Here is a 55,541-nt window from a genome sequence, read left to right on the forward strand (position 1 = left end):
CCGGGTGACGCAGGCGCTGCCGGTCAAGCAGGCGGGAACGCTTCAGGCGCGCTTTGCCTTGCAGGAAGGGCAGACCTGGTACGTCCGGCTGGGGGACTGGCCGGTGGGGGGATCAGCCCTGGGCCTCCTGGGGCTCGCGTGTGCCCGGTGGAGGGTGAAGAGGACGCCCCGCTGATTTCAGAGGATGAGCTGGCCCTCGATCAGCCACCATCCCTGGGCCGCGCCCAGGCTGAGACTCTGCAAGACCCGGTCGTCGTTCCCGGCCGGGTCGGACACCGTGTCCCCGGCCTGGGGTGGGGTGCCCGGTTCGTCCAGCACCACTTCCACCATCAAGCCGTCCACCTTGCTGGGCACACCAGGAAACAGAGCTGAGATGGGAGCCATCATGCAGGTGGGCGCGGTGTGCCGGTGGGTGCCCGGGTGGCCCCCGCACCACGCAGGAGCGCCGTGCCCAGCCCCAGGTACGCGAGGCTCAGCACCGGCGCGAGGAACGGTTCTAGGTCCGCGATCCCCAGCGGTTTGGTGGCGATCACCACGCCCGCGAGCACCGCCGTCACCAGGAACCACGTGCCCAAGATGGCGTTTTGTCGCAGGCGCAGCAGCAGACCCCCACTCACACCCAACCACACGCCGAGGAGCAGGTCCGACCCCAGGCGCAGGTGGAGGGCCAGGTCGCCGACCATCCGCCCCATGACCTGCACCGCGTCCCGCGTCTCCCCGGAGGTCTGCACGTAGCTCTGCGCCAGGATGGGCGACGCGGCGGCCAGCACGAGCGGGGCGGCCAGCCCGAAGACCATGCCACCCAGCCCGGCCACGCCCGCGACGCGGGAGACACCTCGGGCCCCATATCGCAGCCGGTCATGCAGCGCCAGCGGTGCGGGCAGCAGGGCCAGGGTGGAGAGCAGGGTCAGCCACCACAGGCCGGTGTAGGCGCGGGCGTGCTCGGCCACCCAGGGCAGCAGCCGCGCCTGATCGTCGAACATCTCAACGTCCAGCCCGGCCTGGGCCAGGACGCCATACACGTAAACCAGGGAGAGCAGGAACAGCAGACCCGCCAGCAGGGCGCCAGCGCCTCCCAGCCGGGCCAGCCGCTGATCCTCGACCTCGGATGGGGCCCGCCCGCCGTCCGGGGGGCCAGGCGGGAAGGTTCCGCGCGCAGGCCCCGTCATGCGGGCACCACGCCGCGGGTGCGGCGCGCCCGAACCCACTCGCTGAGCAGCAGGAGCAGCACCCCCCCGACCACCCAGACGTCCGCGAGGTTGAACACCGGGAAGTCGCCCTGTCCCAGGGCGCGGGTGACCGCCGACAGCGCCGGTGAGGCCAGCATGTCCGTCACGCGCCCGGCGCTCAGGCCGTCGAGGGCGTTGCCGAGGGCCCCCCCGGCGATCAGGCTGAGCGCGAGGGCCTGCCCGGTGGGCCGGGGGCGCCGCAGCAGGAAGACGACCAGGCCCAGCCCCACCGCCCCACGCACCAGGGCGAGGGGCAGGGCGGCGCCGGACAGCAGGCTCCACGCCGCGCCGGTGTTGTAGGTCAGGGTCAGGTCGAGGACGCCGGGGAGCCAGGGCCGCACCTCCCCGGGCAACTCCGCGCGAGCCCAGCTTTTGAGGGCGAGGTCGAGGACGATGCACAGGGTGATCAGCGCGAGGAGGGCGAGACGGGGCATACCTGACTGTAGCAATGTCGGAAGCAAGTCTGTACAGAAGTACAGGTGTAGGCGCGAGAGGAGTTCGCCCCGAGGGAGGAGGGCAGATCGTTTCATTGTCGTTAACGGAGAAGCCGTGGTGCTGGGGTAGAGGGATCGCGCCAGCAGCGGCACGGAAGAAACGCCAAGGCGCTCTCAACCTCCTCTCCTGTCCCCATTTGAACGTCCAGGAGAGAACAACCTCACGGCCGACCGCTGATGGCGATGAGCGTGGTGCCCTCCTCCCGGGTGGCGAGGTACTGCACTACGTCGCTTTCCCAGCTCAAGAAGGCCGAGTAGTTGCTCGGCAACGGGTCATTAAGTTGCCAGTAGCCCGCCCGCTTGAACGGATCGAGCAGGGCCTTCGGTTGCCAGCCGGACAGCCGGTACTGCTCGATGCGGGCAAGCCCCTGGCGAACCTCCTGCCGGTAGGCCCGGCTGTAGGTCGGACACTCCGGCGTCAGACCGCTTGGCAGCGGCGCCAGGCCGTTCCACAGCGTGCCCGGCCGCTCGATGCAGTACACCTCGCCCTGCCATCGGCGCTCTACCGTGAACCCAGCCCCACGCCCAGGACCGCCAGCCCGGCCACCGCAGCGGCGAGCACGAGCCGTCCAGCCTTCCAGGAACGCCGAAGCGTCCACGTCACCGCATCACCTGCCGCACGTCCGCCACCACCCGGTCCACGTCGTTGAGCTGGGTATAGGCCCGGCTCGTCAGGCGCGGGAGGCCAGGTGGTCGCTCATGGGCTGCACGGCACAGGAGTCGAGTTCAGGTGCAATCAAAAGACCTTTACACGGACCTAACAGCCCCTGCCTAAGCTTCCGGCGGAGGGTCTCCCCCATGCCTATACCCACATCCGCTGTCTCTTCCGTTCGTCCTCCTCCCAGCCGGGTATCCCGGTGACGCCCTCACCGTCTCGCCGTGGGAGGTCCGGCTTCTGGCTGGGCGCCCTCCTTGTGCTGGCGGCAGTCCTGGGTGCGGCCTGGCTGGCCAACTCGATGTCGGACCGCGGCCTGATCACCACTCCTGCGATGGACCCCAGTCTGCCTCCCATGCCCGGTATGGATCACGAGACGATGCCCGGTATGAGAGGTGGCGCGGCCCCCTCAGCACCCTGAACCTTGGCGCGGGCAGAGGACCGCCCACGTCCTGCCCGGCTCGCCCCAGAAGGAAGCCGTTCCTGGTGTACTCTCCCCCTTCTTCCCTGGCAGCGATTGCCAGCCATCCTGCCGGGCGAGCCTCACCGCGTTTCACGCTTTGATGGGCGGGTGGAGCCAGTCAACTTCCTACGGCTTGCCTGCTCCCCAAACGCTGGCGACCAGTCCTGTGGGGAGCAAGAGGCGCTCTTGGCCACCATGACCCTGCGCCCGAGCAACGGGCCGACCGAGGACGTCGTGAGTAAGATCAAGCGAGCATCAGATCCGTAGGCGACCCGGTGCATGCAATGAGCGGAAGAACGGCAAAAGCGGGGCAGGTCCAGGAACAAGAAGGGCGGCCGAGGAGTCCTCGGCCGCCCGGGTTCCGAGAACGCTCGCCTCAGGAGGAAGCCGGGTTCAGCGTGTCGGCGAGCCGAACCAGCAGTTCCTCGGCCCGATCGTACCCGGGGCGCAAGTACACGGTGGCGGACGTCGTCCAGTCCTGCACCGCGGCCACCTCCTGATCGTTCTCGCGCAGCTTCAAGTGGGGGTACACGCCGTACTCGACATAGCACCCGAACTCGGCCGCTACCTCCTCAAGCTGCTGGGTGTTTTCTTCGGTCCACGTGAGCACGTAAGGCAAGGCGAAGCACGGCTTCCCGCAGCTGCCTCCCAGACCCACCAGGGGAAAGCCAGCGACTGACTGCGTATCCTGCCGCACCCGGGTGCGTTCCAGGAAGGCGGGGCGGTTGCGCGAGACGTCACGGTGAGGAAGCTTCTGGGCGGCGATCCAGGGTCCAACAGTCAGTTTGGTCATGGGAAAACTCCTGTGAGGAAAAGTGTAGGCGCCCACTTGATCACAGTCAGACGCGGGCATCGAGCAGCGGCCGCTGGGGAGCCACGGAAACCGGCTGCGGGCGAACGGGTGGCTTGAACCCGCGTAATCTCAGGGCGTTGGTCAGCACGAAGACGCTGGAAAAGCCCATCGCGGCGGCGGCGAGCACCGGGCTGAGCAGCCAACCGAAGGCCGGGTACAGCACGCCCGCCGCGACCGGAATCAACACGATGTTGTACGCGAAGGCCCAGAACAGGTTGAGCTTGATGTTCCGCAGGGTGGCACGTGAGAGCGCGTAGGCATTGGGCACGCCGCGCAGGTCGCCCGACATCAGGATCACGTCGGCGGTCTCGACGGCCACGTCGGTGCCGGTGCCGATGGCGAGGCCCACATCGGCCTGGGCGAGGGCGGGCGCGTCGTTGATGCCGTCTCCCACGAAAGCCACCTTCTGCCCCTTGGCCTGCAACGCCTTCACGGCGTCACTCTTCCCGCTGGGCAGCACCTCGGCGAGCACCTCGTCGATGCCGAGCTGGCGGGCGATAGCGTTCGCGGTCCGGGCATTGTCCCCGGTGATCATGGCGACCTTGAGGCCCTGGCGGTGCAGCACCTGAACCGCCTCGGGGCTGCCCTCCTTGATCGGGTCGGCCACGGCGATCACGGCGGCGAGTTGACTGTCAATGGCCGCGTACAGCGGACTCTTGCCCTCGTCTCCGAGCCGTTCGGCCTGCGCGGCGAACTCGCCCACGTTCAGCCCGAGCCTGTGCATGTAGCGGTCGGCGCCGACCTGCACCAGGCGGCCTTCCACGCGCGCCTCCAGGCCGTAGCCGGGCACCGCCTCGAAGCTCTCCAGGGGGAGGATGGCCATGCCCTCCCTCTTCGCCGCGTCCACGATGGCCCGGGCGATGGGGTGTTCGCTCTGCTCTTCGGCGGCCGCGACCAGCTTCAGCACCTCGGTCCGGTCGAAGCCGGGGGCGGTCACCAGGTCCGTCAGTTCCGGCTTGCCCTTGGTCAGGGTGCCGGTCTTGTCCACGGCGACCACGTTCACGCCCTGGAGGCCCTCCAGCGCCGTGCCGCTGCGAAACAGCACGCCCAGTTCCGCCGCTTTGCCGGTGCCCACCATGATGCTGGTCGGCGTGGCGAGCCCCATCGCGCAGGGGCAGGCGATGATCAGCACCGCGACGGTCGTGACCAGGGCGAACGAGAGGGCGGTGCTCCCGCCGAGCAGCATCCAGATCAGAAAGGTCAGGGCGGCGATGCCGATGACGACCGGGACGAAGACCGAGACGACCCGGTCCGCGAGGCCCTGGATGGGGGGCTTGCTGCCCTGGGCGCTCTCCACCAGCTTGATGATCTGCGCGAGAGCCGTATCCGCCCCGATCCGGGTCGCCTTGAACTGAAAGGCGCCGTTCTGGTTAATGGTGCCGCCGACGACCGCCGCGCCGGTCTGCTTGGCGACGGGGATCGGTTCGCCGGTAATCATGCTCTCGTCCACGAAGGAGTTGCCCAGGGTGACCTCGCCGTCGACGGGGATCTTATCGCCGGGACGGACGGAGATCAGGTCGCCGATCAGCACCTCGTCGGTGGGCAGCTCGAGTTCCTGGCCGCCCCGGACCACCCGCGCCGTTTTCGCCTGGAGGCTCAGCAGCTTCTTCATCGCCTCGCTGCTTCGTCCCTTGGCGATGGCCTCGAAGTACTTGCCCAGCAGGATCAGGGTGATCACAACGGCGGCCGCCTCGTAGTACACGTGCGCGGTGCCTTCGGGAAAGACCTGCGGCGCGAGCGTGACGACCAACGAGTAGAAGAAGGCCGCCGAGGTGCCGATCATCACCAGGGAGTTCATGTCGGGGGAGCGGTTTTTCAGCGCCTTCCAGCCCAGGCGGTAGAAGCGCATCCCGGGGCCGAACTGCACAGGCACGGCGAGGGCGAGCATGACCCAGTTCAGGGTGGTCATGACCCCGTGTCCGAAAGTTCCCATTAGCCAGTCGTTCACAGCGGGCACGAGCATCGGGACCATCGCCAGGATGGCCAGGGGAATGGCGAAGATGGCGCTGAAGGTCACGGCCCGGCGCAGCGACCGGACTTCCTGCTCGCGGGCCTCACGTTCTTGGTCGCTGCGGTCCGCTCCCGCCCCGGTGTCCAGGACTTCGTACCCCGCGGCGGTCACCACGGCCTTGAGCTGGCCCACGCTCACGGCCGACGGCAGGTAACGGACGGAAGCGCGCTCGGTGGCCAGGTTCACGGTGGCGTCCAGGACGCCGTCGACTTTGCGCAGGGCGCGCTCGACCCGGCCCACGCAACTCGCGCAGGTCATGCCCTGAATGCTCAGGTCAGCCTCGCCCACCAGCGGCTCGTAACCAATATCCTTGACCTTCGCGAGGAGGGCCTGCGGGTCCGTCTGCTGCGGGTCGTAGGTGACGGTGGCGCGCTCGGTGGCCAGATTCACGGTGGCGGTCTCGACACCCGTCACCTTCTTCAGGCCCCGCTCGACGCGCCCCACGCAACTGGCACAGGTCATGCCCTGCACGCCCAGCTCCACTGTTTTGCTCATGGCTTCTCCTATCCCCCTCCAGGGGGTATAACAGAAGCATACGTCAGGAACCCCCCGGTGACAACCCTTCCTGTCGGCACTATAGGCAAAATCCGCCGACCAATGCAGTGTTATATGCTTGACATCCCCCCCTCCAGGGTTTAGGCTTGACCCATGACCACCGAACTGACTGTCAACGGAATGACCTGCGGCCACTGCGAGACGGCCGTCAAGAACGCGCTCAAGAGTGTTCCCGGCGTGCAGGACGTCCGCGTGGACCTGCAAGGCGGCACGGCCAGCGTCCAGGGAGAGGCGGATCCTCAGGCCCTCATCGCCGCCGTCACGGAAGAAGGCTACGGCGCCCAGGTCCGCGGCTAAAGTGACGGCCGCGAAAGCTGATCCCGCTGCCTGCCACACGGCGGCGCCGGGCCACCTGTGCATGCCCGAGGACGCCCGCAAACGCGCGGCGCGGCGGCTGAAGATTGCCCGGGGTCACCTGGACAGCATCGTCACCATGCTGGACAAGGATGACGCGTACTGTGTCGACGTGCTCCGGCAGCTCAAAGCCGTGCAAGGGGCGCTGTCCGGGGCAGGCGAGGTCGTGCTGCGGGGTCACCTGGAAGCCCACGTCGCCACCGCCTCCACGCGCGGGGACAGCGTCGAGATCGTCGAAGAATTGATGGAAGCGCTTAAGTATACCTGAGCGCCAGAGCGTCACGGCAGCGGTCTACCTTCCTGGTAGACCGCTGTTTGGATTCCACCCCAGGGGGAGCCTGAGGAGCCCCTCCACGTGAAGGCCGTCAGGTCGTTTCAAGTGTATTTCAGGGCGTGCATCAGCTCGTTCACGATTTCCGAGGTGTCACCCCTGGACTCCGCAGTGGCCACGTGGGCTTCCAGGTGGCCCCGCAAGACCACCTCACCGGTCCCGGCCAGGGCGCCCTGCACAGCCTTGAGCTGTTTGAGGACATCCACGCAGTACACGTTCGGGTCTTCCAACATCCTCTGAATGCTTTCCAGGTGGCCGTGGGCGATGGCGAGGCGCCGCCGGGCCGCCTTGCGGCTGGACTCGGGCATGCACAAGGTGTGTTCCCCATGCAGGCAAAGGCTGTCTTTCGTGGTGGGGGTCATCGGCTGGCCGCCAGGCCCAGGCAAGGGACGGCGCCCGCAGCACAGGGGGTCAGGTGACCTTGGAGACGGCCCTGCCCGAAAAACCGGTCGCGTCTCACAGCAGAGCCTCCAGTCGAAAAGGATTCATGTGCCGGAAGGCCTCGGCCAGCGTGGCCCCGCTGTGGCTCAGCAGACCGTGACTCAGGGCGTCGGCCTTGTTCATTTCCAGATGCAGGGCCCGTCCGAGTTCCAGGTCGTCGTCGCTCACCTCCCCGCCTGGAACGATGTGCTGGAGGGCGCCTGCGTCCAGCCGGGTACGCAGCATCTGTGCCGTGAAGCGCATCTGACTCTCCAGAACGTTCATGGCCTGTTGTTTGAGGGCGAACGTGCTGCCAATCTCCACCACGCAGTTGGGGTGCAGGGGCGTCATGAAGTACACGGAGGGAATCAGGTGTGGGGGGTGCCCGCCGCATTCCTCCTGTCGCCAGCTGCGGCCCGCGATGGCCGCAGCCTCGAGGTAGAGCAGCATCGCCACACGGCGGTCCGGATCCAGATCCTGGTACGAATGTTCCGGTTCCTGCGTGATCAGGATGTCCGGGCGAAGTTCGCGCAACAAGCTCACCAGGGAGATCTTGGACGGCAGGTCCAGGCTCACCTCCCCGGCGGTGAAGTCCAGAAACTGGACCGATGAAACGCCCAGGACGCGCGCAGCGGCCTCAATACCGGCCCGCGACTCGGGGCGGGCCAGCGTCACCGCAGCATGCACGGTGTCTCCGGCGGCCACGTGTTTGGCCAGGGTTCCGCCCACTTCCACGATCTCGAGACCGAAGGTGGCCAGCATCAGAATGGTTCTGGGCATGAGGCTCCTTTACTGACGCTGTTGAAGGCGGGGAAACAACGCCGCTTCGACGGCACGGCCCGTCAGGGCGAAACCGAGCACCGCCATGGAGATCAGCACACCGGGAGGCACGACCCACCATGGCCACGAACCATTGAGAAACGCTCCACGGATCTGCGCGTAGTACAGCACGGTCCCCCAGCTTTTGCGGATCGGGTCGCCCAGGCCCAGGAAGGCCAGGGACGCCTCGATCAGGATGCTGCTGGACGCGGCCAGAATGAACTGCGAGACGGCAATGGGCAGGACGCCCGGCAGCACGTGTTTCCAGAGGATGTGCAGGTTCGACGCGCCGAGTGCCTGCGCCCCCTCGACGTACGTCAGGTTCCGGATACCCAGGGCGCTGGAGCGGATGACGCGGGCGGGACGTGCCCAGATCAGCAGCGAAATGGCGATGATCAGGTTTCCGGCGCTCGCGCCGAAAAAGGCGGCCAGGACGATCATCAACGGAATGAACGGCAGCACCAGCACGACATCGACCAGGCGCATGAGTGTCGCGTCGGTACGGCCTCCCAGAAAGCCCGCGATGACCCCCACCAGGGTGCCGATCACGATGGCGAGCGCCGCTGCGGTAAAGCCGATGCTGAGCGACACGCGCGTGCCGACGATCAACTCCGACAGGATGTCCTGCCCGATGTCGTTGGTTCCCAGCCAGTGCGCGGCACTGGGCGCGGAGAACGGTGCGCCGGTTTGCGCGGCCGCGTCGTAGGGGGCGATCCAGGGACCCGCACCCGCGAGGAACAGCAAGAACAGCAGCAGGGCCAGCCCGGTTCGGCCCATCCAGGTGGAGAGCAGCATCGACACGGCAGCTCTCAGGCCAGCGGCGGGCGGTGGATCGGCGCGTGAGGTCAGGACAGGCGCCGAAGAACTAGCCACGTTGCACCCGGACACGGGGATCGAGCAGCGGGTAGACCAGGTCAGCCAGAATGTTCCCCGCAAGAATGGAGAGGGTGACCATCAGGAAAGCTCCCTGTAACAGCGGGTAATCGCGGTTGCTGGCCGCCTCGAACAGCATCCGTCCGAGACCAGGGAAGGCGAAGACCGTCTCAATCACGACGGCCCCCCCCACCAGGGTCCCGAGATTCAACATGAACACCGTGAACACCGGCATGGACGCGTTCCGAAGTGCGTGCTTGTACAGCACCTGGCGTTCGCTGACGCCTTTGGCACGGGCCGTGCGGATGTAATCCTCGCCCAGCACCGACAGCATCGCGTACCGCATCACCAGGAACGTCCCGGACAAGCTCACCAGCGTGAGGGTCACGACTGGCAACACCAGGTGCCGGGCGATGTCCATGACATTGGCCCAACCCGTCAGACTCGACCAGGGCGTCCGCGCGCCGAAGACCGGGAACAGCGGCCACTGCACGGCAAAAAAAGCGACGAGCATCATGCCCAGCCAAAAGGAGGGCACGGAGTCGAGCAAGATCGAGGACGTGAGGGTGGCGTGGTCCAGCCAGCCGTTGCGGCGCCAGGCGGCCAGCGCCCCGACGATCACGCCGAAGACGGTCGAGAGCAGGAGCGCCGAGCCGGTAAGCAGCAGGGTCCACGGCAGCCGTTCCAGCAGCATGGTCAAGACGGGCTTGTTCGCCTGATACGAGTAGCCCAGGTCCCCGCGCGCGAGCGACCCCACGTACTTCCCGTACTGCACCATCAGCGGCTGATCGAGGCCCGTGCGGGCGAGCAACGCCTGGCGGTCTTCGGCGGGCAACAGGGCCACGTCCTCGCCCGCGAGAAACTGCAAGGGAGAACCGGGCATGGCACGCGGCAGGAAGAAGTTGAGGGACACCGCGGCGATCAACACGAGAACGTACTGTCCAACCCGCTCCAGCATGACGTCCCCTTACCTCAAGAACGAACGCTTGTTGATGATGCCCTGCCCCTTCTGGAACTTCCAGCCGTCGTACGCATTCGCGTCAAAGGCGTACACCGTGTCGGGGTACCACAGCGTCAGGAACGGCAGGTCCTTGGCAATGATCTCCTGAACGCGTGCGGCGAGCGTCTCGCGGGCATTGGCATCCACCGTCGTCAGCATGCGCGTGGTCAAGGTGTCCACCGTCTTGTTCCGGTACCCACCGACGTTCAAGGTGCCGATCACGGGGTTCGAGTGGAACAGTCCCGCCAGGTTGAGCTGCGATTGAACGGGCGCCGACCAGCCCCACATGGCCACGTCGAAATTGCGGCCTTTCGCGACATCGAAATCGGGCCACAGCGCCTGCTGAACCGTCGTGGGATCCAGCGACTTGATGGTGAGCCGGATGCCCGTCGGGCGCAGCTGCGAGGCGATGATCTCCGCCGCGCGAATCCGCTGCGGGTTGTTGGAGGCGACCAGAAAGGTCAGGTCCAGGGGTTTGCCATCTCTTCCCATCCGGACCCCGGCGCGGTTGAGCTTGAAGCCGAGGGTATCCAGCGCCCTGTTCGCCTGCGCCAGCGTCATTTTCGGGTAGGCCGGGGCCGCTTTGCTGAAGAAGGGACTGTCTGGATGCACGAAGCCTGCGGTGCCGGGAGTGCCGTTGCCCAGGAGGATCGTTTCGACCAGCGCCTTGTTGTTGACCAGTCCGGCAACCACCCGCCGGAACCCCACGTTGTTAAATGGCGCGGTGGTGGTGTTGAACTGCAAGAGCGTACTCGTGTAGCTGGGGCCCCGCAGGGTCTTCAGGCGGGCGTTCCCGGCGAACCGTTGAATGAGTTCCGGCGGCACTTCACGCGCGGCGGCGTTGATCTGCCCGGCCTGGAGCGCCTGGAACATGGAGGTTGGGTCCGGAATGACCGCCAGGACCACCTCATCGGCACCGGGCTTGGCGGCGAAGTAATCCGCATTCTCCGTTAAACGGTAGGACTGGTCGGTCTTGTGGTCGACGAGTTTGTAAGGTCCGGAGCCGATGACGTTCTTGAATGTCTTCGGAGCGGTGACGCTCTCCCAGATGTGTCTGGGCAGGATGGGCGCGTCCGCGAGAGGCTGGAGGAGGAAATTGGCGCCCGGCTGCTCGAGGGTGATGATCACCGTGCGTGCGTCCGGGGTGCGGATGCTGGTGATGGGGCGCACCGCCGAGGCGAAGCGGCCCACGACCGGGTACTTCTTGTAGTACTCGAAGCTGAACTTGACATCCGCGCTGGTCAGCGGTCGACCATCGTGCCACTTGACGCCGTCTTTTAACTTCAGCGTCCAGACCTTCCCGTCCTTCACCGAGTACGACTCGACCAGCCACGGCCGGGGCACGTCGTTAAGGTCATTGACGAACAACGTGTCGTACACCAGGCTCATCAGGTTGTATCCGGGGTAGCCGGTGACGTACGTGAACGGCGAGAGTTCGCCCTCGTCCTGAGGAATCGCCAGCACGATGCGCTTCCCGGTGTGTCCAGCATGCGCGGTGGTCGTGAGGGCAACTGCCAGGGCAGCAGTGAGAAAGCGGGCAACTGGGCTCCGTCTCATAGGTGACCTCCCACACCGGTTTTCCACCGGTGGTCATGCGAGCACGACGAATGGTGTGACACAACCTGCCCCGGACACGCGCTGAGCATGCCAGACCTTAAATTCAATCCCCCCGGGTGGGTATCACCATAATCCTCATCGCTGGGGAATGCAAGCGATCACCCAGTTGGAAAAATACAGTGCAGGACGACAAGCGTCAGTCAGCCCGCTGCGCTAGGCAGGCTCGCGAGCGATCGCATGCTGGACCCCCCCCCTACCTGAGAGCACGAAACGACGCCCTGCACGTTGATCTGATCCCCTACGAGGGGAAGGGGAATTTTATGAGTTCCAAATATGCCAGCCAACCAGCGATGCCGACGGCCGCTATCCCGCAGATATTCGTGGTCAGCACGGCCTCACCACAGGTGGTTCAGCGATGGTGGCCCGCTCTGGAGCCGCTGTCTATTTCGGCCAGAGACGGTTCATCCACCCGGCCGGGTCCGTGCCCTCACCACGCACCCGCATCTCGAGGTGCAGGTGCGCCCCGGTACTGAGCCCGGTGCTGCCGACCTCCCCGACCTTCTGCCCGCGCGTAACCTGCTGCCCGACTTTGACCGTCACTGCACGCTGATGGAAGTACAGGCTGGTCACTCCCGCTCCGTGATCAATCACGACCAGGCCCCCGCGCACCGGGTACATACCCGCCACGACGACCGTCCCGGCATTGACGGCCGTCACGGGAGTCCCTGCGGGCGCCAGGTAATCCGTGCCGTAGTGGTACCCGACTGGCCCGCCAGCCACATACGTCCGCGGCTGCCCGAACGCGCTGCTTTGCGCCTGCACCTTCGCCGCCGGTTGAAAGGGCTGCGACCACGCCTGGGCGGTCCGCCGGGCGTATGCCTGCTCGACCGCGGCGTCCTCCGCCTTCCGGGCCGGGTCTTCAAGCTTGCTCGCGACGCTGCGCGGCAGGTTCAGCCGTTGGAGAGGCTGCGCCAGCCCGGTGATGGGAATCCAGCCCCCCACCACTTCCTCACCCACCTGAACTTCATACTCCAGGGGCGTGCTTTTGCCGAGAACGGCGCGCCCCAGCACCAGGTACTCGCTTCCCACGGCGACGGGGCTCAAGCGCTCACCGGGCAGGCGGACGTCCTCACCCACTTCGCTGGGGAAACGCACAGTCGCCTGCCCGGCCCTGGGGCCACTCAGGCGCAGGACGAACGCGTCGCCCATCCGCAGCGTCACGGGCGCGCTGACTGTCACCCCACTGATCCGGGAGGACAGGTCGGCCGGAGTGGTCGGCGCGGAAGCAGCGGTCCCCACGACCGGGCCCTCGCCCGGCAGCTGAAGGACCTGGCCGACCTCGAGGCCCGTGCCGGTCAAACCGTTCAGCCGCACGAGTTCCGTGACGGTCGTGCCGTGGGCCTGCGCGAGACGGTACAGGGTATCGCCCGGTCTGACGGTGTAAGCGTCAGCGGTGCCTGCCAGAAGCGCGGCCACCAGGAGCAGGCCGCGGCACGAACGAGCAATGGCGCGGGTAGACAGCCGCTGCAGGGGAATGACGGTGTGGTTCATGTTGGTTCCTGACTGCGGGACGCCGCACGGCACCTGCCGCATCAAAGGCTTTTCTTGAAAAATTCCACGGACCGTTTGAGCGCCACACCCAGATTCCGGCTGAGATTGTGGTCGTCTCCCGGGTAGGTGAAGAGGGTGTGGGGCTGCCCGGCGGTCTTGAGTCCACTTGCGAGCGCCTGCGAGAACGAGACAGGGACGTGCGTGTCCCCCGTGCCGTGATGCAGTTGCACGGGGCGCCCCCCAAGGTCCGCGAGAAAGGAGTTGGGAGAAATCGCCCGGTACAGGGCAGGGCTTTGGGCGGGCGTGCCGTACTTCGCGAGCATCTGCGCGCGCGGGTCCGTGCTGGCCGCACCGCTCCCCCAGCGGGGCAAATCTTTGAAAATCAGGTCGTACGGACCGACGACGCCCGCCCAGATGTTGCCGGCCTTGATCTGCGGGTTGATGACCATGGCGCGCAGGGTGATGTGCCCGCCCATCGAGTGGCCCCACATGCCGATCCGCGCGGGGTTCACGCTCCCCAGCTTCCGCAGGGACGAGAAGGCGTTCAGGACGTCGGTGGTGTACTCGGGGGACCAGTACGCCGTCCCTGCTGGCCTGCCCTGGGAATTCCCGTGGCCGCGGTAGTCGGGCTTCAGGACGACGAACCCGGCGCGCGCGAACGCGTCCACGTACGCGACGTACCGCTCCGTGGTGCGGTACTGCTGGGGGGGAATGTAGCCGTGGTTGAACACGATGGCTGGCCAGCCGCCTTTAGGCGGTGTCCCGCTGGGCACGGTCAGCAGCGCCTCAATGCGCAACCCTTCCGACTGGTACGACACGACACGCCGGGCGTAGGTTGCGCCGGGCGAGAGCGTCTGCCGGGTCGTCAGGGTGCTGCCGGGGTACGAGCGGGCCCGCATGCGCTCGATCGACAGGGGCTCTTTGCTGTATGGCTGGGCCTGCGCCAGGGCGGCGCCACTCAGGCAGGCGAGGAGCAGGGTGAACCGGAGCAGGTCAGGCATGCTTGTTGGACCTTTCGCGTGAGTCGTCATGGACGGGGGGCCATCACGTACGCCATACCACCCGCGTGGTTCAGCCACAACCGCTCGAAGACGGCGCGCGGGTAGGTGCGCTTGACGCCAGCGTCGTTCTTGGCCGCGGGGTCATTCACGACCGGATTGCCCTGGGCGTCGAATCCGGTGAGGACCAGCAGGTGTCCGTTCGACCACGAGAGGGGGCCTCCGGGCAGCTCGCCCGCCTTGAAGCGGAGGCTGAGCGCCAGCGGAAGGCCGCGCTGAAGGTACGCTTCGGCGTCCCGCAGACTGCCCAGGCGCGTCACCATGGCCTGCAACCCCTGCGTGGCCGCGTACGCCGTGTTGAACGGCCAGTTGCCGAAACCGTCGTACGTCCGGTCGTACGTGGCCTTGGCCGCGTCCGGCACGCGGACGGGCCGCTTCCAGAACCCCAGGATCATGCTGACGCTCGTCGGACTGCACCAGATGGGCCCGCCGTTCGGGTAGATCATCTGGGAAAGGCCCGGCACCATCAGCACCTTGTTCCAGGCGCCCGGCTGGCCCGCCGCTCCCTGACCGCGGAACCGCAGGGCGGTGTCCGCCGTGTTGAAGGACAGCAGCTGTGCGCTCAGGCCGGAACCGAGCGTCGCCCGGTACTGGAAGGCCGTGGCGCGGAACGGCAACGTCAGCGTGTCGGTGTTGACCGTCCCGTCTGCCGTGCGGATAACGCGGGCGCTCGCCCGGGTCCCGGCCGCACTCCACGTTCCGAACCCGAAATACGGTGTCCAGCGGCCATCCGGTCGCCGCACCCGGACCTCCACGGTGACGGCACTGGAGGCCGGGCCGGTGACATTCCAGCTGGGAATCAGCTCGTTGAACGGGGCGACGTCCACGACCGGGCCTTCCAGACGGCCCCCGCGGCTTGGCGGGAGGGGAAGCCAGCTGGCCGGAACGCTCGTCTGCGCCTGAGCCGCCTGAATCAGGGGCGAGGGCTTACCGAAGCTGGTCTGCTGCGCGTAAGGTGCCGCCGCAGCCACTGGAGCGAGGAACAGGGTGCCGAGCAGGAGGGTCCGGGAAAACTTCACGCGTTTCAGGGTATCGGCGGAATGTTGCCGTTGTGTTAAGCCCGCCGGGCGGTGCCATGCACTTGAGGGTTGCTCTTCATTGGCGTCCACATGACCCCTGCCACAAGGGCGTTCTCAGGGAATCTTTACAGGAGCCTGACACTGTGAAGACCACGGCCGCGGTGCATCCGGCTCACGTGGTCGGGCGGCGGCGACTGGGGTTCCGACGCTTCTGCCTCGTGCGCCCCTTCAGGAGGAAGGCTGACCGACGCCCGCTGGCCCGTTCGCCCACCTTTCCGATCCTACGGAGGCCCACCATGACGCAACACATTCAGGACATGCTGCAAACCCACCCTCAGCCTCAAACCTTGTTCGATCAGGGCACTTTGGCGGAGTGTATCGCCGCTTGTTTCGACTGTGCGCAGGTGTGTACCGCCTGCGCTGACGCCTGCCTGGGTGAGCGCGAGCACCTGATGCACTTGGTGAGCTGTATCCGCCTCAATCTCGACTGCGCCGACATCTGTGGCACGACTGGCCGGATTCTCTCGCGGCTCACCCAGTCCAACCCAGGCGTCATGCGCGCTCAGCTTCAGGCGTGCCTCGCGGCCTGTCAGGCGTGCGGCCAGGAGTGTGAAATGCACGCCCGCGAGATGAACATGCAGCACTGTGCCGTCTGCGCCGAAAGTTGCCGCCGCTGTGAGCAAGCCTGCCAGCAGCTCCTGGGGAGCCTGAGCGCCTGAACCCACTGATTCCGGGCTGGCAGTGCTCGCCTTGTCGGTCGGCTTCGCTCAGCCCGGTGCCACCGAGCCCGCACGGTTCAGCAACTTGGTCTGCTGAACCGCAACTGTTTCCTGGGAGCCACGCCCTCATCATGGTGTGAGGGCGTGGCATCTACTTGATGTTCAGGAACGCGAGGAGCGCTTTGGAAATGGCTCCGGCAAGACGCTGCCGGTACACGGGCTGCGCGAGCTTCGGACCTTCGACCGGGTGTGAGCCGAACCCCAGCTCGATCAGGACGGCGGGCGTCGTGGGATTACTGATCACATAGAACGCGTCCGTGCGGACGCCGCGGCTCACGGCACCTGTCGCGCGGATCAGGTTGGACTGCACCTGCTGCGCGAGCTGCCGGGAGAAGGACAGCTTCGCCTGCGCGAGCAGGTCTCCCAGCATGCCCTGAGCGCTGTTGGTCATGCTGCGGGTGAGGGCCTCGCCAACCGCGCCGCCGCCGTTCTCGAAGACAGCCGTGCTGCGTCCCTGCCCGGCCAGCGGCTGCCCGAAGTAAAACGTCTCGATGCCCTGCACCCCCGGGCCGGACGCGTTGGTGTGGATGCGGACAAACGCACTGACCGTGCCGGTGGTGGCCAGCCGTGAGCGCAGGTCCAGGTCAGTGCGTTTGTCCGCATTGAGATGCCGGTCGGAACTGCGGGTCATCACCACGTCCACTCCGCGTTTGACCAGTTCCTGGCGGACCAGCAACGACACCGCGAGGTTGACGTCCGCCTCGCGCACCCAGGCGCTGGCCATACCGGAATCGTTCCCCCCATGCCCAGGATCCAGGACCACACGTGGTCGGGCCGCCTGACGGCTAACGGGCCGGGTGACCACCGCCGTGGGGGATGCCGCCGGGCGGGCGGGCACGCGGGCGGCCGCGGTACCGGTCGGAACGTCGATCACCAGCCTGGCGGGTTGGCCACTCGTTGCTGGCAGCACGCTAGCCTTCGCCTGCGCATGTCCCTTGGCCAACGTGAGGGTCACCATGCGGCCCGTGACGGCATACCCGGTGATGCCCAGCGCGTTCAGGGAACCCTGTTCCGCCGGGAGGGACAGCCCCAGGCTCACGGTCGCGGTTTGTCCGGAGACCTTCATGCTGGCGGTGGTGGTCTTGGGCAGCGTGAACACCACGCGGGTGAAGCCGGCGTGCGTGCCCACCCGGGGGACGGCGACGGCTGAAGTGCCCAGCAGGACGGTCAGGCCGGAAACGAGCAGGGGAAGACGCACCCGCGCAGTGTAGGACGTCTCTCCTCTGCGCCTATTGGGGAGGAGGCCGCAATCCGGCCAGGGTGACTACGGCGGCAGCGAGCTTTCAGGCAATCGATGGCTGACCCTGACGCTCTCCCCTGGGCACCTGGAGGGAGATCCTGGGGCTGGGTCCGCTGGCCCTGAAGGTGCCCGGTTCGGCCGCCCGCCACCTGGGGGCCGTCTCCGTAGCGCAGGCCGCCTTCCCAGGAGCGTTCTGATCACTCACTCCCCTGTCGGTGACGCCAAGCCTGCTGGTCTGGGACTGGGGGACCGAGCGCCTTGGGAGGTAGACCAGGGCCGGTATGCTGGCCCGCATGGTCCGCCTGAAGCTCCTTGTGATGGTGCCTCACCCTGACGATGAGACCTTCGGTTCTGGCGGCACTCTGCTGTCATTCTTGGCACGCGACGAACCTTGCGGCGTGGTCACCCTCACCCTGGGCGATGCGGGGAAAACCCTGGGCCTGTGCGACACGAGGCAGGAACTCGCTGAACTCCGCCGCGCGGAGCTAAAGGCCTGCCTCCAGGCCCTGGGCCTGCTGACGCATCCGGGCAGCGTCCATGAGCAGCAGCACTATCCAGATGGGCAGGTGGCGGCACACCTGCCTGAAGTCACCGATGTGGTGCGTGACGCCCTGAGGCGGTATCAGCCGGAGATTGTGCTGACCTTCCCACCTGATGGCCTGAACGGGCACCCGGATCACGTGGCGACGCATCAGGCGGTGAAAACAGCCTGGGAGGAGCGGCCTGCTGGCACCCGGCCCACGCTCTGGTACTACGCCCTGAACCGTGAGTGGTTGGACACCCCTTCACCCCTGCATCTGCCGCCGAACCGCGTTCACGATGTCTCGGCGTTCATCACACAGAAGCTGCGGGCCATGGGCTGTCACCGTTCACAGGGGCTGACCCTGGCAAACACCCTGCGCCGCTTCCCAGAACGGGTGACACACGAGCCCTTCCATGAGATCACGCGTTCTGATTAACGCTCAGAAGCTGGGGCCGTTGCCGCCCTTCCTGCCCACCCGATTGTGCCGCCGGAGTGAGTGCAGGCGACCGCTCCACCCATCTGCCAGGCCAGCAGCGGGGGCGGGCAACGGCTGATCAGGTCATGTGCCTGCGGTGCGTGACCCAGACTGCGGCCAGCACCAGCAGCGACAGCAGCCCACCCAACAGGAATGCCCGGTCCGGGAAGCGTGTGCCGAGGAAACCCGCGACCGGATACGCGAAGGCCCACCACAGGTGACTCCATGCGAAATGCGCGCCGTACACCCGGCCCTGCGCGGCCTCGTCGGTCCGTTCGGCTAGCAGGGTCTCCGTCGGCAGATTTACCCAGTTCTGCCCCACGCCAGCCAGCAGCCAGAACACCATCAGCCCCCCCAGGGGCAGCAGGTCTCCCGGCAGGATCGCCGCGGAGGTGATCAACGCACCCAGCGCGATAAACCGCGTCAGGGGAATGCGCTTCCCGGCCGCCCCGACGGCCAGGGACGCCAGGGTCGCCCCCAGGCCATAGGCGGCCATCACCCAGCCGTACGGCGCGTCGCCCAACTGGAGACCGCCCTGAATCCGGGCCACGGTCACGGTGAGGATCAGCGCGCCAGCAATGGCCGCGACCAGTTCCATCAGGAGCGCGAACCGGACCGGCGGGTCCCGCCAGAGCCGCGCCGTCCCGTCACGCACGTCGTCGAGCTTGCTGCGCTGCACCTCGCCGCGCTCGGCCCGCAATGCTGGCAAGGTGAGAATCAGCAGGCCCGCCAGCAGAAACGAGGCGGCGTCCACCACAAAGAGAGCCCGTGCGCCCACCCCCGCGGCGAGCAGACCCGCCAGACCCGGGCCGAGGATCCCGAGCAGTTCCGTGGTTGCGCTGGACAGCGCGAAGGCCGGGCGGGCCTCGCCGCGCCCCACCACCAGGGGAACGGTCGCCTGGTTGACGGGAGTGAAAAACGCCGTGAGGGCATTGAGCAAAAACATCAGCAGGTACACCTGCCACACCGCCGCGGCAAACACCATCAGGCCGATCACGACCATCCGCCCGAAATGGCAGGCAGCGAGCATCGTGCGGCGGTTCATCCGGTCAGCCAGGACGCCCGCCAGGGGGCTGAGCAGCACGAAGGCCGTCACACGCAGCGTCAGGGCAACGGCCAGGATGGCAGGCGCCTGGGCAGGTCCGGCGAGTTGGACGGCGAGCAGGGCGAGGCCCACCCAGGTCAGCGCGTCACCGATCTGGCTCACGGTCTGCGCGGCGTAGAGCCGGGCGAACAGGGGATTTCTCAGCGCGGCAAAGGTGGCGTATGCGTTCACTGCAGCCCTCTGGCAGGTGCCGCCGGGTGATCGGGGAGGCCGAGACGCGCGTGCTGCGCGTGGCTGAAGGCCTCCGTCAGCAGGTGGGTCAGGTGGGCGTCGGCAAGGCGGTAGTACACACGTGGGCCGTCACGCCGGGTCTGAACCAGCCGGGCGTGCCGCAGCGTCGCCAGGTGGCGGCTGACCGTGCTCTGCGGTTGCCGCAGGGTCTCGCTCAGGTCGGTGACCGTCCGCTCCGCGTCGGTCAGGGCCAGCAACAGGGTAAGGCGGGTGGAGTCTGCCAGTGCCTGAAACAGGCCGGTGACGTGCGCGAGGTCCACCGGGTCGGGGGGCATGGCCAGGGCATGGCGTCGCATATTTCATATTATTCGCTTATCCGCATAAGCGAAAGACGAGAGGACTGGCCTCCACGGTCTTCTGCGCCAGCGTCCTGATCGGAACTCTCTTTGCTGGCGGCGGCTTCACCGGTCTCCCGGCCTTCTTCCAGCGTCCCCCGTCCGCCGCTGGGTCCACCGCGACGACGACAAGTGCCGTCCTGCTGGGAGCGCTGGCGACACAGGCCACCGAGATTCTTCGGGATCAACCTGCCCAGGGGGATATGGAAAATTCAGGCCCTGATGTGCGTGTTCAAGGAAGCTTTCAGTTCGTATCCTTGACATCCCCCCGGGGAGGATATAGCGTTAGGCGAGGGGGAAGCGGTGAAGCATCGAGAACCGTCAACAACAGGTCTTGCGGTCCCAGGCACACGAATGCGGCCCAGACGCGGTTGGTCTGCCGGGGAGAGGGTTCTCTCCATGCGGACGAGTATCGGGCTCACGGTTGCCCGGACATTCATGTCCCTGATCCCCCGTCCTGGGGTCTCATGGCGAAAGTCCGGCTTTTTGTCCCGCCCACCCGGGATGCCAGCGCTTCACCCAGAACAGTGCAGCCGACCCTTTCCAGGAGCCACCATGCCCACCCCGACCCTCACCCTGTACACCACGCCCACCTGTCCGGACTGCCGCGCGCTCAAAGTCTGGCTCGACCGGCAGGGAATTCCCTACGACGAGCGGGACCTCACCGACCCCGCTGTCGCCACGGAGGCCAAAATCCGGTACGGCGTCCGCATCGCCCCCATCACGGTTCTCGGTGATCTGTTCTTCTTCGGCACGTTTGCCGACCAGCGACCACAGCTGCAACGGCTGCTCGCAGATGGTTGACAGAACTTGAACACAGGACAGCTACGGGAGCGAGCCCAACGGCCAGGCTCACACGCACCAAGGCGGAAAGGCAGTGAAGAAATGACCCAACCACACGAGGCCCACCATGGCCATGCCGGAAGCAGCCCCAGCCTGTCCAGAGTTCTGGAAGTTTCCTTCAAGAATTGCTATGACGGTTCCGAGTTCGCGGATCTGGAGCGGAAGCTTGCCCGGATTCCGGGGGTGCAGAGCGTGCACCTCGACCGCACCCGCGCCGTTGCCCACCTCGGGTATGACCCTGGCCGCATCGAGGAGGCCGAGCTGCGCCGCCAGCTGCATGGCGCGGGCTACGCCTGTACCTGCAAGGACTGCGAGCCGTCCACCACCCAGCCTGGTCATCCGGGCATCGGCCACAAGCACCACGCGCAGGACCACCCTGCTCCTGCCGCGCCCCGCCAGAACCGCCCAAGCACAGGACCTGCGGGGCATGACCATGCGGCCATGGCGCGTGGTGGTCAGGACACGTCTGGACCGATAAACCACGACGAACACGCGGGGCATGGGGCGTCCATGGTGGACGACATGCTGCGCCGCTTCGTGATCAGCCTGGTTCTGACGGTCCCGCTGGTGCTGTACTCCCCGATCGGGGAAACCTTCGGGTTCACGGCGATGCCACCCTTTGGCCTCTCGATGGCCTGGTTCGGCCTGATTCTCTCCACGCCGGTGGTGTGGTGGGGTGGCTGGCCGTTCATCTCCGCCGCCTGGCGTGCCCTGAAGCGGCGCGAGGCGAACATGATGACCCTGATCGCCACCGGCATCCTGGTGTCCTACGTCTTCTCGGTGTGGGCCACCCTCTTCCTGCGGACGGACGAGGTGTTTTTCGAAGCGGCGGCGATGTTGACCACCCTGTCGCTGCTGGGCCACTGGTTGGAGATGCGTTCCCGTTTCGCGACGGGACGCGCCGTCGAAGCTCTCCTGAAGCTCGCCCCCGCGACCGCCCGGGTCGTGCGCCATGGGCAGGAGCAGGAGATTCCCCTGGAGCAGGTTGTCGTGGGAGATGAAGTCGCTGTACGGCCCGGAGACCGGGTGCCGGTGGACGGGGACGTCGTCACCGGCAGCAGTTATGTCGACGAGAGCATGATCACCGGGGAGCCCATTCCTGTCCAGAAGACGGCGGGAGCCAGGGTGACGGGCGGCACAGTCAATCAGAATGGTGCCTTGACCTTCCGCGCCACAGCGGTCGGAAGTGATACCGCCCTCTCGCGCATCGTGCAGATGGTGCAAAACGCGCAGGCCAGCAAGGCTCCCGCGCAGCGCCTGGCCGACACGGCCGGGAAGTATCTGGTGTTCGTGGCCCTGGGATCAGGCCTCCTTGCCTTCCTGACCTGGTACCTCCTGGGAGCAAGTGTGGTTTTCGCGCTGACGGCGGCGGTCTCCACCATCGTGATCGCCTGCCCGGATGCGCTCGCGCTCGCCACACCCACCGCCATCACCGTCGGGGTCGGCAAGGGCGCGCGGGAGGGTGTGCTGTTCAAGAACGCGGCCGCCCTGGAGGCCACCGCCCTCATCGACACCGTGATTTTTGACAAGACCGGCACGCTGACAGAAGGCAAGCCCGCGCTCACCGACCTGGTGCCCGCGCCTGGCGTGGAGGAAGTGGAATTGCTGCGGCTTGCCGCGCGAGCCGACCAGCCATCTCAGCATCCTCTGGCGGAGGCGATTGTCGCGGGGGCCAGGGACCGGGGACTGGACGTGCGTCCCCCGGAAGCGTTTGACTCGGTGCCCGGGCACGGGGTCGTTGCCACGGTAGAGGGCCGCCGGGTGCTGCTGGGTAACCGCAAGTTGATGGACCGCGAGGGCGTGGATGTGGGCACCCTCCCGGAAGCAGTGGACCTCCTCTCGGCAGATGGAAAGACCGCCATGTTCGCGGCGGCGGATGGCCGGGCGCTGGGCGTCATCGCCGTGGCAGACACGGTTCGGGACACCGCGCGGCAGGCGGTACGGGCCCTGCAGGCTGCGGGGATCCAGACCGTGATGCTGACCGGGGACAACCGCCGCACGGCGGAGGCGGTGGCGCGTGAACTGGGCCTGGACACGGTGATCGCGGAGGTGCTGCCGGAAGACAAGGCGGCAAAGGTTCAGGAGCTGCAGGGCCAGGGCCGCAAGGTCGCCATGGTGGGGGACGGTGTGAACGACGCCCCAGCGCTGGCCCAGGCGGATGTGGGCATCGCCATCGGGGCAGGCACCGATGTGGCCGTCGAGACCGCCGACGTGATCCTGGTGAAGAACAATCCGGCGGACGTGGCGGGCAGCATCGTCCTCGCCCGGCGGGTCCGCGGCAAGATCAAGCAGAACCTCTTCTGGGCGGCGATCTACAATGTCCTGGCGATTCCCTTCGCGGCGGGCGTGCTGTACCCCTCTTACGGCATCCTGCTGCGCCCGGAATGGGCCGCGCTGTTGATGAGCGCCAGTACCATCATCGTCACCGTGAACGCCTTGTTGCTGAACCGGGTGCGCTTCGAGCGTCCGGCAGCCGCTGGAGCGTAACCCCAACCAGGGGAAAACCCCTACCGCAAACGGTGGAGGTTTTCCCTTTGACACCCTTGGGTGTCCAGCCTCGTTGGGTCGACCTCACGGGCTGGGATTCAGCGCAGCTGGAGGGTGGTGACGCAGGTATCACTGCCGGGGAGAGTGGCGAGGGCTCCCCGGGTGGTCTTGCCCTGAGCGGTCAACGTGACCTTGTACTGCTGGCCGCGGTCGAGCCACAGTTCCAGGAAGCCGTTGTCGAGGGTCCTCACGGTCTTTTGGAGCACGGTCTTGCCCGTCCGGGTGGTGACGTGCACCTTCACTGGAGTGTTGACCATCTCCCCCTGGCAGCCCGAGGTGAAGTGCGTCTTACAGGGGTGAGTCTTGTTGATGTACGGCGCAATCGCGACCACCATCTGGCCTTTGGGCAGGGTGACGGTCTTCTTCTGGCCATCTGGGAAGGTGAAGTGGACGGCCTCAGGGGTCACGTAGCTTTGCAGGCCCCCCTGAGCCCGCCAGGTATTGGCCAGCTTCAGGGCTTGCTGGGGGCTGACGCCGTTGAGGAGCGCGGAGATGGGGGCACGGCCGGGTTGTTGAGCCAAGGCGAGGGTGCCCAGCAGCATGCCAGTGAGGACCATTAGATGAGTTCTATACATAGCAGTCACCTCGGGGCTGAGGGTAGAGGGCTCGTGTAAAGCTTGTGTTTCATTCAGAGCGGCCCTTGAGCTTCGAAGGTTGCGAAGGGCTCCAGGCAGCGATCTGGGTCTCCCGGATTTTGAAAGCCTCGCTGCGGCTGCCAGGAGCTTCAGGGGACAGTTCTCTCCAGCTCTCTGGGGAATGTCCTGTGATCCCTCCTCTGCTGTGGGAACGGGTTGGATCAGTAGGCATTCACGGGGACATTCAGAGTGACCTCGCCACCGGGAGCAAAATTCAGGGTGACGTCGATCTTTTCGCCGACCTCCGGGGGCCGCTTCAGGTCGATCAGCATCAGGTGATGGCCGCCCGGCTTGAACGCCAGCTCCTCGCCAGGCGCGAGGGTGGGCTCCAGGGTTCCACCAGCGCTGTGATCCCGCATCGGTACGATCTCCCGGGCGACGGGGGTGCGCCCGCCCAGCAGCTTGACCTCGGTCTCGCCCGTGTTCGTGAGGGTGAGGTACAGCACGCCGTCCTCCCCGCCCGACAGGCCCTCGCGCAGTTCCGCGCCCTCGATGCGGACGCCAGTGGAGGTGGTCAGCGGCGGGGCGGTGTTGGCCCCGCTGGAGTCCTGCTGGGGCGCGCAGGCCCCCAGGGACGCGAGCAGCAGGGCCGCGGCAAAGAAGCGTCGCGGGTGGTTCATAGGTCCTCCTTCAGCGCGCACCATTGATGGTGATCTCGGTGGTGTCACCCTGGCGGGTGGCGAGGTAATAGACCTTGCCACTGGCCTTCTCGAGGATGGCTTCGTACAGTCCGGGGTTGATCAGCTCGGCGTCGAGCTCACGAAACCCCTGAGCCTTGAACTGCGCCGCGAGTTCGTCCGGGCGCCAGCCCGTGATGACGTACTGTTCGACCCGCGTCTCGCCGCGCCGGACCTCTGCGCGGTAGGAAGCAGACGCCGGGCACTGCGGGCGGTAAGCCGTGGGAAGCACTCCGGCCTCACCGTTCCACAGCTGCCCACGGCGTTCGATGCAGTAGGCCGGTGAACGCCAGCGCAGCTCCGTCGCCGCGTAGGTGCCTACACCGACGAGGGCAAGCAGACTGAGAACAGGCAGGGCGGGGTGGGGCACCGGGCCATGCTAGCCACCCAGGACAGGGCGGTTGTCCTGACATATGAGCAAACTTTCAGTTGAGTTCTGAACAGGAGCCGGGCGTCCCCCCAAACGCCCAGGACAGGAAGAACACGACCAGTCTGGGGGGCGCGTTGATTCGTGGGCGTGGTGCATGGCGCCGAGGATCAGGCTGTTGAAGTTCCCTCTCGTCTGACTATGGCTGCGCGAGGGCCGCCCGGGGTGGGTCGGGCTGATCGGCGGACTTGTCCTCGTGCTGTACGGCGTACTCCCCACCCTGCAACCCCAGAGCTTTGACTTCGCCCGGACCTACGCCGCTTACGGCGGCCTGTTCATCGTTTTCTCCCTGCTGTGGGGCCGCGTCGTCGAGGGGCGCGCTCCCGACGCGCCGAGCCTGTGGGGCGCCGCCCTCGCCCTGGTGGGCGCGCTGGTCATCGCCTACTGGCCCCGGGCGTAACCTCCTTGGTGAACTGGCCGCTCTCACGGGCGAGCAGGTGCGGACCCTGCGCTTCTGGACCGACCGCGGCCTGCTGGACGCCACCCGCGCCGACAACACCTACCGCGTCTACACCCCGGATGCCCAGCACCGGGTGGCGTTCATCCGCTCGGCGCAGGCCCTGGGCCTTAGCCTGGGCATCATCGCCCGCCTGCTTGACCTCGCGCAGCGTGAGCGGCGGCCGTGCACGCAGGTGATCGCCGAACTCGATGCCCAGCGGGAAGCCGTGCGCCAGCGGATCGCCGCGCTGATGGTCGTCGAGCAGTCTCTCTCCAGGCGTCTACGAGAAGCCCAGCAGCAGCCCTGTGACGACTCCGGCTGCCGGTACCTGCCACCCGCCTGATGGGCTTGACCTTCCACCGTGGTGGAGGGTCTACGGTGGCGGTATGTCCGAGACGCCCATCCTCGCCTGCGACATCTTCGCCATGACCTCCGACCAGCGCGCCCGTCATGCCGCGCTCGCCCAGCGGTTTCGTGATGAGGCCAGGCTGGAGGAATTGCCCGACGGGTACGCCTTCGTGTTTGAACCCGACGAGGAGCGGGCACTGGAACTGGCTGAGTTCATGGCGCTGGAGCGCCGGTGCTGCCCATTCCTGCACCTCGCCGTGGAATTCCTGCCGTCTGGAGGCCCCTTGCGCCTCCGCCTGACGGGAGCCCCGGGCGTGAAGCCCTTCCTGGTCCACGAACTGGGCCTGACTCAGGAAACGCAGGTCTGAGCGTGAGTCGCCCTGGGGACGGTGAGCGGGGTGGCCCGAGAGGCTCACCCCGCTGAGCGCGCCGCCCTCCAGGTCCGGGAAGACCCACGGCCGAGGTCGTGTCCATCAGGGGTGGCCGCCCACCGCCTCCTGCTGTGACCGGATGGGCCTGTTCCCCGGCCGCAGGGCCGTGACGACGTTGCCCAGGCAGCAGGAGCCCTGGGGATTGTTGACCTCACAGCCGCACCGGCCCGCCGCGATGTGTTCCCGGATCGACCTCTCCAGAAGCGGCCCACCACCCGTCTCCAGCGCACGGGTCAACTCTGCCCGGGGATGCCCGAAGCAGTAACACACCGGCACTTCGGGTCCCGGGTCCTTCTGGTACACGGGTACCTTCACATCCGCCTGGCGGTAGACTCCCGAATTCCCGAAGTACACCACCTCACACCCGGCCTCCGGGCAGAAGCGGTAGCTCTCCTGGGGAGCCAGGGTGGCGAGCGCCTGCGGGACCAGCAGGGCTTTCAGGGTGATGACCTTGACCGCTTTGCCCGGGGTGCCGCACGTCGGGCACCCTGAGGTCGGCGCGTTCCTGGATGGCGGGGTGCAGCAGTCGTTCATACCCGAGGCTAAGGTCTCCCCTGGACGGGAGAGTCAAGCCTGGGCGTGGTCTTCAAGGTACACACAACCGGTGGAGTCGCACGCCGGGTCCGGGTGGGCCTCCGCGTAGGTCAGCCGCGTCACGAGCTGGGCCTCCAGGGCTTGAAGCCGGGCGATCTGCTCACGCACGGTGGCGAGGTGTGCGCCGAGGTCACGGCGTACGGTCTCGCAGGGTGGCTCGCCAGCGACCCGCGCCGCCAGCACCCCGGCGATGTCGTGCAGGGAGAAGCTGAGCTGTTGTGCCGTGCGGATGAACCGCACGCGCTCGGCGCTCCCCGGTCTGTAGACCCGGTAGCCGCTGCCCCGCCGCGTGTGATCGAGCAGCCCGAGGTCAGTCCAGTAGCGCAGGGTTTTGACCGTCTCGCCGGTCTCCCGAGCGAGATGCCCGATGGATCGTTCGTCCGGCAACGTCATGTCCCGAGTGTAGGGGTGTCCGGCGGCGAGCACGGTCGGGTGACCTGGGAAGGCCGCAGCCATCACGTGCAGAGTTGCACCGCCGGGTTATGCCAGCCTGGATCTCTTTGGGGACTGCTTACCTTGCGGCGGTCGTCTGCGCCCGCGCCACCGCCCCCGCCGCCACCAGGCCACTTAAGGCCAACCCCCACAATGCCGCTGTGTAATCACCCGCTGCCGCGTACACCGCGCCCACCAGTAGCGACGCCAGCGCCCCCACTACAGCCACGATCAAGGCCAGCACCCCGTTGATGCTCCCGTAGCTCGCTGACCCGTACAGCTCCGCGATCAATCCTGCCCGAGACAAGGTGCTCGCCCCGTTTGACACGCCGAACAGGGCCACGAAGACCCATACGCCCGCGATCCCCGGCACCAGTAAGACCGCGAACGCCAGCGCCAGCAGGCCAAACATCACTGCCGTCACCCGAATCAGCGACCAGCGCGCCAGGGCAGGAGCGAAGACCAGACGGCCCAGGAGTTGCAGGGGACCGATGGCCCCCACCGCCAGGGCCACGAACCCCGCCGAGTACCCACGTTCGAGCAGCAAGGACACCAGATGTGCCCCCACGGCCGCCCCTGCGAAGCGGGCCAGCGCGAAGGCACCGGACAGCCACCAGAAGGGCGCACCCCTCAGCGCCGCCCGCGTGGTGACGCTCACCTCCGGGACGCTTTGAACAGTTGAAGGTCCCCCTCCGTCCACTTCGATCCCGAGTGCCGCTGGGGAACGGCGCAGCACCAGGGCGTGCAGCGGCACCGTCCCAAGTGCGAGGAAGAGGGCCAGCACCTCCAGCGCGTCCCGCCACCCGTACTGCCCCACCAGCCAGGTGGTGAGTGGGATGAAGATGGTGCTCGCCAGCCCCGCCACCATCGTGATCAGGAAGGTGGCGTCCTTGCGATGGCGCCGAAACCACACCGCCACGACGGTAAAGGCCGCCTCGCCTCGTACAGCACCGCGCTCATGGCGAGGCCGATGCCCGCCCAGACCAGGTACAGGGCGGGCAGGGTCGCCACCCGAGACCAGGCCAACATCAGCAGCACCCCGGCCAGCGAGCCCAGGGTCATCAGCAGGCGCGCTCCGCGCCGGTCCACCAGCCGTCCCACCGGCACAGCCGCCAGGCCCGCCATCAGCAACCCGAGCGAGAAAGCACCCGAGGTCTGCGCCCGCGTCCAGCCCAACTCGGCCTCCATCGGTTTGACCAACACTCCGAAGGCGTAGTACAGCACGCCGTACCCCAGGGTCTGGGTCACCGCAAGGGCAGCGACGATCCGCCAGCCGTAGTACGACCAGTCCGGCCGGGCAGACGCCTTCTTCGAGCTGGCCTGCACTTCACCCACCTCCCTGGGGTGGGCGGCATGGAGCGGCGGCCAGGACACCTTCCCTGGCCGCCACTCCAGCCGCGCTTACGAGCAGCATCCTCCCTTGCTCGCCTGCACGGGCACCTCTTCCAGGGAGACGAGTTCGACGGTGCTCGCGCTGGGGCCGCAACAGGCGGACTGTCCAGCCGCCAGGCGCTCGTCGTTCGGCTTGCAGGAGACCGCCGGGTAACTCAGGTTCACCAGTACCTGGTCACTCCGCACATCAAGGCCGCCCACCCGGTACTGGATGGTGGGATTCCGAGCGTCGCCGTACTCGATGCGGAGTTCCGCGTCTCCCCGCACCGGCACGCTGCGGGCGACCTGGCCGTAGATGTTCAGGAACTTGCCCACGGTCATGAAACCCTGGTCTTCCTCCCCACCGCCGTTCCAGAGTTGCACCACAGTCTCGCGCCAGGCATCGGCGCGGCCACCGCAGTCCATCGCTTCGACGGTGACGGCCTTGACCTCGGTGACGTGGTAGCCCTCGTGGACGAGGGTCTCGCCGTTCAATTGGAAGACCAAAGGCTTGTCGGCGTGGGAAGCGAGGGCGTCGAGGAAGGCCTGGGTACGGTTGGGGCTGGGGGCGGTGAGGGTCATGGTCAGCTCCTTGGATAGACAGACTTCGATGAGCGAGGGCGAAGAATCAGCAGGTGGGGCAGGGCACGCCGGAAGGGGCAGCGGCTGGCGTCACGCCCAGGGGTGCCGGGCCCGGCGTGTTGGCACGACGCCACAGCTCAAACGGGCGTGCTTCATCACGCGAACGACGCAAGTCGTTCTGATGATCGAGGGCGAGGCGAAGCAGCATCTCCGGGTTCATACGGCCTCCTTGACACGCACGGGCACGGCGGCCTCCAGGAACGACAGAGCGGTGCGGGCGACGGCGAAGCCCCGAGCGCTGAGGGTGTAGTAGGTCCACTTCCCCCGCTTCTCGGCGTCCACCAGCCCGGCCTCGACGAGGATTTTCATGTGGTGGCTGACGGTGGGTTGCGAGAGGCCCAGCACTTCCTGCACGTCGCAGGTACACACCCCATCGGCGTTGGTGCAGCAACCCTGATCTGCGGTTGCCAGGAAGTGCAGCGCCTTGAGGCGGTGCGGGTCCCCCAGCGCCTTGAACACCTCCACCGTCACATCGAAATCCATAGATGAACTATGCGCGACGCATAGAGAAATGTCAATGGGTTTCAAGGGGGTCGAGGTGCGTCTGCTCCCCCACGATCTCCTGTACGGTGGCGCGGGCCGAGCGGCCGACGCCGATCAGGGTGGCGGACGCGAAGCCCGTCCAGTTCCCATACCCCACCAGCCACAGCCGAGACTCCTTCACGGCCCGGCTGCCCTTCACCTGAACACGACCGTCCTCTTCCAGCACCCCGAGCGGTGCGAGGTGCCGCAGGGCAGGCCGAAAGCCGGTACACCAGATCACCGCGTCGAAGGCCTCCTCCTGCCCGCCTTGCCACACCACGCCGCGTTCTGTTATCGCCACGAACATGGACTGGGCGTGCAGGACGCCCCGCTCCCTCGCCTCCCGCACGCTGGGCACCACCACGATGTCACCCAGGGAGGGGGCCTCGAAGGGCACGCCCGCCTGTTGTGCCCGGTAACGCTGGGTGGCGGCGTCGAACAGCACCCGCCCGTCTACGTCGTCGGGCAGGAAGCGGGGCGGCGTCAGAGTCGCCCAGGTCACGGTCGCCACCCTCGACACCTCGGCCACGAGCTGCGCGCCGGAGTTTCCGCCCCCGACGATCACAACGCGCTGCCCGGCGAACTCCACGGGGGTGTGATAGTGCGCGGAGTGGAGCTGCCGACCCTGAAACAGCTCGCGTCCCGGCACCTCGGGGATGAAGGGCGCGTCCCAGCTTCCGGTCGCGCTGACCACGAAGCGGGCCGTGTACGGCCCGGCGCTGGTCTCCAGGCGCAAGGCCTCACCGTCAGCCCAGACTGCGTGAACACGCACCGGACGCTCCACCGGCAGGGCGTAGCGGCGCTCGTACTCGGTGAGGTAGGCGATCACCTCGTCACGGGACGGGGCGCCCGTCTCGCCTCCCGGCATCAGGAAGCCGGGGAGAGACGACCAGCGGGCGGGCGAGAAGAGTCGCAGCGAGTCCCAGGCCTGGCGCCATGCGCCGCCCGGACCCTCCTGGGCGTCGAGCACCGTGAACGAGAGGGAAGTGCGTCTCAGCTCCCGGGCCACGGCGAGGCCCGCCTGCCCAGCGCCGATCACCACCACGTCCAGCGCCTCGCGCCTCACCCCCGGCCTCCGGTCACTTGCTCGCCTTGCCCTGTCGGAGGTGGGCGGCCTCCTGGGCGCCCTTGTGAGCGTATTGCTCGGCCCACCGGGCGGCGGCCTCCACGTCATAGGGCACCCGGCGGAAGGTCACGCTCCAGGCACCCTGCTCCCTTTCGAGCAGCACCCAGCGGGCGAGGGGAGAACCATCCTTCTGTCGGCTCACCGCGCCGACGTTCACGACCGTCAGCGGCCCAAGCTGGCGCAGGTGTTCCTGGTGCGAGTGTCCGACCACGACCACGCGCGCCGCCCCCGTGTCGCCCAGCCGTTCCTGCACGAGGTCGTCGCTCGCCCAGGCCTTGCCGTCGAGCAACAGATACGTCCACGCGCTGTCCGGGCTGCCGTGGGCGGCCAACACCTCGCCGCTCATCAGGGTGACGGACGTGGGCAGGCCAGCCACGTAGGTCCCGGTGCCTTCCGGCAACACACCATGCAGCCAGGCCAGCATCTCCCGCTTCTCGGTGGTCTCGGTCAGCGGTTGACCCAGACGCTCGTCGGTGTTGCCCCGGACCTCCAGCACCTCATGCCGGGCTTTCAGGTCCTGCTGGAGCTGCCAGACCCCGGCTGGGTCCGCCCCGCCGAAGACCTGATCCCCGAGGTTCACCCAAGCGTCTGGCGCGTGCCGCTCCATGTCCTGCACAACGGCCTCCAGCGCGAAACGGTTGCCGTGAACATCCCCGAAGACCGCGACCCTCATCGGCCGGTGACCAGCCAGCCCTGAAGACGAGCGTCGATCTCGCCCCGTACCTGGCGGAAGACGTTCAGCCGCTCCTCCTCGCTGCCCTGAGCGGCAGCGGGGTCGTCGAAGGCCCAGGCGAGCCGGTAGGAGGCGTGGGGGAAGATCGGACAGTTGGCCTCTGCTCGGTCACAGACCGTCACGACGTAGGTGAAGTGCTCTCCAAGGAGCGGGCGCACGCCCTTGGCCTGAAGGCGGTCGCTGGGCAGCCCCTGTTCTTCCAGCACCCGCACGGTCAGGGGATTGATCTCGCCCGGCTCCAGTCCCGCTGAGGTGACCTTGAAACGGTCCCCAGCGTGGTGTTCGAGCAGCACCTGAGCCATTTGGGAACGGGCCGTGTTGCCGGTGCAGATGAACAGGACGCTGGGCACCCGGGTGGTGGGCTGAGCGGACTGGTTGGCGCCTGGCTGGGTCATGTCGGCTCTCCTTCGGGCTGGAATTCCTGGGCACGGCGGGGATGGGTTTCGACAGGCTCAGTGGGACTCAGGAAGTGATTGGTGGCGACGGCTAGGGCAGCGCCCAGCAGTGGGGCCACCCAGTACAGCCAGTGGGCCGTCCAGATACCACTTGCCAGGGCAGGACCAAAGGAGCGCGCCGGATTCATGCTCGCCCCGGTGATGGGGCCGCCCATTGCCGCTTCTAGGGCCACCACGCCACCCACCACCCAGGGCAGCCCCGAGCGCAGGGCGACGAGCAGCAGAAAGAAGGTCAGCACCAGTTCAAGCACGAACGCCTGAGCGACACTCCCCGCAGGTACGGTGGCCCCCACGCTCCCCCCGGGGCCGAACAGCGCCAGCAGCACGAACGCCGCGAGGACGGCGCCCAAGAGTTGCGCCGCGACGTAGGGCGGCACCCGCTCCCTGGGGAACTTTCCGGCCAGCGTCAGGGCAAAGGTCGCCGCCGGATTGATGTGCGCCCCACTGATGGGTGCCAGCGCAGCGATCACGGCAGTGACGGTCAGGCCAAATACGGCGGCCACGCCCAGGTGTCCGAGGGCTCCGGTCTGAGCCTGCACCACAGCGGCCCCGGGACCGAAGAACACCAGCGCGAAGGTGCCGAGGCCTTCGGCGGCCAGGGCACGGGACAGGGGAACGGTCACGTCAGGCGCCCGGCACGGCGGGACTGTCTTCGTAACTGGGAGGCACCGGCTCCCCGTCTTTCAGGGCCTGCACGAAGGCCTCGAACTGATCCCGGAGCTGGTCACGCACGGAGCGCCAGCGGTCGAGGCTTCCTCCGCTGGGATCGGTGAAGGGGTAATGCAGGCGGTGCGTCTTCCCCGGATACACCGGGCAGGCTTCGGCGGCTGAGTCGCAAACGGTAATCACGTAGTCGAAGTTCTGCGGGTCCGGCACGTCCCACAAGGTCTTGCTGGTGTGCCGATCGAGGCTCAAGCCGATCTCTGCCATCACGGTCTGCGCGTCATACTTGACTCGGGTCGCTTCTGTACCTGCTGAGTAAACGTCCAGGTCGAGCCCGGCCCGCTGTGCAGCGGCACGGGTCAGGGCCTCGGCCATCTGCGAACGAGCGGAATTATGGGTGCAGAGGATCAGGACGCGGGTCACGCCCTCAGCATATCGATTCAGTTTGATGCGTCAAGGGGGAGACGTCTGCAAAAATCTCAGTGAGTAATCCCCCACCCAGGTGGAAGAGTTGATCCCGCCGCAGGGTGTAATACATGTTCTTGCCCCGCTGCTCGGCGCGGACGAGATCAGCCTCTTTGAGGATGCCGAGGTGGTAGGAAACCTTGGACTGAGGGAATTCCAGAAGGGCTTCTAGATCGCAGACGCAACGTTCACCGTGGGCCAGGTGCCGGATCAGGTCATACCGGATTTCATGGGCCAGGGCCTTGATCTGATCGAGGACGGTTGGAACGGCCAGGGTCGTCATCGGTTCATTGTATGGGTTCGTGGTCAGACGGATTCTTCTGTTTGGATCATGGCGTTCAGCCAGCACACCTCAGGGGAGGCTCGACGGGCCGTGTTTCACTTGCGATGCGGAACATCTCTCCTGTCGGTCGGTGGCCACCTCAACACGCCCAGGTCCCGGGCTCCGCGCACCTGCGTCAAGCGCCTCGCCCACCTCGAAGTCGGGAGCCAGCAGCGCGACGGTATCCTCCACCAGCTCCAGAGACCCCCGCACCGCCACCAGCGCGTCGGGAGTGGTCAGTACGTCCGTGAGGTGCTCCCCCAGGACCTGGGGGCTGCACGGCCAGCCTGCCCACTTCATCCCCGGTTCCACACGCGGTTGAGGGCAAACAGCACGCGCAGCACCAGCCCAACCTCACTTCCCAAAAGGCGTTGAGGGCCAGCCGCTCGCCCCGCACAGCGAGCGGCCAGCGGTTGGCGATGGGGCTTCCGGTCAGCCGTGCGGCGTCGCCTAGCGCGCCAGTTCCGCCCCCACCAGGCGTTGCCGCAGCGCCTCCGGGTAGGGCGTGAGCGCTGCCTGCCAGTGGCCCAGTTGCCCCCCGGACACCAGAGGAAGGGCGTGTCGCACGGTCCAGGCCATCACCAGGCGGGGCAGGTACGCCGGGTCGGCGGCGAGGAGCCCGTGGAGGTCGGCCTCGATCACGGCCAAGGGCTGCCAGCCTGCCTCAATGGGCAGACCGCCCGACCAGCCCCGCAGCCACAGCGAGCCGTCGTCCAGCGCGTCCACCAGGGCCTCCACCTGGACTCCCCGGGAGCGCAACCAGGCTTGAAGCTCCCCCGGGGGCGGCACCTCGTCCACCCAGAAGTTGAGTTCCAAGGCGGAGAAGGAGTCAGCGACACCGGGCGACGCAGAGCCGGTGACCGCCACCTACTGACCGATGTGCGGGGGACAGTCCGCGATCAGCTTGCGCGCCAAGGCGAAGCGAACCGCGGACTCGGGGGTCATGGACGACAGGGGAATGGGAGATCGTCAGCCACCTCAGGGGAAGGCTGGGGTACGACCTTCCCCAACCCTCCACTTCCGGTACAGCGATCAATGGCGGACGCCTTGTTCCGAGCACATCTTTGTGATCTTCCAGCGGCTACACGGCCAGGAGAGGTACACAGGCAGGGCCTCTTTCACGGCCTTCGAGAGTTCGTCTGGTTGGGCGAGGCTCCTTGTGCTCATGCTCCCGATGCGGTGGATGATCGCGGGGAACACCGTCTCTTCCACACGTTCAGCCGGGCCCTTCATCCGTACGTTGACCTGGAGACCCGAAAACGCTTTCCCCGTTTCCTCAGCCACAGCCCGAGCAGCACCAGCGCACTCAGCGCCGTCACCCACTCCCCCCAGCGGACATACAGCGTGACAGCCGTGATCTGCGCGAAGGAGACCGGCAACGCCCCCGCGACCGCCCGCGGCAGCTGGGCCGTGACCCGCCCGGAGGGCGCAACCGCCGCCGTCACCCCGTCGTTGCCCGCCCGCAGCACCCAGCGCCGGGTCTCGATGGCCCGCACGCGCCCCATCTGGAAGTGCTGCTCGGCGCCCACCGACGGCCCGAACCAGGCGTCGTTCGACACCACGGCCAGGACCCGCGCGCCGCGCCGCACCTGGGCGCGGGCGAAGGCCGGGAAGGTCGACTCGTAACAGATCAGCGCCCCGACCAAGACCTGGCCGACCGGCAGCGGGCTCAGGTGGCGGCCAGGAACGGTCCCGGTCAGGGCGGGCAGCCCCAGCGCGCGGAACACCGTCCGGTAGGCACCGTCAAGCTGCAAGCGGCCCGGGAAGTACTCCCCGAACGGCACCAGCCGCACCTTGTCCTGCCGCCCGCGGACCTCACCCCCCCCAAAGGCGTACACGCTGTTGCGGTACCCGCCCTGCTGGGTGGGAGCGCCCAGCAGCAGCGGCACGTTCAGGGCCGTCAGCGCGCGGGCCATCTCCGGGGAGGTGGGCGCGGCGGGGGCGGCCGTCTCGGGCCACACCACCAGCCGCGCCGGGTCCGCCGCCAGGCCCGCCCGCGTCAGGTCCAGGTAGCGCCCGAGCTCATCCGCCGTGCGTCCCTGGACCTTGGCCCGTGGATCGACGTTGCCCTGCACCAGCAGGGCCCGCTCGGTGCCCGGCGCGTCCGGCGGCCGGGTGAGGCCGTACAGGGCGCCCAGAAGCAGCAGCGCCGCCACGCCCAGCAGGACGCGCGGGCGCCGGTCCGCCAGGGCCGCCGCCGTGAGCGTCACGAGCAGCCCCACCAGCGAGAGGCCGCCCAGGTCGGCGAGCTGGACGAGCGGGGTGGACGCGAAGGCGTACCCCAGACTGCCCCAGGTAAACCCGAAGGGCCCCAGGCCCCGCGCGGTGTCCAGCAGCACCCAGGCGAACGGCAGGGCCCAGAGGGTGGCCGGACCCATCACCAGGCGGGTGAGGGCCACCGTGCCGGCCCACATGAAGGCCACCACCCCCACCAGAGCCGGGTACAACGCCCCCACACCGGGCCCGAACAGGGGGGTCAGGCTGCCCGGCAGCCACAGCAGCAGCGCCCCGAAAAAGCCAGCGGCGAAGGCGAACGTCAGAGCGAAGGCCTGGCCCGGCGGACGCTTCGACGCGGCCCGGAACAGCCAGGCCAGGGGCAAAGGAGCGAGCCAGCCCAGCGGCGAGGGCGGAAACGTGAAGGCCAGCCCCACACCGGCCAGCAGGCACAGCAGGACAGCGGCCCGGCGCGGAACAGGACTTCGCTGCCAGGCACCTCTGGCTGGAGGACCCCTTCCAGCCGGTCGCGGATGGGGTGGGCCTCCCCCTGCGGGAAGGGGCTCCAGCACTGCTCGGTCAGGCGCGCTGCGTCCACGGGTCATGGGCCTCTGGAGCGCCCCCGAGGCCGCGGGTCAGGGCTGACGTCCTGGTCTGCCCGGCAAGCGCGGCCCCGGGCAGACCTCATTCGCGCACGTGGTCTACCGCGCTGCCGATCAACCCATTGATGTGCTGGTCGAGCAGGCGGTAGTACGCGATGCGCCCCTCCTTGCGGAACGTCACCAGCCGGTGCGCCCGCAGCAGGCGCAACTGGTGGCTCACCGCGCTCTCGCTGATGCCAACCACCGCCGCCAGGTCACACACGCACAGCTCCTCCACGTTCAGGGCCGTGAGGATGCGGAAGCGGGTCGGATCCGCGATGACCTTGAGGAGCACGGTGGCGTCCTCCACAACCCCCACGTCAGGCAAGGCCGCGCGCACACGGGCGACCGCCTCAGGGTGGACGCAGGGAATCTCGCACACGTCATCTTGAGAAGCGGTTCTCATGTCCTGACCATAGCGCAGCGGGGCGTCCCTGACCGTCACCGCATCACCTCCCGCACGTCCGCCGCCACCCGCTTTACCTGCGTGAGCTGGGTATAGTCCCAGACCACCCGTCGCCGCCCCTCGCGGTCCACCAGGTACACCCCGGTGGTGTGATCGACCTGGTAGGTCGCCGCGTCCTTCACCTCCGCTTTCTGGTAGCCCACGCCCCAGGCGGCCGCCGTGTCGGCCAGGGCAGGTTCCGGGATAAAGACGCCTTTGGCCGACGGGCTGAAATAGGTGACGTACTCACGGAGCTTGTCAACCTTGTCCCGGGCGGGGTCGAGCGTGACCAGCACCGTGCGGAAATTTGTCCGATCTTTTTCTGGAAGCGTCTGCCGGACTTGCTCCAAAGCAGCCATAGTGGTCGGACAGATGTTCGGACACTGCAGGAAGCCGAAAAACACGGCCACCGTCTGCCCCCGCAGGTCACTCAGGGCGAACGGCTGGCCGTCCTCCCCGGTGCCGGTCAATCCAGGTGAAGTGGTTTCCACATTGAACACCGTTCCGTAGAAGGGGTACGGGCTTTTCATTCGGGCGTAGGCCCACGCCCCGCCCAGGACCAGGCCGACCGCCAGGAGCGCCCACAGCACGGAGGTCCAGACGGCGCGACGCGCGGGCGGGGAGGTGGTCAGGGAAACGTCAGTCATGGATGCAGGTGTCCTTCCTGCCCGGCATGGGTCCCGGGCGGTTCAAGTTGCACGGTGCTGTGTTCGAGGCCGTACCTCGCAGCGACCTCATGAACTCGGGCAAGCAAGCCGCCTCCGGGTGCCGCCACCAGATGCGCGGTGAGGGTGTGCTCCCCGCTGGTCACGCTCCAGACGTGCAGGTCGTGCACCTCCGTCACGCCCGGCAGCGCGGTCAGCTCCGCGCGCAGGGCGTCCAGGTCGACCCCCTCCGGCACGCCCTCCATCAGCACGTTCACGCTGGCTTTCAGCAGCGTCCAGGTGCGGGGCAGCACCCACAGTCCAATCAACGCGCCCAGGACCGGGTCCACCCAGGTCAGGCCCGTGAAGCGGATGATCAGGGCCCCGGCGATGACCGCCACCGAGCCCAGCAGGTCACCCATAACTTCCAGGTAAGCGGACTTCATGTTCAGGCTACTCTGGCTGCCCCCGACCAAGATGCGGGCACTGATCACGTTCACCAGCAGGCCCAGGACCGCCACGATCAGCATGGGCGTGGTCTGCACGTCGACGGGCTCGCGCAACCGCCCGTAGGCCTCGACCAGAATGTACAGGCCGATGGCAAAGAGCGCCCCGGCATTCACGGCGGCGGCCAGGATCTCCGCGCGGCGGTACCCGAAGGTGCGCTTGCGGTCGGCGGCCCGCTGTCCGATGCGGATGGCGAACAGCGAGAGGGCCAGCGCCATCACGTCCGTGAGCATGTGCCCCGCGTCCGAGAGCAGCGCGAGGCTTCCGGAGAGGACGCCGTAGATGACCTCGACGACCAGAAAGCTGCCGGTCAGCGCCAGGGCAATGCTCAACTGCCGAGTGTTCGCGTTTCCGCCGTGGCTGTGGCCGTGCTCACTCATGGTGCATCCCGTCCATCTCCGGCTCGGGTGTGGGCGAAGGTTTCTGGCTGCCACGCTCCACCAGCAGGGCGTCGATGGCCCCGATCTCCGATGCCTGCGCCGTCACCACCCGCTGCGCGAAGGCGCGCACCTCCGGCCGCTTGACGGTGTTCAGGGCCGACTTCGCCATGCCCACACCTCCCTGGTGGTGACGGCGCATCAAGGTGAGGTAGCGGGTCTCGGCTTCGTTCACCGCCAGGGAGGTCAATTCCTGTTCTGCCTGCTCGGAAGCCATTCCCATCGCCTGACGGTCCATGCCCGCCATGGGGGCCTCCCGGCCCGCCAGGGGCCGCCCCCAGGCCATCAGCCAGCCGCTCATCTGTCCGATCTGGGCCTGCTGTGTGAGCAGGATGTCCTGGGCGAGCAGCTTGACGGCCGGATCCGCCGCCCGCTGGAACAGGGTGACGCTCATGTCGACGGCCTGAGCATGGTGCGCACTCATGTCGCGGGCGAAGCTGACCTCCGCGCTGGCCTCACCCGGCGTGTCGGGCCAGAGGGCGGCCAGCGCCCCCCCCAGCAGGGCCGCGGCGGCGAGGCTGGCTCCCGCCGACACGCGGTTCAGACCGTGCCGTTGTACGCGCCGCTGCACGAGGCACCGATCTCCGGGGCTTCCCCGCCCTGCTCGTACTTCTGAAGGAACGTCTTGACGCGCGCGTCATTCACGTCCTGCACTTCCAGCTGCGCGTTCCAGGCGGTCAGGATCAGGGGCGCGGTCTGGGTCTCGTGCGGGGAGAGCAGCGTGTACGGACGCCCGGCCACCACCTCCTTGAGTTGCAGTACCTCGCTGGTGGGCAGGCCCTGTTTGTAAGTGAGCCAGACCGCGCCGTGCTCCAGGCTGTGAACCGCGTACTCGTCGTAGAGGGGCCGGTCGTACACCCCGCAGTTCTGCCAGGATGGATTGTGGGCGCCGCCGGCTGGGGGCGTCTGTTCGTAGGCGATGCGGCCCGGCTGGTGGGCACCGCCCTCGTTCTGGAAGGTCTTGACACCCTGGAGGTCACCGCCCTGGGTGCAGGCGGCGAGCAGGACGGGCAGGGTCAGCAGGATCAGTCGTCTCATGGGTTCTCCTTGGAGGTAGCACGCGGGGCAGAGGCCGAATGTCCGGCGTGGCGATCGGCCTGCCAGGCGTGCAGCAGCCAGACGGTGCCGGTGCACACCAGCACGTCCGACAGGTTGAAGATAGGGAAACGACCCCCACCGAGCGCCCTGGAGACGGCGTCCAGCACCGGTGAGGTGAGGTAGTCGATGACCGCCCCCCGTGCCAGGCCGTCCACAGCATTGCCGAGGGCACCGGCCGCAATGAGCGCCAGCGGCCACCGGCGGCCATGAAGCACTCGGCCGGAGAGCAGGGCGGCCACAAGTACCAGGCCGACCGTGAGGCGCAGGATGGCCAGGGGAGCCGTGAATGCCCCGAGCATCCCCCAGGCCATCCCGGGATTGAGCGTGAACCCCAGGTGCAGCAGGCCAGGCAGCAGAGGGCGGTCCACGCCGGGCGTCAGGTGCTGCAGAGCCCAGGCTTTGAGCAGACCCTCAATCAGCAGCAGACCCAGCACGGCCACCAGCAGCCCGAGACGTGGTCTCACCCGGCCTCCCTGGAGAAATACACGCTGGGGAGCAGCGGGGTCAGGAGGCGGGAGTTCAAGGAGCCTCCGTTTGCAGCGCGGCGAGAATCCAGGGGCGCTGCTCGTCGAAAGGACCAAAAAAGGCTTGAGCGCCGGCCACGGTCACGGGGGCCATGCGCACATCTGCTCTGGCCTGCATCTCGGCCAGGAGCTCCGGATCACCCCGCCCCTCCTTTTGCGTGAAGGGGGCACCGGGGTGGGTCAGGAGCCGCTGGAGAGCCTGACCGTTCGCGCCGTTCGGGACGGTGTAAAGGGGAATCTCTGCCACAACTCAGGCTCGGCTGGGGGTGGGAATGGGCGTGACCGCGCGGGGGGCAGCGCTGCCCTTCCAGCGCAGCAGCCGCAGGGCGTTGGCCGTCACCAGGGCGGTCGCGCCCGTGTCGGCCAGGATCGCCATCCACAGGTTGGTGTAGCCCAGCAGGGTGGTGACCAGAAAGATCGCTTTGAGCCCCAACGCGAAGGCGATGTTGACCTTGATATTTCCCATCGTCGCCCGCGAAAGCCGCACGAGGTCCACCACGCCCGTCACGCGCTCGCCCAGCAGGGCCGCGTCCGCCGTCTCCAGCGCCACGTCGGTCCCGCCGCCCATCGCGATGCCCACGTCGCTCTGGGCCAGGGCGGGCGCGTCGTTGATCCCGTCGCCGACCATGGCCACGCCGCCCTGCGCCTTCAGGTCCGCGATGACCCGGAGCTTGTCCTCCGGCAGCAGTTCCGCCTGCACATCCATCCCCAGGTCGCCGGCGATCGCCTGGCCCGTGCGGGCGTTGTCTCCCGTGAGCATCACCGTGTTCACGCCGAGCGCATGGAGCTGAGCGACCGCCTCCCAGGCATCGGCGCGCGGCTCGTCCCGGATGGCGATGACGCCGAGGGGCACCTGGCCGTCCAGCAGCACGACGGCGGTGCGGCCCTGTTCCTCGAAGGCCTTGATGCTGGCGTCCAACTCCGTGGAGAGCGTCGTCAGGGTGGCCGCGTGCCGGGGAGAGCTGACACTGAGGGCGCGGCCCTCGACGGTGGCGGTGACGGCCTTGCCAGGGATGGCCTGGGCGTTCTCGGCAGCGGGCAGGGTCAGGTTCGCCTGCCTCGCGGCGTCCGTGATGGCCTTCGCCAGCGGGTGGCTGCTGCCCGACTCCACCGCGGCGGCGAGGCGCAGCACCTCGTTGCGGTCCTGGCCCACCACGTCCGTCACGCGGGGTTTTCCTGCGGTCAGCGTTCCGGTCTTGTCAAACGCGATGGTCTTGACACTGCCGATGCTCTCGAGGGCCGCGCCCCCCTTGATCAGCAGCCCCCGGCGGGTTCCGGCGCTGATGCCGCTGGTGATCGCGGCCGGAACACTCAGGACCAGGGCGCAGGGGCAGCCGATCAGGAGCAGCGCGATGCCCTTGTAAAGCCAGGGGGACCATTCGGCCCCGAACAGCAGCGGCGGAACCAGCGCCACCAGGGCGGACACCGCGACCACGCCAGGGGTGTAATACCGGCTGAAGCGGTCGATAAAGCGGGCCGTGGGGGCCTTGCTGCCCTCGGCCTCCTCGACCATGTGGATGATCCGGGCGATGGTGTTGTCGCTGGCGGCCTTGTCCACCCGCACGGTGAGCACGCCGTCGGTGTTGATGCTGCCCGCGTACACCGTGTTCCCGGCGCTTTTCACAACCGGCACGCTTTCGCCGGTGACGGGGCTGTCGTCGAGGTTGGAGGTGCCGGTGAGGATGGTGCCGTCGGCGGGCACCCGCGCCCCGGGGTTGACCTGGACCGTCTGCCCAACCGCGAGGGACTCAGCAGGAACCTCGCGGGTTCCTCCACCCTCGACCAGCAGGGCGGTTTTGGGGGCCAGAGCCGCCAATGCCTGGATGCCCGCGCGGGCACGTCCGGCGGCGATGCCCTCCAGCAGTTCCCCGACCGCGAAGAAGAACACGACGACTGCCCCCTCCGCCGCCTCCCCGATCAGGACGGCCCCGATGGCCGCCAGGCTCACCAGCATGTTGATGCTGAAGGGGTCCCCGAAGCGCGCGCTGGCCACCGCCTTCTTCGCCAGTGGCCACACCCCCAGCAGCGTCGCAGCGATAAAGCCCCAGGTGGCGAACTGAGGGAGAGTGAAGCTCAGCAGCCAGGCCAGGACGAGCAGCACGCCGGAGGTCACAACGAGCTTGCCCTGCCCGGTCGCGTACCAGAGCTGACCGGGCTTTGGGGTCTCGTGAACATGGCCGTGACCCTCAGGGTTGCCCCGCCCGTCGTCCGCAGAGTCGCTGCCCTGGGCAGGGGCAACTCCGGCCGCCCCGCCGAGCAGCGCGGGCGTGTATCCGAGGGCCTGGAGGTTGCGCTCCAGGGTGGCCCGGGGCGTTTGCCCCTCGTCGAGCGAGAGGACCAGGGTCTGTTTGTTGAAGCTGGTCTTGACGTTCCCGGTCCCCGGCAAGGTGGCGACCATCCGTTCGACCTTTTGCACGCAGGTCGCGCAGTCCATCCCGTCCACAAAATAGTCGAGCTGGGCTGGGGCGGGCGCAGGGGGAGCGGCCGCCTGCCCCAGGGGGCTGGGCGTGTACCCCAGGGCCTTGAGGTTCTCCTCCAGCCTCGTCCGGGGCGTCTGGGCCTCGTCGAGGTCCAGTTCGAGGGTCTGCCGGTTGAAGCTGGTTTTCACGCCGCCTGCGCCAGGCAGGCGTTCGATCATGCGTTCGACGTTCTGGACGCAGCTCGCGCAGTCCATCCCGTCCACGAAGTATTCGAGGTGGGAGCGCGGCGTGCTCCGGTCTGGGGAGGTCATGCCCTCACTATACCTGAATGGATGCTCACACGTTAACACGAAGCAGAGGAACCTCGCGTGGGCTGTCAGGCTGCCGGGGAGACCGGGGGGAGGGGCAGACCCGGGCAGGCGGGCCACTCACGGCGCAGTCGTTCGGCAGCAGAGTTGGTTCAGCCGTTCACGTGGTCACCTCCATGGAGGTTTTCCCGAGGGTTGCGTACGCTGGCGTAATCCGGCGGGGGGCGGGTCTCCCGCAGCTTGCGTGCAGCCGGGTCAGGCGAGCAGGACGCGCTGCCGAAGCAGGTCGAATTTAGCCCGGCCGAACATCTGACGCTTGATCATCTTGAGCCGGTTCACCTGCCCCTCGGTCTGACCGTTGCTCCAGGGAGACTCGATGGCGCTACAAATGGCGGCGAAGTCGTTCTGGAAGCTGCGTGCCAGACGTTGGATGTCGGGCAATCCGGTGTCCTGGGCCTTCTTGATCCACGAGGTCAGGAGCTGCGCTCCTGACCTCGGCGCTTCCCTCAACCACCCCAGCACGTCCTGCACCAACTGGTAAATCTCCTGCCCCCGTGGGACCCGATTCAACACCGCCTGCAACCGGCGGGCCTCCGTCTCTGAGCGTTGGTCCGGTCGCATCGTGAACCACCAGGCCACTTGAACAGGGCCCAGCCGCTTCTCCCGGGGTAGGTCCACCCCCTGCTGATCGGCGATGGACGGTGGTTCATGCCCTTCTCTAAGCCACGCCACGTAAGAAGAGATCCCACTGAACGCGCCCCGGTACCCTTGCTCCACCACTTCGTGGAAAAGCTGGGTCACGGTCCACTCCGGTTGGGCCAGCCGGCTACGGATGTACGCCGCGTAGGGTGTGATGCCGCTGGGTGGGGTGTTCCGAGTCAGCTTCCCCTCGTACTGGAGCCATTCGGTCACCGTACTGCGGGCCACCCCCACCTGACGGGCGATGGCTCTGTAGCTCTGGCCTTTTTCCCGCAACGTGACAGCCTGTTCATACCGGGCCTGTCGGTGTCGCCGCTTGGTCACCGTCCGTTCGAGGCGTCCCCGGGTGGTCGAGGGGCGTTCTGTAGAGAAGGGTTGGAGCGATCCGCTCACCACTTCACCCTGCGTCTTGTCTGGCGGGGCGGTGAGGTGGGCACGCTGTGGCCGCAACCAGGCCTCAACCGCGTCCCGAACATTGCCGATCAGATGGAAGCGGTCCGCGATCTGTTGGGCTTCCGGCGCGCCGGAAGCCGCCCCACGGGCATATTCCCCCGCTCGGTCGCGGCAGATGATCTTCACCCCCGGGTGTGCTCTTAGCCAGGTGGCCAGGGCGACGCCCTGGCGGTCCGGGAGCAGGTCCACGACCTGATGGCGTTCCAGGTCAATCAGGAGCGTCCCGTACGTTTTTCGTCGTCGCAGGGCGAAGTCGTCCACACCCAGCACCATCGGGGTCTCGGCGGGGAGGAGGGGCACGCGGCGAATCAACCGCAGGAGAGTATCGGCACTGGTGGGTTCGCCGAGGTGGGCCAGGAGCCGGTGTCCAGCCTCTCCTCCCAGACTGAGGGCCACACGGCCCTGCTTCTGTGCGAGGCGACAGGTGCGCTGTGCGCGGGGTTCCAGCCAGCCCGGCCAGGTCTCCGCGAAGGTCGTGTGGGGGCAGCTCGGGTTCCGGCAACGGAACCGCCGGGTCCGGACCAGGAGGGTCACGCCATGCTGGCCCAGCGCGGTGTCATGGGGATGCCGGACGTAGCGGCTGTGAACGTGGGAGCTGTGCTGCTGACAAGCGGGACAGGCCGCAGCAGAACGCTGATCCTGCACCAGCAGGATCAGCCGTGCGCCCTCCACCTGCGAGTCGAGCACCTGCCAGGTCTCGGGAAACAACGGGAGGTCCATGCCCCAGTTTCAACTCGCCCGACCTCGCTGCACGCAAGCTGCGGGAGACCCAGCGGGTGCCGGATTGGCCAGCATACGCAAGGGTAGAACGAGTGATCCCTGGCTTCCCCAGGGTCAGTATGGGCAGCACCAATCCACAGCTTGATGGTCGCAGCGCGGTCACTCACCTCAACTTGCCACGGCGGCATGTGTCCATTTCTGCGTCAACTTGACGCGAAGACCCCTGAATGATGATTTTTAGTATTTAAGTAATAATAAAAGATCATCATCATCATAGCTCAGATTGGTCAAGCTGAAATTTGCCGTCTAGGAGTGCAAAAAGCAGGATTGACTCGCGTGGTTTTTGCCAAACTGTACGGGCTTTCCCGGTCCTTCTTGCCAAACTGTACGGGTTTTCCGAGGCGTTTCTGCCAAACTGTACGGGTCCTTCTTGCCAAACTGTACGGGTTCCGTAGGCCCCTTGCCTTTGAACGCCTAAAAGGGAAAGAATGTGTTCAGGACGCAGATGGCGGTTTCTTGCCAAACTGTACGGGTCATGAACTTGCCAAAGTGTACGGGTCTCGAAGCCTGTTCTTGCCAAACTGTACGGGTCAAAGTTGCCGAACTGTACGGGCGAAGGAAAAGAGGTGGAGGGTGGCTAGCGGCCGTTACTCATCTTCCTCGGCCTGGAGCACGAGTGACCGCACCTTGTCGGCGATGTCGGCCTTGTTCTCACCCACCGTCCGCAAGAGCAGTGCGAATAGGACGGGCAAAGCGACTGTCCCGGTCCGAACGGCGTGCTCCAAGTTGTCCCGGTCTTCACCTGTGAGCAGCGGCCACACCCGGAACAGGGACAGCCGCTGCTCGGCGACCCTCACCCGTTCGTCGGGGTCCTCCGGCAAGGCCAGCGCGTCGTCCTCCGGAACGCTCTGGGCAAGCACCGGTGCTGGCTTGGGGCGCTCGCTGGCTTTGCTTCTGCGCCCGCCACCCTCTAACTTTTGTTCGACCCCCGCGTACTTTTCTGGGTGAAGCAGCAGGTCACGCATCAAGGCCCCTGGATTCCCCTTTTTGCCCGGATAGGCGTCAAAGCGCGCGATGGCGTCCTGAACAGCGCGTTCTTCTGGGTGATCAATAAGGTGCCTTGCCGCCACACCCGGATACATGCCCCGGTCTATCAGCTCCTGTAAGAGGGTGACGTTCAACTGATCGGTCAACCCTGGAAACACGTAAGTGATCTGCTGTTCCTTGCGCTTGCCCTCAGTCAGGACCTCGTCCACGTAGCCGATCCGCTTGAACTCCTCCGTGGCTGGCTCTAGGAGCCGCAAGATCCTTGCCGGAATGTCGCTGACGATGTTGAGGCGAGCCGCCCATTCCATGACGTTCATCTGCACCCGCTCGACATACTGTCCCTCACTCCAGCGCAACCCGTCCAGCACCCGGTAGATGGCCCGAATCGTCGGCGTCGACAGGTTGTGGTAGACGTCCAAGTCGAGTGGCTTAAGATAGCCGTCACGGATGCTCAGAGCGATCTCGCGGGGAAGGCGGATCTCCAACTGGCTGCGGCTGTCCAGTTCGTTTCCGCGGGTCAGGGTCACCTTCTCCAGGTACTGGAAGGTTTCGTCGGTGTACCGCATCTTCTTTTTCGAGTACCAGCCGCGGCTGATCACGTACTGAGCCGACTTCAGCCGGTCAAGGGAGGCCCAAAGTTCGGCGTAGTACCGGGAGGTGTCCGGGAATCCCGCAGTCTTCAATAGGCGATAAGCCGACACCCTGACCGTGTCGTCGACCGGACAGCCCGCCTCGTAAAACAGATTGATGATGGTGACCACGAAGTCGTTGTCGAGGCCATGGGGAACCACGTGGCCCCGGAGCGTCCGGCAGGTCACCTCCACCGGCATTCCGTTGTGCTCATAGGACCTTGCCCAGCCCGTAAAGGTCTCCGGAACCCGCGACTGCACGCTGATCAGCGCGAGTTGCGCGAGATTGACCTCGTCGCGTCCTCTGAACACGGCTAGCGGCTCTCCATGTCCTCCTTGTACAGGGGCGCTGGTTTCTTCCGGTTCATTCTTCGGTTTCCGGGGCATCTTAAGGCGTCCACCTGTCGAGGCCCCAGCGGTTCGGCATCAATGACAGAGGCCGCGGACCGGCTTGTAAATGGTCCCCCAGCGGAAGGGGCCTTCGACCGGCCATCCTCGCGGGTGTGGTCGACCTTGGTCGGCCGGGGTGGGCGCGTCCGGAGACGCCTCCGCGGTCCACCATGGGGCGAACGCGCGTGGGCCGCGCGCATGGGCAGAAGACCGGTCGCGGGAGAACCATCACAGACATGTCGCCAAGGATGTTGTGAACGTCAGTGAACAGATCGAGCAAGGGGATGGCCTCATGTCGTCAGAACCTCCGTGCCTGTGGTCAGAAAGGGGGGCGTTCGCCGGGGGGGGGTGGGTCAATCTCGGTCCGCACGCCGCCGGGCGCCAAGAACACGGCGCCGTGGGCCGTGATGACCGGCTCACGCCACTGAGGGTTGAGGCTGCTGCTGGCGGCAATCTCCGCCTCCGTGGACTTCACTCTGGGGTGCAGACCGGCTTGCACTTCACCCCGGAAACGCAAGGCCCCCACGTACTCCCCGACCACGGTCTCCAGCAGGGCTGCGGCGCCGACATCGACACCAGTCACGTGGGCAGTGGATTTCAGGGAGGCCAAATCGCCGTGCTCGAAGTGCACCTGAGCCTGCTCCACGTTCTCAGGGGTGAGCATGGGCGCCAGCAGGCTTCGGAACGTCTCATCGCCGAGTAGGGCGGCCACCGGGAGGGTGCCCTGCAACGTGACGTGTAGCCGCACCTGGCTGTGGAGTGAGGCGGCCTCCACGGTCAGGCTGCGGATCACGGGACGCAGGGGACTGTCCAGCAAAGGTGCCTTCATGGTAGTCATGGCCTCACGGTAGGCAGTGAAGGGGTCGGCGGGATCGGTCATTTGGGTCTCCTGGGGTGGGGACGCGGCCGTCAGTCGGCGGCACCCGGCGGATGGAGCTCGAGGAGTTCGTCGTCGGGCCAGGGCCAGGTCAGCGGGTGGGCGCCGCCCAGTGTTCAGGGCCTGGAAGTCGTCGGGAGCGATCTGCTCGCCCGTGACCTGCACGCTGGGGTGGACGGTGGCAACGCGCTGGGCCAGTTCACGCAGTGCGTTGAGCTGGAAGCGGTCACCAGCGTCGACGAGGGCGAGCACCTGATGCCGCGGCAATTCCAGGGGACCCCCGAAGCGGGCGGCCAGCTTCTCTTCTGAAGCGCGGGTCAGCAGGACCAGTTCCAGGTCGCTATGTTGGGCAGCCCGTTCCAGAACAGCGTCAGCGAGTTGCTCCGAAGACGCAGCGCCGTCCGTCAGAACGCCGACCTGGCGGCCAGGGCTAAGCTGGACGCTGAGGAACCGCCACTTCCCCGCGATGGAGTCCAGGAGCGTGGCGGGCATGCCAGATTCAGGCAGGCCCCGTTGCCGCAGTTCCTGGGTCGCCTCGTTGCTCACGGGCGTCGCCCAGGGCAGGGAGGGCCGCCGCCGGTGAGTGTCTTGCCGCGGCACGGTGAGCAGGGCGAGTTGGTGGGGGTCAGACGGCTGAGCACCAACACCAGCATCAACGCCCCGCTCAGCCACAGCGGTCGCCCTTGCGCCGCAAACGACTCAGAGACTCCTCTGGGTGGGCTGAGGGTGTAGCGCACCACCTTGGTCGCCAGCAGGGAGTGGGCATCCGGCGGCTCACCCAGCAGGGGGAGGACGACCGCATTCATGCCTCACCTTATAACGAACATCAAACTGCACCCACGGATGAATGCGGGGGGCAGCCTCATCTCATGACTTCAGAGCCCAGGCCCGCCGTTTGCGCCGGTCCGCCTCGCGTTCCATTGAGACTCCCACCGGCAGCCGCCACCGTGCCCAGCAACAGCCCCAGGATCAACGTCCAACGGCCCAAGACTCGCCTTTTCACGGTTTCACTCCTGACGTGGCTTCAGCCAGCGCAAGCCGCCCTCACGTTCACGGCACGTGGGAGCGGGCCAAATACGTTCTTATGGAAGGCGATGGCCGGAAATCTGGACGGGCCACAGGCCATAGCTGAAGCGGGAGGGGTCCTGCGCGGTCAGGTTGAGTGTGATCGTCTTTTGCAGATGCCCGTCCACCGCGGCCGGAGTGACGGGCACGCCCGTGGTGACGGCGGTGCCCTGAACCGCCCCGGTAGGCAACGTTCCCACCTGCACCGGGCCCATGAACGGCGAGCTGAAGGCGACCTGCAGCGCGAGCTTGACCGGCGTGACGTCGCGGACCAGGACCTCGCGGGCCGGGGCGCGCACGTCCTGAACCTCGACCACCTGGGTGCGCGCGGGCGTCACTTGGGCCACCTGCTCCGGCACCGCGACCGTCCAGGCTTGCAGGATCTGCGGCACGGCCTGGGCCTGCCCGCCAAGCAGGGACAGCGCGAAGGACTTGCTCCACTGCTTCGCCCCTGGACCCTGGCGGGCTTCGATCACGCCTGTCCCGGCGGCGAGCGGAACCTGGGTCCAGCGGCCGCGTGCGCCGCTGGGAAGCGGCACGGTCTGGCCGTTCTCGTCGCGGAGGCGCAACTCCAGCTCCCGGGCGCTGTCCCCGTTGTACAGCCGCAGCGTGGCCTGCCCCCCCAGACGAAGGGCATTCACCGGCGTCCACTGGCGCCCCCTCACGGTGTGGTTGATGGTCGTGGCGCTGACCTCAACCGGGCCGGTCACGCTCAGACCGACCGCGCGCTTGGCCGCGCCGCTGACCGACAGGGTCAGGCGGTAAGAGCCGGGTTGAAGCGCCTCGGAAAAGAGCGCCTGTGGCGACACCTGCCCGGCCGCGTAGTCGCGCCGCAAGATGACCTGACCGGCCGCGTTCCTAAGTCGATAGGTGGTGGTGATTACCCCAGGTCGGTACTGCTCGTCGCCAGTGGCCGTCCGGCGTGTGGTGTACCCCGAGCCGTCAAAGCCGGGGTGGTCCACCGTCAGGGTGACGAGGCCCGGCTCGCGGACGCTCAACGTGAGGCTCTGGTCGCCGGTCGGCCAGTTCAGCACCTGACTGACCGCCACCAGACGGTGCGTGGGTGTGGCCGCGTGGGCTGCGCCTCCGAGCGCGAGCAACAGGGAAAGAGACAGGGTGCGCATGCCCTCAGCGTGCATCCGGAGTGGTTCTTCCCAAATCCTCTTCCCTTCCGTAGGGCCAGGGGGGCTCAGTTCGGCTTGGGGAAACCCGGGAAGCGCCGCGGCGGCGCCTCACCCAGCACGACACCCAACTTCCTGCCCGTCTGCTCCAGACAGGAGGAGACTCCCGCCTCCACCGGCGACCGTCCTCTTCGGCCACCATTAGCGGGTGGTAGGTGGGAGAGTCAACCTCGAAGGGGAGGAAGCGCCACTCCTCGTGGTCAGAGGTCAAATCGGCCCTGTACTCGAACAGACGGCTCCCGTTGTAGAACAGAGCGCGAATTTCGATGTGCTCGCAGACTGGGAATAAGGGTCCAGAAAGCCGCTGCTGAAAATGGCCGCTGACCCGGCCTGAGAAAACGGTCAGAGCCTGGGCAACCAGTGGGTTGCGCCCGTCGCCGAACGATTCCTTCGCGCCCAGCGACTGCAAACCGGGCGCTCGCAGCAGGCGGAGGAATCCCACCGCAAGCGACAGGCGCGACAGCGGGAAAGGCAGTCCTTCGGCACTGGTCTTCCGCCCGTCGGTCTTGGGATTGGGCTTCATTCGGATCAACTCCTCTGGTCTCTGGGCCTGGGACCGTGTGCGGACGGTCCCTGCCCAGCTTGCCGCGATTGACGACCGCCGGGCATTGCAGCAGGCCGACTTCCTTGTCATCGCTGCCGAAGCCTGCTGTGCCTGACAGGCTAGACGTGAGCACGGGCGCTGGTGGCCGTCGATTTTGGCGCCCTGCCGATCTGTCTGGTCATGCGGCCCACGCAGATGCAGACCTACCCCGTGCCCGGTCTCCCCTCCCCCGTGTCCTTCGGGTCGCAGGCGTGCCCAGGCTTCACGAAGGTGGCTGTTCGGTGGCCGTACTCACCTCAACCACCCAAGGCTGGTGGAAAGGAGGACTCGCCCTCGCCTTGAGCCGCTTCTGGCACGTCACTCGCCCGGCGGCTTTTGGCGAACACCTTGCCCAGGCCGCCCCGCAGGGGGCCGGACCCCAGCGAAATCGGCACGGCCATCAGCATGTTCGGGTTGCCCAGGTCGATCAACAGCTTCACCTCCTCGCGGCTGAGGTCGTGCTCCCGGCAGAGCAAAGCCCCAGCACCGGTTGGCCCAGCCGGGTCACCCCGGGCTGTGCCCACAGCGCGGTCGCCGTCCGAATCGCCCTCATCAAGGACAGACTCGGTCGGCGTCATGCAGGGTTTGGGGTGGTCACCCAACACCCCGTGCACCCGGAGCGTGGCGTTCTCACGCAGCCCATTGTAGGACACCGGGATCATGCGCGAAAAGATACGGACGGGGCAGGTTCTTCCCCGCTCAGCGCTGCTTGTCCTGACCCAGCAGGGCGCGCAGCTCTGCGATCAGTTTCTGGGCCTGGGCCGCCTCCTTGCCGGTCAACTGCTTGAGGCGCGGAAGGTCGCCGCGCAGCCCTTCCACGGAGGACAGCAGCGGGTGAGCCTTTTTCGGGGCGAGCGCCTGGACGGCCTGGCGGACATCCTCCGCCTTCCAGCCGTGCTGCACCGCTTCTGCGAGCAATTCGCGCCGCTTGTCGCGATTCTCGACCTTCAGCAGCGCGTACACTGCCTTCACGTCCAGTTGCCTCGCCTGGACGGCATTCAACTCCTCGGGGGTGAAGTTCAAGATCTTGCTGCGCTGTTGCGCCCACACACTGATGCCGGTGCCGTAGGTTGTCTGGAGCCATTCCCCCACGCCGTAAGTGTCCTCAAGCTGCCCCTTGCGCACCCCGTTCAGGTAGCGCACCAGTTCCTCCTGACTCATCTTCGTACGGAGCGCCAGCAGTTTGAAGCCACTGAGCGTCTGGTCGACGATGGACGGGTTGGTCCGGTGGGCGTTCTCGATCAGGGCGAGTTCCTCGGCCCGCTCATCGCTGACCGCACCGAAGTTCAGGACCGGCAGATGAGTGAGGTCGGCAAGCATTGCGGCCTGGTACCGCCGCTCACCGGCGATTACGGCGTACTCCCCGCCGCGCAGGCGCACCCACAGGGGTTGCAGGACCCCGTGTTCCCGGATCGACTTCACCAGCTCCTGGAGTTTTTCCGAGGTCAGCTCGTCTCCGCTGTACCGTCCACGGGGATTAAAGCCCGGCAGGACGTGCACGCTGGAGACCGGGGCGTTGACCAGCACGGCCTGCTGCGTGATGGCGGCCAGCTCGTCCACGGAGGGCACCAGGTGGGCGAACCCGGCACCCGGCTTCTTGCCTTTGACGGTCACGCGGGCACCTTCACGCCGAGGATCCCCAGCACGTTCAGGGTCATGGCGCTGATGTCCTCGCTGACCTTCGCCTTCGGCTTGTAGAGCACCGCCGGGAGGCGCTGCTGGGTGGCGCCTCCCATCGTCGCCAGGCTGTCGCGCACGTTGGAGGTGACCGGCGCGAGTCGGGACAGGTCGGTCTGGAGGTGGTGCAGCAGCTCCTTGTGGTGATCCACGTTCTCGCGGATGCGGTTGGGGATGAACGCGCGCAGGGTCAGGGCGGGGGCGATACCCCTGGCGACCTTGACCAGCTTCAGCAGGACGTCCAGATTCTCCAGGCCCTTGATGCCGGAGACCGGCACCAGCAGGTGATCGGCCGCGGCCACGCTCGCGGTGAGGAAATTGGTGCGCTGCGGCTTGGTATCCAGGATGACGAAATCGTACGGCTCCGCCATAGCGCCCAGGTAGGCGTCCAGCGCCTCGCGCAGGTTGGCGGCGCGGGCGAAGTCATTGTTCAGTACGTTGTCGACGCTGTTCAGGGAATCGTTGGCGGGCCACACGTCCACGCCGTGCACCTGCATGGGCTCGGGCAACGGGGGCGGCTCGTCGCGTGAGAACACCCGGCCGACGGTCGCCTCCTCGGTGCGGGCCGGGGAGGCCGGGTCGTCGTGCAGGCCCAGCGCCTTGGTGAGGCTGGCCTGCGGGTCGAGGTCGAACAGCGCCACCTTGTACCCCAGCAGGGCGAGGCTGTACGCCAGCTCGCGGGCGACCGTCGACTTCCCCTCCCCTCCCGAGGCGTTGGCGATCACGAGGCGTTGGGTGGGCATGAATTCCTCCTTGGGGCGGTGCTGGCGGGCGCGGCGCATGATGAGGTCCCAGTAATCCGTCATGGGAATCAGGGCGGCCATCGGCGCGGCGTGCCGCTCGATCACGACGCGCCGTCCCGCCTTCACCTGGTCGAGCGTGGCGTACAGGTTCGTGCGGAGGGTCGCCGACTTGCAGCTCGCATCGCTCTCCACCCGCCGATCTTACGGAAGTTGTACAACTTCTGCAAGTCTCGCTGCTATCCCTAGGCCGTCGTCTGATCCTGTTCTCAGGGCACCCATGCCAATGGAGGCACCCTGGAGTGCCTCCGCATCGTGGAGAGGTTGGAAGTCAGTTCAGGAGGCTGAGCATCGTCAAACAGCCCAGGACGGCCACGACGCTGCCAAGCCCTAGAACCACGTACTCGACGACCTGCCGTCTTTCTCTCGGAACCTCTACGAGACTGCGGCTGAGAAAGGCGAGGGTGCTCATGGCCAGCCAGCACAGCAGGGTATTTCCCACCGTCCCCCAGGAGATTGAGTGGGCGATCCATCCTGGGGTAAGCAATCCCAGGAAAAGCAGAACCATGTTGATGACGCTGAAGAAGAGCAGTGTGGCTGTGAGGCTGTGCCAGAAACCTCGTAAGGAAGGGATAGTGAGAACGGTCGGCCGGGGCACAGGTGCTCTGTACCTGGCCCGGCGATCCCCGAGGGCTGACCAGCCCCAGATCAGCAAGAGAGGCAGCAGCAGAACGCTGGTAAGCCAGAGATCACGCCGAATTCCCAGTTCGATCAGGGCGGACAGCACGGGAACGGCCTGGACCCGGGCCATGTCGAAGTCAAGCGTGTTGGAAGGGCTGGGAGCCCGAACGTTCAGCGAGATCAGGCTCGCCACCATGACCAGGGCACCGTATGCCGCGAGGAGGGCGGCGACCGTGATGTTCAGGGTGAAGCGGAGGGGTTCACGCAGGAGGGTAACGGTGGTCGTCAGCATAGGTTTCCTTCTTCTCCAGGGGGCGCAGGGCTCTGAATCCCCAGTTCACCGCCAGTACAGCAAGACGGCGGTCGCCTGATCGGTGAACGCTTCGCCCCAGTCCAGGGCCTCACGGAGAAGTGCGTTGGCGCCGTCGGCGTCCCCCTCCTTCAGCAGGTACCAGGGATTGGGCGGCGCGTCATATGGTGCGCTGGTCTGGACCGAGGTGACCTGGACATTCTCGGAGTCCACCTCCGGGTAGAGCTGCCGCAGGATGAGGCCGAGCAGACTTCCTTCCCGGAAGGGTTGGTGGACCGTGCGGTACTCACCCACCAGTTGGCTGATCTGTTGCTCGGCGGCGGCCATACGGTCGAGGAGACGCCGCATCTGGCGCTCCGGCTCCAGGAACTCCTGCTCGACGGCGACCTCGAGCACGGCCCGTGGCCCCCGGGTCACAAGCAGGCCGCAGGTCTCGGTCAGGAGTTGTGTGGCATCGGCAGCCGTCAGCCCCTCCAGCAGCTTCACCCGAACGCTTTCGCCAGCGAACGGTTCAAGAATCAGCACCTGGCCTTCTTCGACTTTCGGCCGCCTGCCCGCACCCTCTTCGTTCATACACACTCTCCCCTCTTCCCACGTGCCGCCGGGACGAATGTTCTCTGTGCTGTCACCATCTGCTGTTACGCGCAGAGCATAACCCTTGCTCCTCTTTCCTGATGGGACGTGAAGGACACCCGGTGTCCTCAGCTTTGCGGTCAGGCCATCTCCGGCAGTTCACCCCTCTCCCCTGGCCCCATAAGGGCTGTTCCGGCACCTTTTTCGCGGTCATGCCCCTGACCGTGACTTCACTTCCCCGGCCCCAGAGAGTGGGCGCGGGAGGGGAGCACCACAGGGCACCTCCCTTCACGGTATGAGGGTAAGCGACCCCTGCTTTCGCCCGGAGCCGAACCGGCAGAGTGCATGGGACTGCCGGTTCGGCGTCTCAGCCCACCGCTCTGACGGGGAGCAGGGCGGTCAATCGCAACATGCCCAGTACGTCACCCTCTTGCAGACGATGGGTACCCGGTTCACCGCTGTACGGGGACGTGAAGTGCCAGGCAGGCGTCGGGTACTCGTGGAAGATCTGTCCCGTCAGGCTGTTGCCGTGCCGAATGACTGCCGGAACGCTCGCGAGGCCCAGGTTCACCAGCGCCATGTCTACCGCGAATGGATTGAGGTCGGTGGCCACCACCTGCATGTGAAGGCGGCTGACCCCCAGGTCCTCCAGCGCCTGCGCGGTGGCCAGGACCAGGGTGCCGCTCCCGACCGCCGGTTCCGCCACCTTCAGGGTCTCGCCGGGTTCGGGCGGGTGCATCGCCATCTTGGGCATCAGCAGCGCCACCGAACCCGGCGTGTAGACCTCACCCAGATGGCGCTGCGCGTGCCTGCTCAAGCGTTCCATGTAGGTCGCGCCGAACAGGTCCAGGAACGGGTCTTCGGGCTTCAGGCGCAGCAGATCCCCGAAGGCCTCGCACAAGGCGCACAGTTCCTCCGGGGTGAACTTCCCCGCGGTGCGCCGGTACTCGTCCTCGCGCTGACCCGAGCTGCACACGCAGGCCGCCAGGGTCACGAGGTCCCGGAACACGCCCGAGTGCCGCTGTTCGATCTTAAGGACGATCTTCAGCCAGGATGGGTTCGTCAAAGTGGTGCCT

General features: G+C 67.0%; 62 protein-coding genes (1 of these 62 running past the window's edge). 9 read left to right on the top strand and 53 right to left on the bottom strand.

All coding sequences use genetic code 11. The features are described from left to right. Window positions 1–177: 177 nt before the first annotated feature. The 6 genes from V3W47_RS07945 to V3W47_RS07970 all read right to left on the bottom strand — a co-directional run bounded on the left by V3W47_RS07945 (window position 178) and on the right by V3W47_RS07970 (window position 6,200). On the bottom strand, window positions 178–354 hold the full coding sequence (locus tag V3W47_RS07945; protein ID WP_184028067.1) for a hypothetical protein: 177 nt from the start codon (window positions 352–354) through the stop codon (window positions 178–180). Between the two features lie 29 nt (window positions 355–383). Further along, window positions 384–1,169 carry a hypothetical protein gene (locus tag V3W47_RS07950; protein WP_331824665.1) on the bottom strand — a complete coding sequence of 262 codons (786 nt, stop codon included), beginning with the start codon at window positions 1,167–1,169 and terminating at the stop codon, window positions 384–386. Beyond that, a complete protein-coding gene (lspA, locus tag V3W47_RS07955; protein WP_442877211.1) occupies window positions 1,166–1,678 on the bottom strand; it encodes a signal peptidase II in 513 nt (170 codons plus the stop codon). The genes V3W47_RS07950 and lspA overlap by 4 nt, the downstream gene beginning before the upstream one ends. Window positions 1,679–1,884: 206 nt before the next feature. Beyond that, a complete protein-coding gene (locus V3W47_RS07960) occupies window positions 1,885–2,205 on the bottom strand; it encodes a hypothetical protein (protein WP_331824667.1) in 321 nt (106 codons plus the stop codon). A gap of 1,012 nt (window positions 2,206–3,217) precedes the next feature. After that, window positions 3,218–3,634: a hypothetical protein gene (locus V3W47_RS07965; protein WP_331824668.1), complete on the bottom strand. Its 417-nt coding sequence runs from the start codon at window positions 3,632–3,634 to the stop codon at window positions 3,218–3,220. Window positions 3,635–3,680: 46 nt separating this feature from the next. Next, window positions 3,681–6,200: a heavy metal translocating P-type ATPase gene (locus tag V3W47_RS07970; RefSeq protein WP_331824669.1), complete on the bottom strand. Its 2,520-nt coding sequence runs from the start codon at window positions 6,198–6,200 to the stop codon at window positions 3,681–3,683. 153 nt (window positions 6,201–6,353) lie between these two features. On the opposite strand from V3W47_RS07970, the gene V3W47_RS07975 reads away from it, so the two are divergent. Together V3W47_RS07975 and V3W47_RS07980 are read left to right on the top strand one after the other, a co-directional pair. Continuing rightward, the gene (locus V3W47_RS07975; RefSeq protein ID WP_331824670.1) at window positions 6,354–6,557 is read left to right on the top strand and encodes a CopZ family metallochaperone; all 204 of its coding nucleotides are present in this window, start codon (window positions 6,354–6,356) and stop codon (window positions 6,555–6,557) included. A gap of 61 nt (window positions 6,558–6,618) precedes the next feature. Next, entirely contained in the window at window positions 6,619–6,882 is a 264-nt protein-coding gene (locus V3W47_RS07980; RefSeq protein ID WP_331824671.1) for a metal-sensitive transcriptional regulator, read from the top strand. A 107-nt stretch (window positions 6,883–6,989) separates the two neighbouring features. On the opposite strand, the gene V3W47_RS07985 is transcribed toward V3W47_RS07980, so the two are convergent. The 8 genes from V3W47_RS07985 to V3W47_RS08020 form a co-directional block, all read right to left on the bottom strand. Further along, a complete protein-coding gene (locus V3W47_RS07985) occupies window positions 6,990–7,307 on the bottom strand; it encodes a metal-sensitive transcriptional regulator (RefSeq protein WP_331824672.1) in 318 nt (105 codons plus the stop codon). 94 nt (window positions 7,308–7,401) lie between these two features. After that, complete coding sequence (locus V3W47_RS07990; RefSeq protein ID WP_331824673.1) at window positions 7,402–8,145, bottom strand: PIG-L deacetylase family protein; 744 nt, start codon at window positions 8,143–8,145, stop codon at window positions 7,402–7,404. A gap of 9 nt (window positions 8,146–8,154) precedes the next feature. Next, complete coding sequence (locus V3W47_RS07995; RefSeq protein WP_331824854.1) at window positions 8,155–8,979, bottom strand: ABC transporter permease; 825 nt, start codon at window positions 8,977–8,979, stop codon at window positions 8,155–8,157. Between the two features lie 70 nt (window positions 8,980–9,049). Then, on the bottom strand, window positions 9,050–10,015 hold the full coding sequence (locus V3W47_RS08000; RefSeq protein WP_331824674.1) for an ABC transporter permease: 966 nt from the start codon (window positions 10,013–10,015) through the stop codon (window positions 9,050–9,052). A gap of 9 nt (window positions 10,016–10,024) precedes the next feature. After that, window positions 10,025–11,521 carry an ABC transporter substrate-binding protein gene (locus V3W47_RS08005; RefSeq protein ID WP_331824675.1) on the bottom strand — a complete coding sequence of 499 codons (1,497 nt, stop codon included), beginning with the start codon at window positions 11,519–11,521 and terminating at the stop codon, window positions 10,025–10,027. 534 nt (window positions 11,522–12,055) lie between these two features. Beyond that, window positions 12,056–13,165 carry a peptidoglycan DD-metalloendopeptidase family protein gene (locus V3W47_RS08010; protein ID WP_331824676.1) on the bottom strand — a complete coding sequence of 370 codons (1,110 nt, stop codon included), beginning with the start codon at window positions 13,163–13,165 and terminating at the stop codon, window positions 12,056–12,058. 41 nt (window positions 13,166–13,206) lie between these two features. Continuing rightward, a complete protein-coding gene (locus V3W47_RS08015) occupies window positions 13,207–14,064 on the bottom strand; it encodes an alpha/beta hydrolase family protein (protein ID WP_331824677.1) in 858 nt (285 codons plus the stop codon). A gap of 128 nt (window positions 14,065–14,192) precedes the next feature. Beyond that, window positions 14,193–15,242, bottom strand: a complete 1,050-nt coding sequence (locus tag V3W47_RS08020; RefSeq protein ID WP_331824678.1) for a C39 family peptidase — start codon at window positions 15,240–15,242, stop codon at window positions 14,193–14,195. Window positions 15,243–15,538: 296 nt separating this feature from the next. On the opposite strand from V3W47_RS08020, the gene V3W47_RS08025 reads away from it, so the two are divergent. Next, window positions 15,539–15,961, top strand: a complete 423-nt coding sequence (locus V3W47_RS08025) for a four-helix bundle copper-binding protein (protein WP_331824679.1) — start codon at window positions 15,539–15,541, stop codon at window positions 15,959–15,961. Window positions 15,962–16,112: 151 nt separating this feature from the next. On the opposite strand, the gene V3W47_RS08030 is transcribed toward V3W47_RS08025, so the two are convergent. Then, the gene (locus V3W47_RS08030) at window positions 16,113–17,219 is read right to left on the bottom strand and encodes an N-acetylmuramoyl-L-alanine amidase family protein (protein ID WP_331824680.1); all 1,107 of its coding nucleotides are present in this window, start codon (window positions 17,217–17,219) and stop codon (window positions 16,113–16,115) included. 335 nt (window positions 17,220–17,554) lie between these two features. Between V3W47_RS08030 and V3W47_RS08035 the strand changes: the two genes are divergently transcribed. Continuing rightward, the gene (locus tag V3W47_RS08035; protein WP_331824681.1) at window positions 17,555–18,220 is read left to right on the top strand and encodes a PIG-L deacetylase family protein; all 666 of its coding nucleotides are present in this window, start codon (window positions 17,555–17,557) and stop codon (window positions 18,218–18,220) included. Between the two features lie 118 nt (window positions 18,221–18,338). Here the strand turns inward: V3W47_RS08035 and V3W47_RS08040 are convergent, their stop codons facing one another. Both V3W47_RS08040 and V3W47_RS08045 read right to left on the bottom strand, forming a co-directional pair. Continuing rightward, entirely contained in the window at window positions 18,339–19,535 is a 1,197-nt protein-coding gene (locus V3W47_RS08040) for an MFS transporter (RefSeq protein ID WP_331824682.1), read from the bottom strand. Continuing rightward, window positions 19,532–19,891, bottom strand: coding sequence for an ArsR/SmtB family transcription factor (locus tag V3W47_RS08045; RefSeq protein WP_331824683.1), 360 nt, complete (start codon window positions 19,889–19,891; stop codon window positions 19,532–19,534). Before V3W47_RS08045 ends, V3W47_RS08040 begins: the two co-directional genes overlap by 4 nt. A 594-nt stretch (window positions 19,892–20,485) precedes the next feature. On the opposite strand from V3W47_RS08045, the gene V3W47_RS08050 reads away from it, so the two are divergent. Both V3W47_RS08050 and V3W47_RS08055 read left to right on the top strand, forming a co-directional pair. Further along, the gene (locus V3W47_RS08050; RefSeq protein WP_331824684.1) at window positions 20,486–20,734 is read left to right on the top strand and encodes a glutaredoxin family protein; all 249 of its coding nucleotides are present in this window, start codon (window positions 20,486–20,488) and stop codon (window positions 20,732–20,734) included. Window positions 20,735–20,815: 81 nt separating this feature from the next. Continuing rightward, window positions 20,816–23,260 carry a heavy metal translocating P-type ATPase gene (locus V3W47_RS08055; RefSeq protein WP_331824685.1) on the top strand — a complete coding sequence of 815 codons (2,445 nt, stop codon included), beginning with the start codon at window positions 20,816–20,818 and terminating at the stop codon, window positions 23,258–23,260. Window positions 23,261–23,358: 98 nt separating this feature from the next. On the opposite strand, the gene V3W47_RS08060 is transcribed toward V3W47_RS08055, so the two are convergent. The 3 genes from V3W47_RS08060 to V3W47_RS08070 all read right to left on the bottom strand — a co-directional run bounded on the left by V3W47_RS08060 (window position 23,359) and on the right by V3W47_RS08070 (window position 25,002). Continuing rightward, a complete protein-coding gene (locus V3W47_RS08060; protein WP_331824686.1) occupies window positions 23,359–23,862 on the bottom strand; it encodes a CueP family metal-binding protein in 504 nt (167 codons plus the stop codon). Between the two features lie 254 nt (window positions 23,863–24,116). Further along, the gene (locus V3W47_RS08065) at window positions 24,117–24,575 is read right to left on the bottom strand and encodes a copper chaperone PCu(A)C (RefSeq protein WP_331824687.1); all 459 of its coding nucleotides are present in this window, start codon (window positions 24,573–24,575) and stop codon (window positions 24,117–24,119) included. A gap of 10 nt (window positions 24,576–24,585) precedes the next feature. After that, the gene (locus tag V3W47_RS08070; RefSeq protein WP_331824688.1) at window positions 24,586–25,002 is read right to left on the bottom strand and encodes a hypothetical protein; all 417 of its coding nucleotides are present in this window, start codon (window positions 25,000–25,002) and stop codon (window positions 24,586–24,588) included. A gap of 202 nt (window positions 25,003–25,204) precedes the next feature. Between V3W47_RS08070 and V3W47_RS08075 the strand changes: the two genes are divergently transcribed. From V3W47_RS08075 to V3W47_RS08085, 3 genes are read left to right on the top strand one after another with little or no spacing between them, the layout of a single operon-like run. After that, window positions 25,205–25,459, top strand: a complete 255-nt coding sequence (locus V3W47_RS08075) for a YnfA family protein (protein ID WP_331824855.1) — start codon at window positions 25,205–25,207, stop codon at window positions 25,457–25,459. Window positions 25,460–25,472: 13 nt separating this feature from the next. Further along, the gene (locus V3W47_RS08080) at window positions 25,473–25,841 is read left to right on the top strand and encodes a MerR family DNA-binding protein (protein ID WP_331824856.1); all 369 of its coding nucleotides are present in this window, start codon (window positions 25,473–25,475) and stop codon (window positions 25,839–25,841) included. Between the two features lie 43 nt (window positions 25,842–25,884). After that, entirely contained in the window at window positions 25,885–26,214 is a 330-nt protein-coding gene (locus V3W47_RS08085; RefSeq protein WP_331824689.1) for a hypothetical protein, read from the top strand. A gap of 105 nt (window positions 26,215–26,319) precedes the next feature. On the opposite strand, the gene V3W47_RS08090 is transcribed toward V3W47_RS08085, so the two are convergent. From V3W47_RS08090 to V3W47_RS08250, 33 genes are all read right to left on the bottom strand, one after another. Next, on the bottom strand, window positions 26,320–26,811 hold the full coding sequence (locus V3W47_RS08090; RefSeq protein WP_331824690.1) for a putative iron-sulfur cluster-binding metallochaperone: 492 nt from the start codon (window positions 26,809–26,811) through the stop codon (window positions 26,320–26,322). 33 nt (window positions 26,812–26,844) lie between these two features. Beyond that, window positions 26,845–27,264, bottom strand: a complete 420-nt coding sequence (locus V3W47_RS08095; protein WP_331824691.1) for a MerR family DNA-binding protein — start codon at window positions 27,262–27,264, stop codon at window positions 26,845–26,847. Between the two features lie 118 nt (window positions 27,265–27,382). Then, the gene (locus tag V3W47_RS08100) at window positions 27,383–28,216 is read right to left on the bottom strand and encodes an MFS transporter (RefSeq protein WP_331824692.1); all 834 of its coding nucleotides are present in this window, start codon (window positions 28,214–28,216) and stop codon (window positions 27,383–27,385) included. Then, the gene (locus V3W47_RS08105; protein WP_331824693.1) at window positions 28,177–28,638 is read right to left on the bottom strand and encodes an MFS transporter; all 462 of its coding nucleotides are present in this window, start codon (window positions 28,636–28,638) and stop codon (window positions 28,177–28,179) included. Before V3W47_RS08105 ends, V3W47_RS08100 begins: the two co-directional genes overlap by 40 nt. Window positions 28,639–28,704: 66 nt before the next feature. Then, the gene (locus tag V3W47_RS08110; protein WP_331824694.1) at window positions 28,705–29,256 is read right to left on the bottom strand and encodes a DUF6428 family protein; all 552 of its coding nucleotides are present in this window, start codon (window positions 29,254–29,256) and stop codon (window positions 28,705–28,707) included. Between the two features lie 216 nt (window positions 29,257–29,472). Next, window positions 29,473–29,799 (bottom strand): ArsR/SmtB family transcription factor, encoded by a 327-nt coding sequence (locus tag V3W47_RS08115; RefSeq protein ID WP_331824695.1) that lies wholly within the window; start codon window positions 29,797–29,799, stop codon window positions 29,473–29,475. Between the two features lie 31 nt (window positions 29,800–29,830). Continuing rightward, the gene (locus tag V3W47_RS08120; protein WP_331824696.1) at window positions 29,831–30,904 is read right to left on the bottom strand and encodes an ArsO family NAD(P)H-dependent flavin-containing monooxygenase; all 1,074 of its coding nucleotides are present in this window, start codon (window positions 30,902–30,904) and stop codon (window positions 29,831–29,833) included. Window positions 30,905–30,917: 13 nt separating this feature from the next. Then, entirely contained in the window at window positions 30,918–31,637 is a 720-nt protein-coding gene (locus V3W47_RS08125; protein WP_331824697.1) for a metallophosphoesterase family protein, read from the bottom strand. Next, window positions 31,634–32,092: an arsenate reductase ArsC gene (locus tag V3W47_RS08130; protein ID WP_331824698.1), complete on the bottom strand. Its 459-nt coding sequence runs from the start codon at window positions 32,090–32,092 to the stop codon at window positions 31,634–31,636. Before V3W47_RS08130 ends, V3W47_RS08125 begins: the two co-directional genes overlap by 4 nt. Then, entirely contained in the window at window positions 32,089–32,775 is a 687-nt protein-coding gene (locus V3W47_RS08135) for an MIP/aquaporin family protein (RefSeq protein ID WP_331824699.1), read from the bottom strand. The genes V3W47_RS08130 and V3W47_RS08135 overlap by 4 nt, the downstream gene beginning before the upstream one ends. A 1-nt stretch (window position 32,776) precedes the next feature. Then, window positions 32,777–33,238, bottom strand: a complete 462-nt coding sequence (locus tag V3W47_RS08140; RefSeq protein WP_331824700.1) for an arsenate reductase ArsC — start codon at window positions 33,236–33,238, stop codon at window positions 32,777–32,779. 4 nt (window positions 33,239–33,242) lie between these two features. Beyond that, complete coding sequence (locus V3W47_RS08145) at window positions 33,243–33,563, bottom strand: ArsR/SmtB family transcription factor (RefSeq protein ID WP_331824701.1); 321 nt, start codon at window positions 33,561–33,563, stop codon at window positions 33,243–33,245. 489 nt (window positions 33,564–34,052) lie between these two features. Then, window positions 34,053–34,340, bottom strand: a complete 288-nt coding sequence (locus V3W47_RS08150) for a hypothetical protein (protein WP_331824702.1) — start codon at window positions 34,338–34,340, stop codon at window positions 34,053–34,055. A 491-nt stretch (window positions 34,341–34,831) separates the two neighbouring features. Then, window positions 34,832–36,421, bottom strand: coding sequence for an apolipoprotein N-acyltransferase (gene lnt / locus V3W47_RS08155; RefSeq protein WP_331824703.1), 1,590 nt, complete (start codon window positions 36,419–36,421; stop codon window positions 34,832–34,834). Between the two features lie 79 nt (window positions 36,422–36,500). Further along, a complete protein-coding gene (locus V3W47_RS08160) occupies window positions 36,501–36,863 on the bottom strand; it encodes an ArsR/SmtB family transcription factor (RefSeq protein WP_331824704.1) in 363 nt (120 codons plus the stop codon). A 35-nt stretch (window positions 36,864–36,898) separates the two neighbouring features. After that, window positions 36,899–37,549, bottom strand: coding sequence for an SCO family protein (locus V3W47_RS08165; RefSeq protein ID WP_331824705.1), 651 nt, complete (start codon window positions 37,547–37,549; stop codon window positions 36,899–36,901). Next, complete coding sequence (locus tag V3W47_RS08170; RefSeq protein ID WP_331824706.1) at window positions 37,546–38,433, bottom strand: cation diffusion facilitator family transporter; 888 nt, start codon at window positions 38,431–38,433, stop codon at window positions 37,546–37,548. Before V3W47_RS08170 ends, V3W47_RS08165 begins: the two co-directional genes overlap by 4 nt. After that, complete coding sequence (locus tag V3W47_RS08175) at window positions 38,426–39,061, bottom strand: DUF305 domain-containing protein (protein ID WP_331824707.1); 636 nt, start codon at window positions 39,059–39,061, stop codon at window positions 38,426–38,428. The genes V3W47_RS08170 and V3W47_RS08175 overlap by 8 nt, the downstream gene beginning before the upstream one ends. Further along, complete coding sequence (locus V3W47_RS08180; protein WP_331824708.1) at window positions 39,031–39,528, bottom strand: thioredoxin-like domain-containing protein; 498 nt, start codon at window positions 39,526–39,528, stop codon at window positions 39,031–39,033. The genes V3W47_RS08175 and V3W47_RS08180 overlap by 31 nt, the downstream gene beginning before the upstream one ends. Continuing rightward, complete coding sequence (locus V3W47_RS08185; RefSeq protein WP_331824709.1) at window positions 39,525–40,052, bottom strand: signal peptidase II; 528 nt, start codon at window positions 40,050–40,052, stop codon at window positions 39,525–39,527. The genes V3W47_RS08180 and V3W47_RS08185 overlap by 4 nt, the downstream gene beginning before the upstream one ends. Window positions 40,053–40,107: 55 nt before the next feature. After that, a complete protein-coding gene (locus V3W47_RS08190) occupies window positions 40,108–40,359 on the bottom strand; it encodes a thioredoxin domain-containing protein (protein WP_331824710.1) in 252 nt (83 codons plus the stop codon). 3 nt (window positions 40,360–40,362) lie between these two features. Further along, window positions 40,363–42,843, bottom strand: coding sequence for a heavy metal translocating P-type ATPase (locus V3W47_RS08195; protein WP_331824711.1), 2,481 nt, complete (start codon window positions 42,841–42,843; stop codon window positions 40,363–40,365). Window positions 42,844–43,095: 252 nt separating this feature from the next. Next, window positions 43,096–44,712 (bottom strand): ISL3 family transposase, encoded by a 1,617-nt coding sequence (locus tag V3W47_RS08200; RefSeq protein WP_331824712.1) that lies wholly within the window; start codon window positions 44,710–44,712, stop codon window positions 43,096–43,098. Between the two features lie 647 nt (window positions 44,713–45,359). Further along, window positions 45,360–46,700 (bottom strand): replication initiator protein A, encoded by a 1,341-nt coding sequence (locus V3W47_RS08205; protein WP_331824713.1) that lies wholly within the window; start codon window positions 46,698–46,700, stop codon window positions 45,360–45,362. Window positions 46,701–47,097: 397 nt separating this feature from the next. Next, window positions 47,098–48,201, bottom strand: a complete 1,104-nt coding sequence (locus V3W47_RS08210) for a hypothetical protein (RefSeq protein ID WP_331824714.1) — start codon at window positions 48,199–48,201, stop codon at window positions 47,098–47,100. 536 nt (window positions 48,202–48,737) lie between these two features. Beyond that, a complete protein-coding gene (locus tag V3W47_RS08215; RefSeq protein WP_331824715.1) occupies window positions 48,738–49,844 on the bottom strand; it encodes a hypothetical protein in 1,107 nt (368 codons plus the stop codon). An 897-nt stretch (window positions 49,845–50,741) separates the two neighbouring features. Continuing rightward, a complete protein-coding gene (locus V3W47_RS08220; RefSeq protein ID WP_331824716.1) occupies window positions 50,742–51,146 on the bottom strand; it encodes a hypothetical protein in 405 nt (134 codons plus the stop codon). 37 nt (window positions 51,147–51,183) lie between these two features. Further along, complete coding sequence (locus tag V3W47_RS08225) at window positions 51,184–52,098, bottom strand: ParB/RepB/Spo0J family partition protein (protein ID WP_331824717.1); 915 nt, start codon at window positions 52,096–52,098, stop codon at window positions 51,184–51,186. Then, window positions 52,095–53,096, bottom strand: a complete 1,002-nt coding sequence (locus V3W47_RS08230) for an AAA family ATPase (protein ID WP_331824718.1) — start codon at window positions 53,094–53,096, stop codon at window positions 52,095–52,097. Before V3W47_RS08230 ends, V3W47_RS08225 begins: the two co-directional genes overlap by 4 nt. Before the next feature lie 136 nt (window positions 53,097–53,232). Beyond that, a complete protein-coding gene (locus V3W47_RS08235; RefSeq protein ID WP_331824719.1) occupies window positions 53,233–53,874 on the bottom strand; it encodes a hypothetical protein in 642 nt (213 codons plus the stop codon). A gap of 45 nt (window positions 53,875–53,919) precedes the next feature. Beyond that, window positions 53,920–54,465 (bottom strand): hypothetical protein, encoded by a 546-nt coding sequence (locus V3W47_RS08240; protein WP_331824720.1) that lies wholly within the window; start codon window positions 54,463–54,465, stop codon window positions 53,920–53,922. 367 nt (window positions 54,466–54,832) lie between these two features. Beyond that, on the bottom strand, window positions 54,833–55,531 hold the full coding sequence (locus tag V3W47_RS08245; RefSeq protein WP_331824721.1) for an N-6 DNA methylase: 699 nt from the start codon (window positions 55,529–55,531) through the stop codon (window positions 54,833–54,835). Then, window positions 55,528–55,541: the 3' portion of a hypothetical protein gene (locus V3W47_RS08250; protein ID WP_331824722.1), read on the bottom strand. Its footprint extends 379 nt past the window's final position; only the last 14 of its 393 coding nucleotides appear in the window; the start codon falls outside the window, past its right edge; the stop codon is at window positions 55,528–55,530. The genes V3W47_RS08245 and V3W47_RS08250 overlap by 4 nt, the downstream gene beginning before the upstream one ends.

Source organism: Deinococcus sp. YIM 134068, assembly GCF_036543075.1.
In the GTDB taxonomy this organism is placed as follows: domain Bacteria; phylum Deinococcota; class Deinococci; order Deinococcales; family Deinococcaceae; genus Deinococcus; species Deinococcus lichenicola.

Coding starts and splice junctions, on each gene's coding strand:
- V3W47_RS07975 (WP_331824670.1), top strand. CDS start 6,354: ATGACCACCGAACTGACTGTCAACGGAATGACCTGCGGCCACTGCGAG.
- V3W47_RS08015 (WP_331824677.1), bottom strand. CDS start 14,064: ATGCGGGCCCGCTCGTACCCCGGCAGCACCCTGACGACCCGGCAGACG.
- lnt (WP_331824703.1), bottom strand. CDS start 36,421: ATGACCCGTGGACGCAGCGCGCCTGACCGAGCAGTGCTGGAGCCCCTT.
- V3W47_RS08095 (WP_331824691.1), bottom strand. CDS start 27,264: ATGACGTTGCCGGACGAACGATCCATCGGGCATCTCGCTCGGGAGACC.
- V3W47_RS08045 (WP_331824683.1), bottom strand. CDS start 19,891: ATGCGACGCCATGCCCTGGCCATGCCCCCCGACCCGGTGGACCTCGCG.
- V3W47_RS07965 (WP_331824668.1), bottom strand. CDS start 3,634: ATGACCAAACTGACTGTTGGACCCTGGATCGCCGCCCAGAAGCTTCCT.
- V3W47_RS08090 (WP_331824690.1), bottom strand. CDS start 26,811: ATGAACGACTGCTGCACCCCGCCATCCAGGAACGCGCCGACCTCAGGG.
- V3W47_RS08055 (WP_331824685.1), top strand. CDS start 20,816: ATGACCCAACCACACGAGGCCCACCATGGCCATGCCGGAAGCAGCCCC.
- V3W47_RS08200 (WP_331824712.1), bottom strand. CDS start 44,712: ATGGACCTCCCGTTGTTTCCCGAGACCTGGCAGGTGCTCGACTCGCAG.
- V3W47_RS08220 (WP_331824716.1), bottom strand. CDS start 51,146: ATGATCCCGGTGTCCTACAATGGGCTGCGTGAGAACGCCACGCTCCGG.
- V3W47_RS07980 (WP_331824671.1), top strand. CDS start 6,619: ATGCCCGAGGACGCCCGCAAACGCGCGGCGCGGCGGCTGAAGATTGCC.
- V3W47_RS08110 (WP_331824694.1), bottom strand. CDS start 29,256: ATGACCCTCACCGCCCCCAGCCCCAACCGTACCCAGGCCTTCCTCGAC.
- V3W47_RS08035 (WP_331824681.1), top strand. CDS start 17,555: ATGGTCCGCCTGAAGCTCCTTGTGATGGTGCCTCACCCTGACGATGAG.
- V3W47_RS08000 (WP_331824674.1), bottom strand. CDS start 10,015: ATGCTGGAGCGGGTTGGACAGTACGTTCTCGTGTTGATCGCCGCGGTG.
- V3W47_RS08025 (WP_331824679.1), top strand. CDS start 15,539: ATGACGCAACACATTCAGGACATGCTGCAAACCCACCCTCAGCCTCAA.
- V3W47_RS08240 (WP_331824720.1), bottom strand. CDS start 54,465: ATGAACGAAGAGGGTGCGGGCAGGCGGCCGAAAGTCGAAGAAGGCCAG.
- V3W47_RS08170 (WP_331824706.1), bottom strand. CDS start 38,433: ATGAGTGAGCACGGCCACAGCCACGGCGGAAACGCGAACACTCGGCAG.
- V3W47_RS08010 (WP_331824676.1), bottom strand. CDS start 13,165: ATGAACCACACCGTCATTCCCCTGCAGCGGCTGTCTACCCGCGCCATT.
- V3W47_RS07990 (WP_331824673.1), bottom strand. CDS start 8,145: ATGCCCAGAACCATTCTGATGCTGGCCACCTTCGGTCTCGAGATCGTG.
- V3W47_RS08235 (WP_331824719.1), bottom strand. CDS start 53,874: ATGCTGACGACCACCGTTACCCTCCTGCGTGAACCCCTCCGCTTCACC.
- V3W47_RS08130 (WP_331824698.1), bottom strand. CDS start 32,092: ATGACCCAGCCAGGCGCCAACCAGTCCGCTCAGCCCACCACCCGGGTG.
- V3W47_RS08060 (WP_331824686.1), bottom strand. CDS start 23,862: ATGCTGCTGGGCACCCTCGCCTTGGCTCAACAACCCGGCCGTGCCCCC.
- V3W47_RS08125 (WP_331824697.1), bottom strand. CDS start 31,637: ATGAGGGTCGCGGTCTTCGGGGATGTTCACGGCAACCGTTTCGCGCTG.
- V3W47_RS08180 (WP_331824708.1), bottom strand. CDS start 39,528: ATGAGACGACTGATCCTGCTGACCCTGCCCGTCCTGCTCGCCGCCTGC.
- V3W47_RS07985 (WP_331824672.1), bottom strand. CDS start 7,307: ATGACCCCCACCACGAAAGACAGCCTTTGCCTGCATGGGGAACACACC.
- V3W47_RS08195 (WP_331824711.1), bottom strand. CDS start 42,843: ATGACCTCCCCAGACCGGAGCACGCCGCGCTCCCACCTCGAATACTTC.
- V3W47_RS07970 (WP_331824669.1), bottom strand. CDS start 6,200: ATGAGCAAAACAGTGGAGCTGGGCGTGCAGGGCATGACCTGTGCCAGT.
- V3W47_RS08215 (WP_331824715.1), bottom strand. CDS start 49,844: ATGCGCACCCTGTCTCTTTCCCTGTTGCTCGCGCTCGGAGGCGCAGCC.
- V3W47_RS07950 (WP_331824665.1), bottom strand. CDS start 1,169: ATGACGGGGCCTGCGCGCGGAACCTTCCCGCCTGGCCCCCCGGACGGC.
- V3W47_RS07995 (WP_331824854.1), bottom strand. CDS start 8,979: ATGCTGCTCTCCACCTGGATGGGCCGAACCGGGCTGGCCCTGCTGCTG.
- V3W47_RS08065 (WP_331824687.1), bottom strand. CDS start 24,575: ATGAACCACCCGCGACGCTTCTTTGCCGCGGCCCTGCTGCTCGCGTCC.
- V3W47_RS08085 (WP_331824689.1), top strand. CDS start 25,885: ATGTCCGAGACGCCCATCCTCGCCTGCGACATCTTCGCCATGACCTCC.
- V3W47_RS08165 (WP_331824705.1), bottom strand. CDS start 37,549: ATGACTGACGTTTCCCTGACCACCTCCCCGCCCGCGCGTCGCGCCGTC.
- V3W47_RS08050 (WP_331824684.1), top strand. CDS start 20,486: ATGCCCACCCCGACCCTCACCCTGTACACCACGCCCACCTGTCCGGAC.
- V3W47_RS08115 (WP_331824695.1), bottom strand. CDS start 29,799: ATGGATTTCGATGTGACGGTGGAGGTGTTCAAGGCGCTGGGGGACCCG.
- V3W47_RS08160 (WP_331824704.1), bottom strand. CDS start 36,863: ATGAGAACCGCTTCTCAAGATGACGTGTGCGAGATTCCCTGCGTCCAC.
- V3W47_RS08145 (WP_331824701.1), bottom strand. CDS start 33,563: ATGACGACCCTGGCCGTTCCAACCGTCCTCGATCAGATCAAGGCCCTG.